The 57,671-nt window shown below is 59.1% G+C and carries 40 protein-coding genes (2 of these 40 only partly in view); 22 read left to right on the forward strand and 18 right to left on the reverse strand.

The annotated features are described in order from the left end of the window. The 4 genes in view from AAID99_RS00730 to AAID99_RS00745 are tightly spaced (at most 38 nt apart) and all read right to left on the reverse strand, a layout consistent with a single transcriptional unit that may run on beyond the window. Positions 1-1,534 carry the 5' portion of an AMP-binding protein gene (locus tag AAID99_RS00730; RefSeq protein ID WP_498492759.1) on the reverse strand. The gene continues 215 nt to the left of window position 1, outside the view, so 1,534 of the gene's 1,749 nt are visible here — the first part of the coding sequence; it begins with the start codon at positions 1,532-1,534; the stop codon falls past the left edge of the window. 38 nt (positions 1,535-1,572) lie between these two features. Next, positions 1,573-2,937: an autotransporter strand-loop-strand O-heptosyltransferase gene (locus tag AAID99_RS00735; protein WP_498492761.1), complete on the reverse strand. Its 1,365-nt coding sequence runs from the start codon at positions 2,935-2,937 to the stop codon at positions 1,573-1,575. A gap of 1 nt (position 2,938) precedes the next feature. Continuing rightward, the gene (locus AAID99_RS00740) at positions 2,939-4,090 is read right to left on the reverse strand and encodes an autotransporter strand-loop-strand O-heptosyltransferase (RefSeq protein ID WP_498492763.1); all 1,152 of its coding nucleotides are present in this window, start codon (positions 4,088-4,090) and stop codon (positions 2,939-2,941) included. Between the two features lie 33 nt (positions 4,091-4,123). Beyond that, positions 4,124-5,089: a glycosyltransferase family 4 protein gene (locus AAID99_RS00745; RefSeq protein WP_498492765.1), complete on the reverse strand. Its 966-nt coding sequence runs from the start codon at positions 5,087-5,089 to the stop codon at positions 4,124-4,126. 641 nt (positions 5,090-5,730) lie between these two features. On the opposite strand from AAID99_RS00745, the gene AAID99_RS00750 reads away from it, so the two are divergent. From AAID99_RS00750 to AAID99_RS00765, 4 genes are all read left to right on the forward strand, one after another. Further along, positions 5,731-7,977: a Hint domain-containing protein gene (locus AAID99_RS00750; RefSeq protein WP_498492767.1), complete on the forward strand. Its 2,247-nt coding sequence runs from the start codon at positions 5,731-5,733 to the stop codon at positions 7,975-7,977. A gap of 496 nt (positions 7,978-8,473) precedes the next feature. Then, on the forward strand, positions 8,474-10,687 hold the full coding sequence (locus AAID99_RS00755; RefSeq protein ID WP_498492769.1) for a Hint domain-containing protein: 2,214 nt from the start codon (positions 8,474-8,476) through the stop codon (positions 10,685-10,687). Positions 10,688-10,774: 87 nt separating this feature from the next. Then, on the forward strand, positions 10,775-12,238 hold the full coding sequence (locus AAID99_RS00760) for an AMP-binding protein (RefSeq protein ID WP_498492771.1): 1,464 nt from the start codon (positions 10,775-10,777) through the stop codon (positions 12,236-12,238). A 97-nt stretch (positions 12,239-12,335) separates the two neighbouring features. Next, entirely contained in the window at positions 12,336-18,683 is a 6,348-nt protein-coding gene (locus tag AAID99_RS00765; RefSeq protein ID WP_498492773.1) for a type I polyketide synthase, read from the forward strand. Between the two features lie 77 nt (positions 18,684-18,760). Here the strand turns inward: AAID99_RS00765 and AAID99_RS00770 are convergent, their stop codons facing one another. Then, complete coding sequence (locus AAID99_RS00770; RefSeq protein WP_188424680.1) at positions 18,761-20,029, reverse strand: MFS transporter; 1,269 nt, start codon at positions 20,027-20,029, stop codon at positions 18,761-18,763. 442 nt (positions 20,030-20,471) lie between these two features. On the opposite strand from AAID99_RS00770, the gene AAID99_RS00775 reads away from it, so the two are divergent. The 3 genes from AAID99_RS00775 (at position 20,472) to AAID99_RS00785 (ending at position 25,250) form a co-directional block, all read left to right on the forward strand. Further along, the gene (locus AAID99_RS00775) at positions 20,472-21,239 is read left to right on the forward strand and encodes an EAL domain-containing protein (protein WP_188424682.1); all 768 of its coding nucleotides are present in this window, start codon (positions 20,472-20,474) and stop codon (positions 21,237-21,239) included. Positions 21,240-21,382: 143 nt separating this feature from the next. Beyond that, on the forward strand, positions 21,383-22,603 hold the full coding sequence (gene hemA / locus AAID99_RS00780) for a 5-aminolevulinate synthase (RefSeq protein WP_188424683.1): 1,221 nt from the start codon (positions 21,383-21,385) through the stop codon (positions 22,601-22,603). Positions 22,604-22,811: 208 nt separating this feature from the next. Further along, positions 22,812-25,250 carry a mechanosensitive ion channel family protein gene (locus AAID99_RS00785; RefSeq protein WP_498492776.1) on the forward strand — a complete coding sequence of 813 codons (2,439 nt, stop codon included), beginning with the start codon at positions 22,812-22,814 and terminating at the stop codon, positions 25,248-25,250. Between the two features lie 124 nt (positions 25,251-25,374). Here AAID99_RS00785 and AAID99_RS00790 read toward each other — a convergent pair whose 3' ends face one another. Then, positions 25,375-28,929 carry a PAS domain-containing protein gene (locus tag AAID99_RS00790; RefSeq protein WP_498492778.1) on the reverse strand — a complete coding sequence of 1,185 codons (3,555 nt, stop codon included), beginning with the start codon at positions 28,927-28,929 and terminating at the stop codon, positions 25,375-25,377. 141 nt (positions 28,930-29,070) lie between these two features. Then, positions 29,071-29,838: an SDR family oxidoreductase gene (locus AAID99_RS00795; RefSeq protein WP_498492780.1), complete on the reverse strand. Its 768-nt coding sequence runs from the start codon at positions 29,836-29,838 to the stop codon at positions 29,071-29,073. A 162-nt stretch (positions 29,839-30,000) separates the two neighbouring features. Here AAID99_RS00795 and cysG point away from each other — a divergent pair, with 162 nt between their 5' ends. From cysG to cysC, 4 genes are all read left to right on the forward strand, one after another. Then, complete coding sequence (gene cysG / locus AAID99_RS00800; protein WP_371869803.1) at positions 30,001-31,404, forward strand: siroheme synthase CysG; 1,404 nt, start codon at positions 30,001-30,003, stop codon at positions 31,402-31,404. A 94-nt stretch (positions 31,405-31,498) separates the two neighbouring features. Beyond that, a complete protein-coding gene (locus tag AAID99_RS00805) occupies positions 31,499-32,182 on the forward strand; it encodes a phosphoadenylyl-sulfate reductase (RefSeq protein WP_188425363.1) in 684 nt (227 codons plus the stop codon). 35 nt (positions 32,183-32,217) lie between these two features. Further along, positions 32,218-33,012, forward strand: coding sequence for a sulfate adenylyltransferase subunit CysD (gene cysD / locus AAID99_RS00810; protein WP_188425364.1), 795 nt, complete (start codon positions 32,218-32,220; stop codon positions 33,010-33,012). Positions 33,013-33,015: 3 nt separating this feature from the next. Beyond that, entirely contained in the window at positions 33,016-34,896 is a 1,881-nt protein-coding gene (gene cysC / locus AAID99_RS00815) for an adenylyl-sulfate kinase (protein WP_498492782.1), read from the forward strand. A gap of 197 nt (positions 34,897-35,093) precedes the next feature. On the opposite strand, the gene AAID99_RS00820 is transcribed toward cysC, so the two are convergent. Together AAID99_RS00820 and AAID99_RS00825 are read right to left on the reverse strand one after the other, a co-directional pair. Next, positions 35,094-35,459 carry an ArsR/SmtB family transcription factor gene (locus AAID99_RS00820; RefSeq protein WP_188424700.1) on the reverse strand — a complete coding sequence of 122 codons (366 nt, stop codon included), beginning with the start codon at positions 35,457-35,459 and terminating at the stop codon, positions 35,094-35,096. Continuing rightward, a complete protein-coding gene (locus AAID99_RS00825; RefSeq protein ID WP_498492784.1) occupies positions 35,456-36,091 on the reverse strand; it encodes a peroxiredoxin in 636 nt (211 codons plus the stop codon). The genes AAID99_RS00820 and AAID99_RS00825 overlap by 4 nt, the downstream gene beginning before the upstream one ends. Before the next feature lie 113 nt (positions 36,092-36,204). Here AAID99_RS00825 and AAID99_RS00830 point away from each other — a divergent pair, with 113 nt between their 5' ends. From AAID99_RS00830 to AAID99_RS00845, 4 genes are read left to right on the forward strand one after another with little or no spacing between them, the layout of a single operon-like run. Further along, positions 36,205-37,131 carry an MBL fold metallo-hydrolase gene (locus AAID99_RS00830; protein ID WP_188424704.1) on the forward strand — a complete coding sequence of 309 codons (927 nt, stop codon included), beginning with the start codon at positions 36,205-36,207 and terminating at the stop codon, positions 37,129-37,131. 51 nt (positions 37,132-37,182) lie between these two features. Beyond that, positions 37,183-38,784, forward strand: a complete 1,602-nt coding sequence (locus AAID99_RS00835) for a bifunctional protein tyrosine phosphatase family protein/NAD(P)/FAD-dependent oxidoreductase (RefSeq protein ID WP_498492786.1) — start codon at positions 37,183-37,185, stop codon at positions 38,782-38,784. Positions 38,785-38,793: 9 nt separating this feature from the next. After that, positions 38,794-39,564 carry a sulfite exporter TauE/SafE family protein gene (locus AAID99_RS00840; protein WP_188424708.1) on the forward strand — a complete coding sequence of 257 codons (771 nt, stop codon included), beginning with the start codon at positions 38,794-38,796 and terminating at the stop codon, positions 39,562-39,564. Between the two features lie 12 nt (positions 39,565-39,576). Then, complete coding sequence (locus tag AAID99_RS00845) at positions 39,577-40,038, forward strand: free L-methionine (R)-S-oxide reductase MsrC (RefSeq protein WP_188424710.1); 462 nt, start codon at positions 39,577-39,579, stop codon at positions 40,036-40,038. 270 nt (positions 40,039-40,308) lie between these two features. On the opposite strand, the gene AAID99_RS00850 is transcribed toward AAID99_RS00845, so the two are convergent. Beyond that, positions 40,309-41,070, reverse strand: a complete 762-nt coding sequence (locus AAID99_RS00850) for a class I SAM-dependent methyltransferase (protein ID WP_498492789.1) — start codon at positions 41,068-41,070, stop codon at positions 40,309-40,311. Between the two features lie 89 nt (positions 41,071-41,159). Between AAID99_RS00850 and AAID99_RS00855 the strand changes: the two genes are divergently transcribed. Next, on the forward strand, positions 41,160-41,966 hold the full coding sequence (locus AAID99_RS00855) for a helix-turn-helix transcriptional regulator (RefSeq protein ID WP_498492791.1): 807 nt from the start codon (positions 41,160-41,162) through the stop codon (positions 41,964-41,966). Between the two features lie 66 nt (positions 41,967-42,032). Here AAID99_RS00855 and AAID99_RS00860 read toward each other — a convergent pair whose 3' ends face one another. The 3 genes from AAID99_RS00860 to AAID99_RS00870 all read right to left on the reverse strand — a co-directional run bounded on the left by AAID99_RS00860 (position 42,033) and on the right by AAID99_RS00870 (position 45,160). Then, positions 42,033-43,139 (reverse strand): purine nucleoside permease, encoded by a 1,107-nt coding sequence (locus AAID99_RS00860; RefSeq protein WP_371869804.1) that lies wholly within the window; start codon positions 43,137-43,139, stop codon positions 42,033-42,035. Between the two features lie 8 nt (positions 43,140-43,147). Continuing rightward, on the reverse strand, positions 43,148-44,695 hold the full coding sequence (locus AAID99_RS00865; RefSeq protein ID WP_229719464.1) for an adenosine deaminase family protein: 1,548 nt from the start codon (positions 44,693-44,695) through the stop codon (positions 43,148-43,150). 186 nt (positions 44,696-44,881) lie between these two features. After that, entirely contained in the window at positions 44,882-45,160 is a 279-nt protein-coding gene (locus AAID99_RS00870) for an HU family DNA-binding protein (RefSeq protein ID WP_025840521.1), read from the reverse strand. Positions 45,161-45,348: 188 nt separating this feature from the next. Here AAID99_RS00870 and xdhA point away from each other — a divergent pair, with 188 nt between their 5' ends. From xdhA to AAID99_RS00890, 4 genes are all read left to right on the forward strand, one after another. Further along, entirely contained in the window at positions 45,349-46,806 is a 1,458-nt protein-coding gene (gene xdhA / locus AAID99_RS00875; protein ID WP_188424717.1) for a xanthine dehydrogenase small subunit, read from the forward strand. 67 nt (positions 46,807-46,873) lie between these two features. Beyond that, on the forward strand, positions 46,874-49,174 hold the full coding sequence (xdhB, locus tag AAID99_RS00880; protein ID WP_498494224.1) for a xanthine dehydrogenase molybdopterin binding subunit: 2,301 nt from the start codon (positions 46,874-46,876) through the stop codon (positions 49,172-49,174). Continuing rightward, the gene (gene xdhC / locus AAID99_RS00885) at positions 49,171-49,974 is read left to right on the forward strand and encodes a xanthine dehydrogenase accessory protein XdhC (RefSeq protein ID WP_498494225.1); all 804 of its coding nucleotides are present in this window, start codon (positions 49,171-49,173) and stop codon (positions 49,972-49,974) included. Before xdhB ends, xdhC begins: the two co-directional genes overlap by 4 nt. Before the next feature lie 72 nt (positions 49,975-50,046). Next, positions 50,047-50,724: an HAD family hydrolase gene (locus AAID99_RS00890; RefSeq protein ID WP_229719466.1), complete on the forward strand. Its 678-nt coding sequence runs from the start codon at positions 50,047-50,049 to the stop codon at positions 50,722-50,724. Between the two features lie 156 nt (positions 50,725-50,880). Here the strand turns inward: AAID99_RS00890 and AAID99_RS00895 are convergent, their stop codons facing one another. The 4 genes from AAID99_RS00895 to AAID99_RS00910 all read right to left on the reverse strand — a co-directional run bounded on the left by AAID99_RS00895 (position 50,881) and on the right by AAID99_RS00910 (position 53,507). After that, positions 50,881-51,069, reverse strand: a complete 189-nt coding sequence (locus AAID99_RS00895) for a hypothetical protein (protein ID WP_188424721.1) — start codon at positions 51,067-51,069, stop codon at positions 50,881-50,883. Then, on the reverse strand, positions 51,066-52,937 hold the full coding sequence (gene feoB / locus AAID99_RS00900; protein ID WP_498492795.1) for a ferrous iron transporter B: 1,872 nt from the start codon (positions 52,935-52,937) through the stop codon (positions 51,066-51,068). The genes AAID99_RS00895 and feoB overlap by 4 nt, the downstream gene beginning before the upstream one ends. Positions 52,938-52,943: 6 nt before the next feature. Further along, positions 52,944-53,219, reverse strand: coding sequence for a FeoA family protein (locus AAID99_RS00905; protein WP_229719467.1), 276 nt, complete (start codon positions 53,217-53,219; stop codon positions 52,944-52,946). Positions 53,220-53,306: 87 nt separating this feature from the next. Next, positions 53,307-53,507 carry a hypothetical protein gene (locus AAID99_RS00910; protein WP_498492797.1) on the reverse strand — a complete coding sequence of 67 codons (201 nt, stop codon included), beginning with the start codon at positions 53,505-53,507 and terminating at the stop codon, positions 53,307-53,309. Positions 53,508-53,912: 405 nt separating this feature from the next. Between AAID99_RS00910 and AAID99_RS00915 the strand changes: the two genes are divergently transcribed. Next, positions 53,913-55,520, forward strand: a complete 1,608-nt coding sequence (locus tag AAID99_RS00915; RefSeq protein WP_498492799.1) for an NAD(P)/FAD-dependent oxidoreductase — start codon at positions 53,913-53,915, stop codon at positions 55,518-55,520. Between the two features lie 53 nt (positions 55,521-55,573). Continuing rightward, entirely contained in the window at positions 55,574-57,274 is a 1,701-nt protein-coding gene (ade, locus tag AAID99_RS00920; protein ID WP_498494226.1) for an adenine deaminase, read from the forward strand. Between the two features lie 41 nt (positions 57,275-57,315). Here the strand turns inward: ade and AAID99_RS00925 are convergent, their stop codons facing one another. Then, a protein-coding gene (locus AAID99_RS00925; RefSeq protein WP_188425371.1) for a carbohydrate porin crosses the window boundary here: on the reverse strand, positions 57,316-57,671 show its final stretch. 1,048 nt of this gene lie beyond the right edge of the window; the window shows 356 of its 1,404 coding nt (coding positions 1,049-1,404); its start codon lies beyond the right edge, outside the window — the gene reads right to left on this strand; the stop codon is at positions 57,316-57,318.

The raw sequence follows: 57,671 nt of genomic DNA on the forward strand, positions 1-57,671 counted from the left end.
ACGCGTCTGGCGTATTCTCGCATTCGATGATCAGGACCGGAAGGGCGCGTTCGGGCAAGGAGGGGGGAACCACCATGCAAAGAGCGCCTGCCAGAGACTGACTGAGCGAAAGGGCGATGTCGTTTGTATAATAGACATTGCCGTCATAGCTGAATTTCTCGCTCATACGACCGACATGAAACAGTTCCTGCTTGTAGAGAAAGCCGAAATCCTGTGTTCGCAGATAGCGCCTGTTCTCAATCGTTATAAAGCTGCGCGCGTTGTGGAGCGGGTTGTTCAGATAGCCGATGCTGACACTGGGGCTGTCTATCCAGATTTCGCCGATGCAGCCTTCGGGCAGGGAGGCGTGTGTTTCGGGGTCGACGATATGAACGTGCTGGTCTTCATGGGTGGTTCCGCAGCTTGCGAGGGTCGTCGTGTCCTGAGATGAGCCCGCTGTCGCGGGCAGGGCTTTGCCCTGGGTGAGGGCAAGGCGGTCGAATGTCCAGAGCTTCACTCCTGCTCCTTTCACCCCTGACGTCACGAGAAGGGCATTTTCGGCAAGGCCGTAGCAGGAATAGAAAGCCTCTTTTTTGAAGCCGTGACTTTTGAAAGTGTTGAAAAAAGCGTCCAGCGTCTCGGGGTTGATGCTCTCCGACCCGTTGAACGCTATTTTCCAGCGGGAAAAATCCCAGCCTGGTGCGATATCCCCCGGTGAAAGACGCGAAGCATAGCGATAGGCAAAATCGGGGCCACCGGAGATGGTTGCGCCGTAGCGATGGATCGCCTCGAGCCAGCGCGAGGGCTTTTCGATGAATTTGTCAGGGGCCATGAAATAGAAGGGATTACCGGCAGCGAGGGCCGGAAGAACGGCACCGACAAGGCCCATGTCATGAGTGAAAGGCAACCAGCTGAGGCCGGTATCATCATCCTGATATTGAAACGAAATCAGCTGCGCATGAATGTTGTGGCAGATATTCCGATGCGACAGGCAGACCCCTTTGGGCTCTTCTGTCGAACCAGATGTATATTGCACCAGGGCAAGCTGTTCCGAGGTAGAGGCGACGGGTTTGATCTCGCGTGACGATTTGAGCGCACTCTCCAGCGGAATCCATTTGACGGGGCGGGTCGTATCGCCATCTGCATGGAAGAGATGGAGCGTTTCCTTTTTGCCGAGCACCGCTTGCGCCTGGCTGTCTTCCAGAATGTAGATGAAGCGCTCGCGTGCGCCGATTGCGCTCGGATAGACCCCCGAGACGGGCACATGACCTGCATAGAGGCAGGCAAAAAAGCCGATGATATATTCCAGCCCGTTTTCGAACAGCAGAATGACGCGCGATCCGGCGGGCAGGGTGCGTGCGAGATGGGCGGCGGCGCGTGACGCCTGGCGATGCAAGGCTTCGGCACTCAGGCTGCTTGTGACGCTTTCCCCATCACCGAGAAAAAGGAAGATCGGATTGTCGCCTTTGGTCAGGCGTCTGAAATGCAGCAGGTCGATAAGACTGCGCTCTTTCCAGGCCTGCACGCCGACCAGCGCCTGTTCTTCTTCATACATTTGGCAAGACCTGTGATGTGATGGCTTGGGAAGGAACTTCAGCCTTCAGGAGAAGAGCCGGGCTGCAACTCCTGATGCAGGGCATTGCAATAAGAGATGACATGCTCGGCCGTAATCAGACGCGTGCATTCGAAATGGCGCGACGTGTTGGCATGGCGCGGACAGAAAAGCATGTTCCCGTGCTCGAATGGCGTGCGTACATCGTGCCAGCAGCTATTGCAGACATGGGGATTGAAGACGCGATAGGGTGTCTCGAACTCATTCGAAGGATGAGTGAACCCGCTGATCAGAACCACAGGGGTGCGCGCAGCCCAGGCAAGCCAGGAAAGACCGCTCGACAGACCAATGAAGAAAGCCGCATGGCGTAGCCAGTGTGCGCGTTCTGAAAGCGGCCGATCGCCCGTTTCGTCGCGTGTCCCGTGCGGAATGAAATTCCAGTGGTTGCGATGGCCTGCGACGGGGCTCTTGTCGATGCATACCACGTCATAACCGAGCGTATTCAGGTGTTTGATGACGCTCGACCAGCCGTAAGGATTGTTCCAGTACTTGCACTGGCTCGATGCCTGCGTGGCGATGACGACATAGGGGCCTTCGATCGGACGCTTCTCTTCCGGCCATGAGACCATGCGTGGCGGGACTTCTGTGGCGTCGACGTCGAGAATGCAGGCCGCTGTGCGGTGTAGCCCGACGAGACGGAAATCTGACGGCTGCCAGTCATGGGATTCGTCTTGGAAAAACAGGCCGATATGATAGGTCGCATAAGAAAGATGCTTGATCTCTTCATATTCGGCGAAAGTGCAGCATCTGACGCCGGGATACTGGCCTGCAAAGAGCTTGCAGGCATCAGGATTCATGGCGACCGTCAGGTGGCATTGATGCTTCTTCTGGAATTTGACGGCGTAGGAAAACCAGCCGATCGCATCGCCTAGCGTTCCCCCAGGGAGGAGAATGGCGACATTGCGGTCCCGGCAATCATAATCGTGTATGAAATGCACGGTATCGGTATCGAGAGAGCGTACCTCAAGGCGCGTGCGGATATAGTATTTCTTGGCACCCAGAACCGTGCAGGCGCCCGTCTCCGAAGCATATAGGCAAACATTGCGGTCGAGATCGGTCAGGCTGACGTGCCAGCGTCCTTCCGGCAGGGTGATGCGGGCCCCGTAATTGAAATCATAGCCTATGCCGAAATCCCCGCTCTGCGTTGCAAAAAGCGAGGGAGCCGGAAAGGCTCCTGTATCAGCCGTCGTGGCAACGGATGAAGCGGAAGGGGACGAAACGGCTGTTTGCGGAGTGGTGTCGTCGCCCGATGCGGCACTCGCCCCGGCAGGAGGGGGGCGATTGTCGGTATTGCCCGTACCCGAAAAATTCAGGATTGAGTCGATGATGGAGTTGATATCGCTCATTCTAGACGCCGCCCGGCCCGTCGCTGATCAACTGTCGGATGATTTGCTCGACATGGCTCGGGGAGATCAGCTTGGTGCATTCAAAGTCTCGCTCTGTCTCTGCGTGACGGGGGCACCACATGTAGTTCGTTCGCTCGAATTCGAGCGTTACATCGTTTGAGCAGCCATTGCAGACATTGCGATTGATCACCCGATAGGGGGTCGCAAATTCATTATAGGGCTCCGTAAATCCGCTTATCAGCACAACCGGGCATTCTGCGGCCCAGGCAAGCCATGACAGGCCGCTCGACAAGCCAATGAAGAACGAGGCATGGCGCAGCCATCGGGCGCGCTCGCTAAGCGGTATCTGACCGGTCATATCCTCTACGCCATGAGGGATATGATGCCAGATTGTGCCGCTGCCCGAAACGCGGTCGCGGTCGATGCAGATCACGCGATACCCCTGTTCCTTGAGAAAAGGGATGATCGTCTGCCAGCCTGAAGGGTTGTTCCAGTATTTGTTATGCCCTGTCGCCTGGGTGGCGATGCAGACATATTTATCTTCGATCGGTCTTCCACCTTCAGCAATTCTGATCGCGGGGCGTCGGTCTTGTGGCGAAAGGCCAAGAATATAGGCACCTGACACACCAAGACCGACCTGCCTGTAATCGGTCGGCTGAAAGTCGCGATTGATGTCGTTGAAGAAGATCAGTACCTTGTAACGTGCGTAATAACTGCGCTCCAGAAGGGCAGGGTCGTCGCTGACCGTCACCCTGTCATTCCCGGTCTGGAAAAGCTCTGCAAGACCCGGTCGTACAACGCAGGTGGTCTGGCAGCCGTGCAGCGCGGCAAAGGCCTCGACATGACCCATCCAGGCAATATGGTCGCCTACACCGCCCAGATGCATGTCGATGAGCACCTCCTGGTCACGCAGGGTCATGACATGGTCAAGTATGACCCGGTCGCCGCTTTTGACGCGAAGCGAAAAGGGAACAAAATACTTCTTGGTGCTGGCGATGAAGCCGCCCTTGCTCTCTGCTGAAAACAGAACGCTCTGGGTAAGCAGATCCTTGATTTCCAGATGCCACGTCCCATCGGGGAGGCTGACGCGGCAGCCATCCTGAAAATCAAACCTGATCCCTTCGGGGCCGATCTGGCTCGGCGTGCTGTCCATGGGTTCGTGCTCTTCGTGACTATACCTGGCGGGTCAGGCAGCAGATCGCGCAAGTATATCGCCATAGACCTGCGCTACGGCCTGAAGGGTGCCATTAACAGAATATTGCTTTGCTGTCTTCTCTGCCGCGTCGAGCATTCTGTCAACGTGCGGTGCACCGTGAGACATGTCGAAAAGTAGCGTTGCAATACAATCGACAATTTCTTCGCATTGTTCAGGCGAAAACCAGTGGCCGTTGAACGGCGTGGCGTAATCCTTGCCCCCTGTTCCCTGCAGGCCCACGACCGCACAGCGCGATGCCATGGCTTCCAGTGGTGTCAGGGGAGAGGCTTCCTGGCGTGACAGGGCCAGAAATACGGGCGCTATTCCCATGGCTTCGGCAACCTCGCGCTGCGGTCTGTCTTCCAGCGCGATCCAGGGCACATCTTTCGTATGGGGATATTTAAGGTGGAGCATCGTCGCAATCAGGTTCGCGAGGGCTGAATTCCCTTTTTCCGCAGGCCATTTGCCAGGGTTGGTTGCAATGCAGAGTTGCTTGGTGCGTGGATAAAACAGATTGGTGTCAACCGAGTTCGGAATGACATGGATGTTGTCCAGGCCCAGAACCGAAGAGAGAGAGCGCGCTGTTTCGGGACCTGGGACGATGAAATGCTCGAACCCCATCTCCTTCAGATCGCTTCCGTTCAGCCTGAAGCTGTAGAGGTAGAACTGGTTTTGGCAGAACATCACCTTGGTGCCCGGGAGCGGCGTGCGTGCCAGATCGAGCATGAAGTCTTTCAGTGTTTCGGGAAAGACGATGAGACTCCCTTCCTCGGCTTCAAAATGATCGCAGACCGTGACACGGTTTGAAATGTCCAGCCAATCCGGCTTGCCGGCTGGCTGAAAGACCGAAACGTCATGCCCCAGTTTCGCTAATATCCCCGCATGTTGGTACGTGACCTTGATCCCGCCCGAGATGGCTTTGGGATCGTAGGGGTTGAGAAACACAATTCGGCTCATGATGCGTTGGTCCGCCAAGGGGAATGTCCTGATCTGCTATCATGGCTTCAATAGTCTCTCGGATCAACTATACACGCGCAAAGCTCGCTATATTTTTGTACCCATGAGGGGTCGAGGAGATTTATTCAATATATAAATGTAAAGCTTGCCATTTTCTTATCTAGTATTTGATGGGCGCTTTCTTTGGTGCGCTGGATATATCCTGCATCGTGAGATTCCTTCCCCTGCGGGTTATTGACGTTTACTTAATGAAAACGTCAATAACCCGCAGGGGAAGGCGTTTGCGTTGAAAACGTCAGCGAAACCAAATGATCGACCGTCTTCGGATGAGGGAAAGATCAAGTTTTTGTCCGGAAAAATATCGATATATTTAATGTGTTACATTGGGAGGGGGAGATAATCATGGGTGATCGTTGCTGTATGACGATCTATACCGAAAACGTGATCCGCCTTCGTCAATGAGTGGTCATTGTATTGTGTGGCGTGATATGCGAGGAGTGTTAGCTAATAGATAACAGGAGTCGACGATGTGGCGGCTTCATATGAAGATTCGGCTGATTGCGCGATAAATCATGTAACGATTCTGCTGGGACTCTTGGTAGAAAAGTAATCGTGCCGGTCCGGTAATTTGGGGGTGATAAATGGCAATCAATTCATCGGGCTCGGCGAGCGGTGCAACGATCGTCAGCAGTGGCGGTAAATACTCGATTCTGAGTGGTGCAACGCTTGTTGTACAAGGCGCGGGAACGTCCATAACGGGCGCGCTCGTCTCTGGGTTTGGTAACGGCCCTAACAACTCGGGCTCCATTCCGGGACAGTCAGGCGGCACGAACTACCCTGCGCTGCTCATCGCTTCCGGTGGCGGTGTGGCTTCTGGCGCAACGGTGGGCTTCGGTGGCGTTGTGATGGGGGCCGATGGCGGTATCGTGTCGGGCGGTTCGGCATTTAACAGTGGTTCCTTTGTTGCGGCCAATAACGGGTTTGTTAATGGCGTGACAGTTGGATCCAACGGTGGTGTGCTCGCCTCAATGATGCCCGGTTACGGTGGTAATGCCGGAATCGTTAGTAACGTTCATGTAGAGGCTGGTGGTTATGGGCTCGCTGGTGGTGGTTTTACCATCAAGGGCCGGGTATTCGCAGGGTCGGGGGTTATTTCCGCCAGCCAATTCGATGTTGGCTCGACTGAAATGATTGTTTCGGCAGGTACAGATGTCGGCAGCCTTATTGGCGGTACGCAGATTGTAAGTTCGGCCGGCCTGTCCATGCGGTCGATCTTCAGCGCAGGAACGCAGATTATTATGTCGGGGGGCGTGGCGAGTGGGGCCACGGCTTCGGCGGGTGGCTTGATTTCAGTCAGTGGCGGTGTGGCCTCTGCTGTTGTGCTTGGGTCGGGTGGCAGCCTACAGGCAACGGCGGGCGCCCGGGTCAACGGGCTGCAAATTCAGGCGGCAGCAGCAGCCTCTGCGGATTCAGCTGCGGTATTGAGTAGTGTTGTCATTTCAGGTGGTGGGACGCTGACGCTCAACTCAGGGGCGACGCTCATCAATGCCGTCGTCTCTGGGATTACATCCAGTGGTGGCGCTGGTGGTCTTCTCGTACTTCATTCCGGAGCTGTGCTCAGCGGCGTGACGTCCATGGGCTTCAAAAGCCGGCTTGATATCGATAGTATTCAGTATGTTTCCGGTGCGAAGACATCCTATAATGGCACAACACTGACGATCAGTGATGCGTCGGGAAATGTTATCTGGTCTGGGTCTATTGCTGGTATTCCCACTGGCGCGACGAGTAGTGACTTCCATGTCGAGCGTGATTCAACCGATGGAAGCATGATCATAGTTTACGACAAATGCTTCCTGCGCGGGACGATGATTCGCATGGAGCATGGTGAGTGTGCTGTTGAGGATATCCAGGTCGGTGACAATGTCGTTGCCTGCGTGGACGGTGCGGACGTGCTGCGTCAGGTTATCTGGGTCGGTCGTCGTACGGCAACAGTACGGTCTGCGCACCATGATGATGAGGCTGGCTTCCCTGTACGTATCCTTCAGGGCGCACTTGGAGACAACGTTCCATACAAAGACCTTCTCGTAACTCCCGAACACGCGTTGTTTCTTGATGGAGCGTTTGTACCTGCGCGTATGCTGGTCAATGGGCGAAGCATTTTCTTTGACCGCACCATGACGCAATTCGACTACTATCATATCGAGACAGATGAACATTCTGTTCTCTGGTCGGATGGAGCGCTGAGCGAAAGCTATCTGGATACCGGAGATCGAACCGCGTTTTCCCAGGGCGGTCCGGTTGTTCGTCTGATGAACGCGCCTGCCAAGACATGGGCGGACCATGCGGCAGCCCCTCTGCGGGTGGAGCGCAGTTTTGTCGAGCCCCTGTTCGCAGCACTTTTGGAGAGAGCGACGACGCTCGGGCTTGGGGCCGAAATGTCTCCGCAGGTCGTGACAGAGGATGCCGATCTTCATCTGATTGATGATAGCGGCAGGGAAATCCGTCCGCTGCGGACCATCGGACAAGCGTTTATTTTCATGATCCCGACCGGGGTGAGGAGTCTTTTTCTTGCTTCCCGTTCTGCGCGCCCCACGGATATCATAGGGCCGTATCATGATGACCGTCGTCAACTCGGGGTGTTGGTAGGTGAGATTCAGGTCTGGGAAGCAGGTCAGACGCGCCAGATTGATGCGCATCTGACTTCCTCCACACTCGCCGGGTGGTCGAATTGCGAAGAGGGTCGCTTCCGCTGGACGACCGGTCGTGCTGAACTCCCCCTGCACGACATGACGCCCGATGCTATCGCCATGCTCTCGGTCGAGGTGCTGGCTGGTGGCCCTTACGAGGTGGAAGCCTCGGGTGACGAGAGAGCCCTCGACGTCGGGTGAGGCTCTCGCAGGCGCGCGTGCAGCTCCTGGATGCCTTGGCTTCCAGGGCGCTGCCGCGTGTTCTTCAGCACAAGTGTCGGTATCCGGTTGTATAAAACGGAATTTCTGAAATCTATTTTCAATGAATGAATATAGATTCCTGAATGCATGCATTCTGCAAAAAAAAAATCAAGGTCATGTTTGGCGTGCATGTTCGCGGGAGCGAATGCTGCAGCACAAAAATACTGGATTAATAACAGGTTAAAGGATCTTGCAATGAATGTTTCTATTAACAAAACAATTCAGGGGTATCATCTATAGAAATTATCTATACAAGTGGAGATTGATACTAAAACTTCTATGTGTCAGTAAAAATCGCATTAACCAATTATAAGCGAGTATAGTCTGCATTCTGAGGTTCGAGTGCTGTGTTCAGGCGTGATGGGGCATACCATGCTTCATTGCTAGCTCCGCGGTGCCTCGGTGCGTGCTCGTATATCCTTGCGGGAGCTGGCATATGGGTATTACTTCTGACGGTATGAGCGGTGCAGCGTCTATCAAAAAGACGGGCCCCAATAGCTACAATATCCTGAGTGGCGCCACGCTGATTACCACAGGTCTGGATTCAACAACCATTGGCAGCTACATCGCGGGCCTTGGCGCAGGCGGGACGAATAATCCTGCCATGCTTATCGCCTCTGGTGCCGCCGTGGCGTCCGGAGCGACGGCGGTCTCCGGTGGTGTTGTGTTGGCAGGTGGTAACGGCTCGGCAGTTGGCGGCACAGCCTTCAATAGCGGCGGGTTTGCGGCCATCAATGATGGTGTTGTCAGTGGTGTGACGGTCGGCGCTCTCGGTGGGGTCCTGGCGAGCAAGATGCCCAGCTATGGCGGGGGCCCGGGTATTGTCATGGATGCCCATGTCCAGACCGGTGGTTATGGCGTCGCGGGTGGCGGGTTTACGCTCAAAGGGCAGACCTTTGCTGGTGCCGGCGTGATTTCCGGTAGCAAGTTCGATGTGGGGTCGACCGAAATTCTGGCGAGCGCCGGAACGGACCATGGCAGTCTTATCGGTGGTCTGCAGATTGTAAGCTCGGGCGGTACGGCGTTGAGCACCATCTTCAGTGCAGGAACGCAGCTGCTCGGCGCGGGGGCTCAGGCGATCAGCTGTGTGGTCTCCTCGGGCGGTCTTACGGAGATTGCGAGCGCAGCTGTCACCTCCCGTCTGACTGTTGGTGCTGGTGGCAGCGCCCATGCACAGGCAGGAGGCAAGATCAATCTGGCGAGTATCGCAGCCAATGGTCATATCTCCCTTGATGCGCAGGCTTACGCCAGTGGTGTGACGGTTGAGCGCGGCGGCACTCTGACCGTCAATTCCGGCGCAACCCTGACGGGTGTCATGATTTCAGGCATCAAGGAGGGAAGCGAGGGGGCTGGCGGTCTGCTCGTCGTGCAGTCGGGCGCAGTGCTGGATGGGGTGCGTATCGGTTGGAAGGGGCGTATCGACGTCGATACGCTTGGATGGACCGAAGGGCAGCGTATCGTCTACAGCAGCACCCAGATCAGCATCGTCGATGCTTATAACCGGGTTCTCTGGACGGCGCCGGTCAGAGGGACGGAAGCCATGTCGACCGCTGATTATCATCTTGAAAAAGATCCAGTCGATGGCAGCACGGTCATCGTCTATGACAAGTGCTTCCTGAAAGGCACCATGATCCGTACGGATCTGGGGGAGATCGCAGTTGAGGCACTCAAGGTTGGTGACCGGGTTGCAGCTTATGTCAATGGCGATGAGGTTTTCCGCGAGATCATCTGGCTCGGTCATCGCACCACCATCGTGCGCACCTGGCTTGATGATGACGAGGCCGGTTATCCTGTTCGCATTCTGCGCAACGCACTGGGCGAGAATATTCCGCACAAGGATCTCCTGGTTACGCCAGAGCACGCCATGTTCCTGAACGGTGCATTCGTGCCGGCCCGCATGCTCGTGAATGGACGGAGCATTTTCTATGACCGGACAATCACGCATTTCGATTACTACCATATCGAAACAAATGAGCATTCGGTTCTCTGGTCTGATGGCGCGTTGAGCGAAAGCTATCTCGATACGGGTGATCGCAAGCGTTTTGCCCAGGCTAATTCCGTTGTGCATATCCTGAATGCGGCTGATCGGACCTGGGAGAGCGATGGTGCAGCGCCTCTCTGCGTCGAGCGTCGTTTCGTCGAGCCGCTGCATGCGTCTCTTGCGCACCGCGCCGCCGCGCTTGGGCTGGGTGAAGTGAAACACGAACCTGCGATTACAGAAGATCCTGACCTGCATCTCGTTGACGACCGGGGTCGTATCATGCGCAAGATGCGTACAGTTAATCGCTCCAGCGTGTTCATGCTGCCGCCGGATGCAAGGCGTGTCCGTATTGTTTCACGTGTTTCGCGTCCTGCTGATGTTATCGGGCCGTTCCATGATGATCGCCGTCATCTCGGTGTTCTCGTGGGTGACATCCAGATCTGGGAGTCCGACAAGACCCGTCATATTGGGGCTCATCTGACTGATGACACACTCGAGGGTTGGGCCAATATCGAGGAAGGGCGTCAGCGCTGGACAACGGGTGCTGCGGTTCTCGACCTGAGTGACCGCCAGTCGGACGCGGTTTGCATTCTCGCCATCGAAATTCTCGCTGGCGGGCCGTATCTGGCAGAGTCTTCGACGACGCTGCTGGGAGCCCAGGCGGGGTAGGGTTGGGGCTTCATTCTCGACCCGTGTTTTGTGGGTAAACAGGGCGGCTGTCATGGCCGCCCCATTTTCGTTTGGGGATTGATCTGAATGTTTCACGTTATGGCGTTGCGTCACGCACGACAGAACCCGCAATCCCTGGCCTTTGACAGTCTCTCGCAGGATTGGACCTTTGTTCAACTCGACCGCGACGTTACAGCGGTGGCGGCTGCACTGAGCAAGCTGCGTGAGGCAAAGCCGAAACTTGTCGGTATCCACTGCGGTAATCTCTACTGGCATTGGGTCTTTATTCTGTCGCTTGCATCGCTGGGTCTGGCGAGCGCATCCCTTCCCGAAAGCTCGAATCCTTCGTTCCTGCGTGATGTTCAACTGCTCGGCCCTGATGTCGTTCTGTCCTTGGGTGGATTGTCGCTTCAGGATCTCCAGGTGCTGGAGGTCAACGAGGCCTGGTTGAGCCGTGTGCGTGAAACGGAGCCGCAGCCGATTGATGTCGTCATCGATTGCGACGCGATCTGCCGTTATGCCATCGCGGCAGGTACGGATGCCGAGCGTCGCCCTCTGGCAATGACTTATCGTCAGGCTGAGATGGCGATCATGCATATGATTTTTCAGGAGCAGATCATGGGCGGGGTTACCACCGAGACGCCCCATGTTCTTTCGACGATCGGTGTCATTTCACTCACCGGATTTATCGTCGGGTGCAGCGCCCTGTGCGGTGGCTCACCGCTGAATTTTGTCAGTCATACCGATATCGGCATTCTGATTGCCCGCAGGATCCCGACAGTGGCTGTCGTTACGCCCGGTCATCTGGCCCATATCATCGAGGTGCTTCCGCCGGGCATGCAGCCGCTCGATACGCTGAAGCTGATCGTGACAGGTGGCAAGCTGAGCCGTACGCTTCGAGACAAGACGCTCGCGAAGCTGACCCGCCGCGTCACAGCGGCCTATGGTACGGACGAGGCCGGAGCCATTGCCCTTGGCGATGCCGCGACTTTCGAAGACGACCAGACTGTTGGAACGGCTCTGCCCTGGGTCACCCTGCAGATTGTAGACGCTCAGGGGAAGAAGCTGGCCGCAGGCGAAGAAGGCGTGGTGCGTATCAGAAGCACCGGTCTGCTCGACGGCTACGCCGATGTCCAGGAGAAGCAGTCCCGTCATTTTGCGGAGGGATGGTTCTATCCGGGCGATCGCGGCCTGCTTGATGCCGGGCAACGCCTGCATATCACGGGGCGCGTTGATGATCTTGTCTCACTGGGTGGAGAAAAATTCGATCTCGGTGTCGTTGATGATATTGCGCGCAATATGCTCGGACAACGCGAGCTTGGCAGTTTCCTCTCGCTTGATGAAGCAGGCCGGGAGAGGCTGAATATCGCGCTCGCATCAGACAAGGGGTTCAATGCCGATCATCTGGCTCAGGCGCTTCGGGCTTTTTATCCCACCTTGCCCCCGGTCTGTGTCATGACGGTTGATCATATCCCCTGGTCGCTGGATGGTCGCGTCGACCGCGAGAGGCTCTCCAGAGCATTCCAACGCTCGGAAACCAGTGCTCACTGAAGTCGAAAAAGGGTAGGCAAGAAATTGTCACGCGTATTATGCGGATTATTTCTATAGTCTTCCCAGATGCTGATTATAATAAGGTTCGGTTGTCGTTATGTCGCGCAAGAAAACTGCTGATATCGCCATCATTGGGATCGGTTGCCGCCTGGCACCCAATATCAGAAATGTCGATGAACTCTGGTCGTTTCTCTGTGCGGAGGGTGAAGCGGTCACGGATATTCCCGAGGAGCGCTGGAGCGTCAAACGCTTCTACGCCGAGGAAATCGAAGCCCCTTCGAAAACCTATATGCGCAGGGGCAGTTTTCTTAAGAGGAACATCCACGAATTCGAGCCGCTCTTTTTCGGAATTTCTCCGAGGGAAGCGCAGATCATGGATCCGCAGCAGAAACTGCTGCTCGAAGTCACGTGGGAGGCGATGGAGAATGCCCGCGTTGTGCCTGCGAGGCTGGCAGGACACAAAACCGGTGTCTTCATCGGCATCTTCGCTGTCGATGCGCATGCCCATACGTCGAGCCCCTATAATCTTCCGACGGTGCGCGACCATTTTGCGGCGACGGCAACACCGTCAACCATGCTCTCTGCCCGGCTGGCGCATGTCTATGATTTGCAAGGCCCTTGCATGTCGATCGACACGGCCTGTTCTTCATCGCTTGTGGCACTGCATCAGGCCTGCCGCAGCCTGAATGAGGGCGAGACGGATGTGGCTATCACGGGTGGCGTCAGCCTCATGATCTGCCCCCAGACCTCGATTTTCATGTCCAAGGGACACTTCATCGCCCGTGATGGACGCTCGAAGAGCTTCGATGCTGCTGCAGACGGCTATGGCCGAGGCGAAGGCAGTGTGGTCTTCATTCTCAAGCGCCTTGAGGATGCAGAGCGCGATGGAGATACTATCCACGCCATTGTCAGTTCGACAGGCGTGAATTCGGATGGCCGTACGCAGTTTCTGACCTCACCCGATGCCGGGGCTCAGTCGCGACTCATGACCGAGGTTCTGGAGGCGGCGCAGGTTGACCCCGCCGACGTTGCCTATGTCGAAACCCACGGCACCGGCACGCCCGCCGGCGATCCGATCGAAACCTATGCGCTGGCGCAATCCATAGCCCGTTTCAAGGATGAGAAGCTGGTTATCGGGGCGATCAAGGCCAATCTGGGTCATACCGAAGCAGCAGCAGGCGCGCTGGGCACGCTCAAGGCGGCCTTGTGCCTGCGCCATCAGGAAGCGCCCCCGCAGCCGCGGCTACAGAATATCAACCCGTCCATCCACCTCGATGAATGGAATCTCGATGTGGCACGTGGAGGCATGCGGTCGCTCGCCACCACGAAGTCCGCGCGCTATGCTGGCGTCAATTCTTTCGGCTATGGCGGAACGAATGCGATTGCCCTGCTGCGTCGTCCCGAGACGAAAAAGAAGGCCACGGGCCGTAAAGGCACAGCGCAGCGGATCAATGGCAAAATCCCTTTTCTGCTGACGGCCTTTTCCAAAACGTCGTTGCCTCTCATGGCGGCAGCCTATCGTGAGCGTCTGGACGCCAGCCCGGCACCTGCCCTGGGCGATCTGGCTTTCAGCCTGGCGACATCGCGTACGCTGTTCCGCAACCGTCTTCTCATCATGGCGCGCGATGAAAAGGATCTGGGTGCAAAGCTCGATTCCTATTTGCAGGATCAGCGTCAGGACGATGTGTTCCAAGCCAGTGTCGAAGCACAATCCGGGCGTGGCATTGTGTTTGTCTATTCTGGCGTGGGGCCGCAATGGTGGGGTATGGGGCGCTATCTGCTGCACCACGCGCCAGAGGCGGTTCTTGCCAAAGCACGACGCTGCGATACGATTTTCAAGGCAATTTCAGGCTTTTCGATTGTCGATGAAATCCTGAAAGAAGCAGAATTCTCGCGTATCGATAATACGGCCATCCTGCAGCCTGCCATCTTCGTGATTCAGGTTCTGGTGACCGAATATCTTGCCCAACAGGGTATTCTGCCCGATGCTGTTCTGGGTCACAGCATGGGCGAGGTAGCCGCTGCTTATGTGGCCGGTGCGCTGAGCCTAGATGACGCCGTCACCGTCATCTATTATCGCAGCACGTTGCAAGGCACGCTTGATGGCACGGGACGCATGCTTGCTGTGGGGCTGTCTGCCGAAGCCGCGCAGGAAGTTATTGCCGAACAGGCGCCCGAACTCTGTGTGGCGGCAATCAATGCGCCCAACACCTGCACCCTTGCCGGACCGGAGGAAGCAATCAGGACGCTTTCTGCCCATCTGTCGCAGAAGGGGCTGTTCAACCGCATTCTGAATGTCGACGTGCCATTTCATAGTGCCGTCATGGATCGTATCGAAACCGATCTGAAAACGGCACTGAGCGATCTTTCGCCCAGAGCGGCGACCACGCCATTCTATTCCACCGTTCAGGGTGCACTTACGGCAGACGAGCATCGCGTCGATTCCGATTACTGGTTCAAAAATGCCAGACAGCCGGTTCTTTTCGCGTCTGCGGTCGAGGCCTGTCTCGCTGACGGCTTCACGCAATTTGTCGAAATAGGTCCGCATCCGGTCATCGGGCGGTCTCTCAAGTCGGTGGCAGACAAGCAGCAGGCCAAGCTGAGCGTCATCAGCACGCTCAATCGTCAGGAAGACGAAGCCAAATGCCTCGAAAATGCCGTCGCCAACATTATCCTTCAGACGGCGCGTCTCGACTGGCAGGCCATCACGGCGGGTGCGCTAATCGATCTGCCATCCTATCGCTGGTCGCGTGAGGAATGTTGGATCGAAAACGAGCGCGAGAAGCGTTTTCGACAGGGCGGCAACGGTCATCCGCTGATCGGATTTGGCGCCATGACACCGGGAAAATCCTGGGTGGTCGATCTGACAGAGCTTGGCGTGCCTTGGCTCAAGGACCACTGCATAGACAATGTGATCCTGCTGCCTGCGGCCGGGTTCATCGAATCCGCCCTCGCGGTTGGTCATGAGGTCGAGGGTCAGACCGGCATCGTGCTCGAGAATTTCGAAATCCTCGCGCCTCTGGTTGTGCAGACTGGCGATAACCCGGTCATGCATCTTGTCTATGACGAGCTGAAAAAGACTCTGCGCTTCTTTAGTGCCAAGGAAGAATACAGCGAGATGTGGCTCGACCATGGACAGGTCGATATCCTCTCTGCTGCGCCCTGGCCCATGCCGGTCATCGACAGGGAGGAGGCGCGTGAATGCCTTGCCCAGGGTCATGACGGGGCAGCCCTGTATGAGAAGATCCGCGCGCATGGTTTCCATTACGGACCCAGCTTTCAGACGCTGCAGCGGTTTACCGTGCAGGGGCGTGTTGCCTATGCAAGAATAGGGTTGAACGAGGCAGAGCTGGGGGATGCTGAGGCTTATCATCTGCATCCGGCCCTGCTCGATGGCGCCATGCATGCCCTGATCGGTCTGGTGCCTGAAAGCTTCTCTGACCACATGTATGTGCCGGTCGGTTTCGAGCGTCTGAGTTGTTTTGCCAAGGGGCTGAGTGAGATCGTGGCCCGGGTCGAGATCACGACCATCAGCCAGAGCCTGATCGAGGCGACACTGCGGCTTTACACGACCGAAGGGATGCCCGCTGCCGAAATCAGGGGGCTACGCCTGGCCGAGGTGCCCCGTGTACGCAAGGAAGCCGCCAAAGCGGTTGAGACCCAGCAGTATTTCACCAAATGGACCGAGACAGAGGCCTCGATCCTCTTCGCGGAACCCAAGACCCTTCTCATTGCCGGGCATAAAACGGCCGCAGTCAAAAAACTTGCTGCGCTGCTCGAGGAGAATGGTGTCACTGTTCTGTCGGTGCCACGGTCAGGCGCCATCACAGCAGAGACGATCGGACTTGAACCCGGTCTGACGCTCGATGCCGTTCTGTATAGTGCGGACACTGCGCAGGATAACGCGTTTGACGCAATCATCGATCAGATCAACGCACTGGTGAAATTCAGCAACCGTCTCTCGCTCGAGAATGTCGAAAAGCAGCCAAAACTGATTTTTGTGTCGGAAAACTCCCTGTTTTTCGACCCTGAGGACGTGCTTGCCAGAACGGCCCGTGTGAATGCCGATGGCGCGGCGCTTGTGGGTTTCTTCAAGGGGCTGGTCGATGAGCGTCCCGATTTCCGGGGCAAGGTGATCGATGTCGACACGCTGTCCACGCCCGATGCATTGGCCGCTCTAGCCGCTGAAATCCTGAATGAGGATTCAGAAGCCGAGGTGGCCCTGCGCGAAGGGCGGCGTTTCGTGCCGCGTTTCATGCCGGTTGAGGGGCAGCCTGACAGAAATCTGGCCCAGTTGCCCGGTACCCCCGGCATCAAGCTGCAAAAGAGCCGGACGGGCACGCTGGATGGTCTTTATTACAAGGCTTTCGACGTGCGTCCTCCGGGGCGTGGCGAGATCACGATCCGCATCCTGGCGACCTCTCTCAATTTCAAGGACATGCTCAAGGGCATTTCGGTTCTGCCCGAAAAATTCCTGCTCGACACCTATCATACGGTCGAAATGGGCATGGAATGCTGCTTCGAGGTTGTGGCAGTCGGCAAGGGGGTCAAGCGCTTTGAAGTCGGCAAGCGCTATCTGACCTGCCATCCGGGTTGCTTTGCCTCGCACATGACACTGCCGGTCAAGGGCTTTCGTGTCATGCCACTCGATTTGTTCGAAACGGCAGGGCGCCCCCTTACCGTTGCCGAAGCGACGGGTCTGCCCATTGCGATCGCAACCGCACTCTACTGCCTGCACGATCTTGCCCATCTCAAGAAGGGTGAGATCCTGCTCGTGCATTCCGCAGCAGGCGGGGTCGGGCTTGCCGCGATCGAAATCGCCAAGATTATCGGTGCCCGCATCTTCGCCACGGCGAGCAATGACGAAAAACGTCAGATCCTGCTCGATCGTGGCTGCGAGGCTGTGTGGGATTCACGCAGTCTCGCTTTCTATGAGGGCATTCTGGATGTGACCGGCGGCAAGGGTGTCGATGTCGTGCTCAACAGCCTGCCTGGTGAGATGCAGGCTCATAGCCTTGCGCTGCTGTGCAATACCGGGCGTTTCGTTGAAATTGGAAAGAAGGATATCTGGGAAAAGCGCGATCTCTCCCAGTTCAGCTTCAACGGCAATGTCTCGTTCCACAGCTTCGATCTCGATCTGATGATGGCCAATGACCATCGCAAGGCCGTGTCGATTTTCGATCGTATCCCCTATCTCTCACGCAAATTCGACACGGTCATATTGCCTCACAAGGTCTATCCGGCGTCCGAGGTGCGTGAGGCCTTCAAGTTCATGTCGTCGGCAAAGCATATCGGCAAGATCCTCGTTTCCTACGAGGATCTTGCTGATGTCCGTGCCCAGCGTCAGCCTGTCAGGCCGATCGATCCTGAAGGGGCTTATCTAATAACGGGTGGACAGGGCGGGCTGGGTCTTACGACTGCCGCCTGGCTGGCCGCCCATGGTGCGCGCCATCTCCATCTGATGGGGCGCAGCAAGCGTGATGACGCCGAGACATTGGCAAAGATCAAGGCGCTGAAAAAGGCTGGTGCCCGCGTCACGCTGCATTATGGCGATGTCGCCACTCTGGAGGATCTGGCGCGCATCAAGGCCGCCATTCTGGAGGCAGGTCATCCGCTGAAGGGCGTTTTCCATGCAGCCGGTGTGCTCGATGACAGGCTGGTGTCGAAATATACCGAAGAGAGCCTGCGTCGGGTGCTCGCCCCCAAAATTCTCGGCGGCCGTCATCTCGACGAACTGACGCGCGACTGCCCGCTCGATTATTTTGTGCTTTATTCGTCCATCGTTACCGTGACGGGCAATATCGGTCAGAGCAGCTATCTTGCCGCCAATACCTGGCTCGATGCGCTGGCCAGCGCGCGGCGCAAGGCGGGGTATCCTGCGCTCTCGGTGCAATGGGGACCGATTGCCGAAATCGGCATGCTGGCGCAGGAAGGCAGCGTTGTGCAGTTTTTCGAAACTGCGGGCTTCCGGCTCCTTCAGGGCGAAGAGGCCTTGTCGCTTCTGCCGGACCTGCTGAATCGCGACCGCGATACTGTGGCGGCGCTCGCGATCGATTGGGAAACCTGCTTTACCCAGCACGGGGGCATTGAGCGCAACCCGAAATTCGCGCTCATCCGCCGTGAAAAGAATGATCGCAATTCCTCAGCACAGAAACTCGCCCATCTTCAGGCACTTTCACCGGAAGAGCGGTATGATTTCGTTCTGGAGAATGTGAAGACCATTCTGGGCAGCGTGCTGAAAATGGCGCCCGACAGCATCGATCCAGGGGCTCGTCCCAATGAGCTGGGGGTGGATTCCCTTGCTGGCGTCGAGATTCAGACGGCCATCAAGACCGAGTTCAATGTCGAGATCTCCCTGCTGGTGCTTTCACGCAATGAACCTATCCGGGAAATCGCTAAAAACGTATTGCGTCAGATCAGTCTGAACGCTCTGGCCTCTGCCTGAACTCATCAGGTTATGCACGCAAAAAGCCGGGAGGAACTCCTCCCGGCTTTTTTTGTTTTCGGCGACGGCTTCTGATGTCAGTCGTGCTCGATTTCCATCGTCTCGCCGGGCAATTCCTTGGGTTCGATCCACGCGATTGCGCCAACCACGACGCTCGATCCGATGACGAAAAGCTGGGCCGAGAGAGGCAGGCCAAGCGAACGCCCGCAGACAGGCACGAGCTTGCCCGCCAGGCCCTGCCCGAGCGACCCGATGGCATAGCTCAGCCCCATGCCGAAGCTGCGCGTATCTGAAGGAAAACGCTTTGCCAGATAATGCGGCACAAGAGCGAAAACGCCTGAAGCCGCAAGCCCCATGATAACGGCGGATATCAGCAGCACCGGATAGGCACTGGCGCTCAGGAATGGATAGATCGTCAGTACGACCACGATCAATGTGCCGATAATGACGCGCAGATCGCCAAAACGGCTGGCAAGCGCCCCGCAGCCGAGCTTGCCGACAAGCGAACCGATGCAGAAGCAACCGATGGGCCAGAAGACCATGGCCGGGCTCAGATGATGAACACTGCGCAGGATGGTGGGGTACAGGCTGTAGATCGCCGCTTTCTGGAACTCCAGAAACGACATGAGGGCGATGGCCTGTACCGCCGCCATGGTCAGGACGAATTTCACCTTTGCCGCAGGCGCAGCCTCGGTGGCGTTGAGACGCTGTTCCTGCTTCAGTTTCCAGACCGGGCTCTCCTGCACGCCGATACGGATAAAGAGAGCGAGCAAGGCAGGGGCGAGGCCGATGAAGAAAAGCAGGCGCCACGAGTAATGCGGCAGGATGATCGCCTGTGCCGCGGTTGCTGCGAGAAAGCCCAATTCATAGCCCGACATCATGATGGCCGATGCCATGGCGCGGCTTCGGCCCGGCACGCTCTCCATCAGCAGGGCAGCTGAAGCAGTCCATTCGCCGCCAAAGCCGATACCGAACAGAAACTGGATGACAATCATGCTGATCAGGCCGTTGGAAAAGCCGGTCGCAGCCGAGAACACGCCAAACCAGAGCACCCCCAGAAGGAAGGCGAGCCGACGTCCGTAGCGATCAGCCAGCCAGCCCCATCCCGTATTGCCTATGGCCCGGCCAAGACTCTGGGCCAGCAGGACCGACCCCATGGCGCTGATCGTCACTCCGAAATCATGAGAGATGTCAGGCAGTGTCAGAAGCAGGGCCGTCTGGTCAAAAGCGTCGAGAAACCAGCCGAGGAAAGCCGCAATCGTGACGCGCCAATAGGGCTTGAGGGCGACGAGTGGCGGGTAGGCAAGGAGATGTGACAGGGGCGAAGGGCGGGCGGAGGCCGACATGGTCTCGTCCTTGAACAGAAAGGAAAACGAAGGGAGAGCGACGTAAGCGCGTCAGATAGCGGACCGTTTCACTCCCTATTCTGCATTGCCGTTTCTGAAAAATCGAGTCCTGATCTCACGAGCGCGTGTGCTGCGGGTGATCAGGACAGCATGTTTGGTGATGGTTAACAGCTTGTTAGAGGTCTGCTGTTAACGTCTTTCCCTGTGCCATAATGGGGAAAAGCAGATGCATGACACGGGGCAGTCCGGATTTGTCCCGGGTTCAGGCGAACGGGACGCCGATCGGGTGGGGCCTGTGTCTTTCTCGCATGAAAACCATGCTCCGTTGCCCAGCGGCCTTCCTGCCCCTGCAAAGGGAGCGGCAGGAAAAGGCGCACGAGGCCCAAATGCCTCCGGCTCTCGTCGAATCCGCACCGGGGCAAAAACCAGGGCACGCCTGCAGGTGCCTGAAACGCGCTGGATAAGTCGTTTCGGCCTGCGCGACGACGCCGTTCATCAGATCGGATGGGAAGCAGAGCCTGATATTTCTGCCATTGTCAGGCATAGACGCCAGGGCGAGATGCGACCGCGCCCTCAGGGTTCAGGCGTTGCCGAAACGGATCTGACGCGACTGCATGAGATCTGTCGACAAACGGCCCCACTCGTGACCTCCGCAAAAACGGCACACTCAATCACCATGACACTCGCCGACCCGATGGCACCTGACAATGATTTCGTCTCGGCATTGCAGAAAATCTTCGCAGAGACGGCGTTCCCTCCCGAAGCGTTGCGACTCACGCTTCATGAGCAGCGTCTCGCTGCCGATAGTCGTGATCTGGCTCTGGCTCTTGCCATTCTCATTGACTGGGGGGTCGAAATCTGGGTGACCCGCTTCGGGCAGGATCCTTCCAGTCTGAGTCTGCTTCGAGAGCGTGCCGCATCTGGTCTTGTTTCAGGCATCAGCATGGATGCCGCCCTCGTCATGACACCCACCGGGTTGTGGCGCCCCCTCGATTCCAATCCCCCTCCCGACAGGCTCGACCCGGTGGCGACGCGGTTTTTCGCTGCAAGCTGCGAGGCAATGCATGCTCTGGGTCTCAAGACCCATCTGGGCCGGATCACCTCTTCGGCGCAGTTCGCCTTTGCGCTTTCCGCCGGGTTTGACGAAATGGGGGGACATTGCCGCGAGCTTGACCGTATTGCGTCTCGTGAGGCACTGCCCTGTCCCTGACGCAGGGCTCACTGGCTTGATTGCAGGGCATGTCTGGCGTCGGGTGCAGTCCTCTCTCTAGGGGAGCGCCCATAACGTGAGTTTAACTTGCCCTGCAACGACTTAACCTGTTCTGCGCTAGGTGCTGAAGAGAAGGAGAAGAGATGGCGCAGGCAGATGCGGTCTATGACCGGTATTTCCAGACAGCCCTTGATGGGCTCAAGGCAGATGGCAGCTATCGGCATTTCGCCGAGCTCGAGCGTCACGCAGGCCAGTTTCCTCATGCCTATCATCATGGGTTGAAACGCGACATCACGGTCTGGTGCTCCAACGACTATCTCGGCATGGGTCAGCATCCTGACGTGCTCAAGGCCATGCATGAGAGCCTCGAGCGCAGCGGCGCCGGGGCTGGTGGCACACGCAACATCTCCGGCACCAATCATGAGCACGTGGCGCTCGAAGCCGAACTTGCCTCGCTGCATGGCAAGGAAGCCGCGCTGTTGTTCAACTCGGGCTATCTGTCGAACTGGGCGACGCTCGGGACAATTGCTGCCCGCCTCAAGGGCTGCGTCGTACTTTCCGATGCTGCCAACCATGCGTCGATGATCGAAGGCATACGCCATTCCCGTGCGGAAAAAATGATCTTCCGCCATAACGACGTGGCCGATCTCGAGGAAAAGCTGAAGGCGATTCCTCTGGAGACACCCAAGATCGTGGCGTTTGAGTCGGTCTATTCGATGGATGGCGATATCGCGCCTATCGAAGAGATCTGCGATCTGGCCGACCGGTACAACGCCCTGACCTATCTCGACGAGGTCCATGCTGTAGGCCTGTATGGCCATCAGGGTGGTGGCGTAGCCGAAGAGCGCGGCATAGCGCATCGGCTCTCGGTCATCGAGGGGACGCTCGGCAAGGGCTTCGGCGTTGTCGGTGGGTATATCACCGGCACAGCGGCACTTTGCGATTTCGTGCGCTCTTTTGCCTCAGGGTTTATCTTCTCCACGGCGTTGCCGCCGATGGTGGCCGCAGGCGCGCTCGCCAGCATCCGCCATCTGCGCCAGAGTCAGGCCGAGCGTTCGGCGCACCGTCAGGCCGTCGCCTGGCTACGCGAGAGCCTTGATCGCGCGAATATCCCCCATCTGGCTAATCCGTCTCATATCGTGCCGGTCATGGTGGGGGATGCCACGCGCTGCCGGGCGCTTTCCGACGCGTTGCTGCAGCGCTTTGGTCATTACATTCAGCCGATCAATTATCCGACCGTCCCCCGTGGAACAGAGCGCCTGCGCATCACGCCAGGCCCGCTGCACAGTCGCGAGGATATCGACTCTCTCGTATCGGCGCTTTCGGTTCTATGGCGTGAACATCGTCTGACCGCAGCGGCCTGAGTGGCATCGGGGGTGTCCTGCACCCCCGCTCCTGCTCTCGCCTGAGACCCCGACAGTGCTGGCGCTGCAACGGTCGCGGCGGTGCCCGCGTTCCGCCTGGTGCCATGTCGATGGGGGCGGCCTTGCGCCGCTGCGCATTGCCCGGCCTGCCTGCTCTGTTATAGGCAAAGGCCTTCATTTCGATCTGTCTCCCGCAAGGAAGTCTCCGATGCTGCCCATTTCACGAGCACCATCGTGCCGCGCCCTGTTCGCGGCGCTCATGATTCTGATGTCCGGTCTCTTCGCCGGTATGGTGCCTTCTGCCCAGGCGCAGACGGCGCCCGCGACCACGGCGGCGCCTCATATTACCGCCGAACAGGCCAGACAACTCGCCTCGGTTCTCAATGACGAGACCAGACGCAAGGAATTTCTCACCACCTTGCAGAATCTGACCCAGGCGCAGCAGGGCGGAACCCAGGGAGCGAATGGCCCCTCGAAACTGAAGCCGGACGGGTTGGGCGCGGAGATACTTGGCAGCGCGACCGACTGGAGCCGCCTTGCCAGTGCGCAGGCACATTCGCTGTTGCGGACGGTTGTCGATGTCCGTGCGATTGGCCCCTGGTGGCGCCATATGCGCAACAGCGAAGCCGATCGCAAGGAATCCCTGAAGCTTCTTCTTCGGGCGCTGGGGCTCGCTTTTGTCAGTACGGGCCTGTTCTATGCGCTGCGTTTCCTCCTGCGTGGTCCTCGCGGACGGATCGAGGCCATGGCCCGCATCAAGGGGCGCGCGGCCCTGATCAAGGGGGAGGACGATCGTCAGGCGGCTGAGGAAGCGGTTGAGCGTGAGGCCGCCTCGACACCTTCCGAAGCCACCGGAGAGTCGGAAGAAGGGCAGGACAAGGAGCGTCTGTCGCGCTTGCGTCATCAGGGGGCACTGGCCCGCCTCATGCTGGTGCTCAAACGTCTTCCCTACAGTCTGCTCTGCCTGATTCTCGACAGCCTGCCTGTGCTCGTTGTGCCGTTCATTGCGCTGCTGATCATCGTGATCGACCCCGATGCCGATGAATCAACCACGGCGCTGCTGCGTGCGCTCAGCATAACGGCCCTGATCGCCGGTGGGCTGATCGTGGCCGTCAGGACTGTTCTGGCGCCCAGGCGCCCTTGGCTGCGCCTTGCCCTGCTATCTGACTCAGCTGCCGTCTTTCTGTTCGACTGGACGCGGCTGCTCGTGATCACCACGGGCATCTCGGCAGCAGCCCTCGAGACGCTCGATGATTGCGGCCTGCCGGATCGTGTTGTCGAGGCCCTGCTCAAGATCGTAACGTTAGTGCTGCATCTGATGGTTGCCGTCATGATCATGCGCAGCCGCCCACGCGTCATGCGTCTGTGTGACCGGGGCGACAGACGCGGCATCGGTGCTAATGCGCTCCATTTGTTCGGTCGCGTCTGGTGGGTTGTCGCGTTGTTCTTCGATATGGGGCTCTGGCTGGTCTGGGCAGCCGAGATCCATCATGGCTATGCTGCGATCTGGAAGCTCTTTCTGCGCAGTGCTGCAGCGCTGGTTCTCATGCGCTTTGTCAGCATCATCCTTTATGGCGTGCTCGAGCGCGTGTTCCGTACCGCACCGGGCTGGGTGGCGCTCAGCGAGGATACCCAGACCCGTTTCAGCCGCTATTATGCACCGGCTCAGCGCGTGACCTCTGTCGTGATCGTTGTGCTGACGGTCCTGGCTCTCGCCAGCGCCTGGGGGGCTCCGGTCAAGGCATTGTTCGGCGTCGGAGGGCTCGGCTACAGGCTGATCTCGTCTTCCATGACTGTTTTGATTGCGCTGTTTCTTGGCGTGCTCGTATGGGAGGCGACAAACCTCACGCTTGAGCGCTATGCCCGCAAGGTCGGGGCGCTCGAGGGAGGGGCCGCCCGTCTTGCCCGCGTGCGGACACTGCAACCGATGATCCGTATTGTGTTGCTGGTCCTGCTGGTGGCTGTCATCGGCCTGACGATCCTGAGCGAAATCGGTGTGAACGTGGCACCGCTTCTGGCAGGGGCCTCGATTTTCGGCGTGGCGCTCGGTTTCGGATCGCAGAAACTGGTGCAGGATTTCATCAACGGCATTTTCCTTCTGATGGAAAACGCCCTGACGGTTGGCGATGCCGTTACTCTCAATGGCACCTATGGCGTGGTCGAGCATCTGTCGCTGCGTACCGTGCATGTGCGCGCCAATGATGGCTCGATGAATATCTTTCCCTTCAGTTCACTCGGCCAGATCATCAACTACAATCGCGATTTTGCCAGAGCGATCATCATTGCCGAGACGGGCTATGAGACCGACACGGATGACGTTGTGGCGGCCATCAATGAAATCACAGCAGAGATGCGTGCAGATGAGCGCTTCGGTACGCTCATCATTGATGATTTCCAGATGTGGGGGGTGGATGCGCTCAACCAGACCTCTGTGACCGTGCGCGGTACCTTGCCGACCACGACGGCGGGGCGGTGGCCCGTCCAGCGCGAGTTCTATCGCCGCATGAAAAAGACCTTCGAGGCGCATGGCATCCATCTGCCTTATCCGACCCGCTTTGTTGAGGTGAAGGGGCTCGGTCCCGTGCCGCAGAAAGAAGAGACGGCCGAGCGATCACCGGGCCAGAACACGCAGGAGGCAGGCGCCTGATAGCGCCGCCTCTGGTCAGACGAGAAAAGCCCTGGGGCCCCAGACAGATTGAGACTTGTGCTGGTGCCTTAAACGGCGAGCAAGGCTGAAAAGCATCTGGATTGTCGTCAGCGAAAGGGAAGGCTCAGGCGTCGCGCAGGGCGCTTCGGAGTTTTTCCTCAAGCACCGCCGAGGTAAAGGGCTTGGGCAGGATGTTAATTTTTTCGTCGGTTTCCTGTCGGTTGAAGAGTGCCTGCTCGGCATAGCCGGTAATGAACAGCACCGTCAGACCGGGGCGCAGGACACGCGCGGCATCGGCAAGCTGGCGGCCATTGAGTCCCCCTGGAAGCCCGACATCGGTAATCAGCACATCGAACAGGCGCTCCTGATCGTTGAGCAGGGCAAGGGCCGCCGTGCCATCGCCAGCTTCCTGAACGATGGCCCCCCAGTCTTCGAGCGTCTCGCGCATGGTGAATCGCAGCGTTTCCTCATCATCGACAAGCAGCACCCGCAAGTGACGGAGAGTCTCATCGCCACGCGCGTGTTCCGGCTGTTTGGCCACTGCGGGAAGCGTGGTCGCATGGCTCGGAAGCCAGATATGCACGGATGTGCCGAAATTGGGTGTCGAGGCAATGCTGACGCGACCGCCTGATTGCCGGGCAAAACCATAGATCATGCTTAGCCCAAGCCCCGTTCCCTTGCCGATCGGCTTGGTGGTGAAAAACGGGTCGAAGGCTCGGGCCATGACATCGGCGCTCATGCCCACGCCGGTATCCGTGACCGAGAGCACGAGGTAGCGGCCGGGGCGCAGTCCCCATTCTTCTGCCTGGAGAATGCCGAGCTTTGCATAGGAGGTCGCGATGCGCAGTGTGCCGCCGTCTGGCATGGCGTCTCTGGCATTGATCGCCAGATTGAGCAGGGCATTCTCAAGCTGGTTCGTATCGACCAGAGCCGGGCCGATGGCCTGATCCAGTTTCAGTTCGAGTACGGCACCGGGGCCGATCGTGCCGCTGATCAGATCCTGCATGCCCAGAATGAGCGCATTGATATCGGCGGGCTGTGGATCAAGCGTCTGACGGCGCGAGAAGGCAAGCAGACGATGGGTCAGGGCAGCGGCCCGATCGGTCGCGCCTCTGGCGGCCACGATATAGCGATCCAGACCGTCGGTGCGCCCTTGTTCCAGTCTTCGGCCGAGCAGGTCGAGGGCGCCGCCGATGCCAGCCAGAATATTATTGAAATCATGGGCGAGACCGCCGGTCAGCTGACCAACGGCTTCCATTTTCTGCGACTGGCGCAGCTGGTCTTCGAGCGCGATACGGTCATTGACGTCACGCCCGATCAGATAGATGTCGTCACCCTCGGTGGAACCGGACCAGTTGAATGTGTGCCATTCTCCATCCTGATGCAGAAAGCGCAGATCAATCCCGTGTTCGAGCTGCCCGGCGCGCAACATGGTGAGAGCTTCGGCAGCGCGTGCCATATCGGCCGGATGCACGAGCTGCTCGATCTTGCTTCCCATCCAGCTCAGCGCCTTGGGGCCGAAGCAACGCTCCCAGCTGGGATTGAGATAGCGCAGCTTGCCGTCACGATCGGTCAGGGCGAGCAGATCGGCGCTGATGGCCCAGAGACGATCGCGTTCACGGGTGCGACGCAGAACCTGCTCTTCAAGCGTCTCGTTCATGCGGCGCAGGGCTTCCTGAGCGCGTACCTGTCTGATGGCTGCCCAGCTTCGGTCAGCGACGGTTCTGACGAATGAGAGTGTGATCTCGTCCCAGCAATGGGGGTGGGCGAAATGCACGATGATTACGGCACGCAGCGTCCCGTTTTCCATGATCGGAACATTGAGAAGCGCACTGATCCTGAGGGGCGCGAAAGCCTCGGCCTGTTCGGCGGTCAGCGGGTCGGTGCGCACATCGTCGATGGCGACGCATTCGCCGCGTTTCAGCAATTCGATGTAGGAGCCGTAGGCCCGGAACGCATAGAGCCCTGAAACATCAGGGAAACTGGTATCCCGTCGCCAGCTATCGGTCACATGCGCCAGTTCGCGCTCCCGATCGACATCGGCGAACCCGGCGCGATCGGCCTCTATTGTGAGGCCCAGCGTGCGCGACGTCAGTTCGACAATCTCTGCCTCGCTGGTAAGCGCGCGTAGTTCATCGCCAAAAACGACAAGGGCTTCGCGCTTGAGCGTCTGCCGCTTGGGGCCGTCGATATCAAGCAGGATACCAGGGAAATTGCTGATCTCCCCCTGCGGATCATAGGTGCACGAGCCGTTCGCCTCGAGCCAGCGTGCAGGGCGTGTGCCGTCATCGAGCAATCTGAACTCACAACGAAACTGCTTGTTTTCGCGAAGGGCGACGTCGAGCGCTGCCTCGATATCAGGTCTGTTTTCCGGGGCGGCATGCTGAAGCAGGCGCTCGAAACTGACGCCTTCGGCCAGCTCGTCAGGCGGCAGGCCGAGTGTTTCGGCCATACGCAAATCGCCGCTCACCAGCTTTCTCTTGGCGTCCCACAGCCACATACCGACAATCGTGCCTGCAGCGAGAGCGAGTTCGAGGCGTTCATGCTCCTGATTGGCGAGAGTCATGTCGCGCGAGATGCCCAGAATGCGTTCGGGCTTGCCATCGGGCCCCAGAATGGGCGCTACGACGACGTCCCATAGCCGCTTTCGCCCGTCGGCGGTTTCGACGTAATCCTGAAAATGGCTGGTTCGGCCGGCGCGCGCGGCCTCAATGACCTCAAGCGCCAGAGCACGACCGCGTTCCTGCCAGACATCGGGCCAGTAAACGCCGATCATATCTGATGGTGCACACAGATTGAGCACGAGAACGGCGCCATGATTGACGAAGGTAATGACGCCATCGAGGTCGAGAATTTTTACGCAGTCATTCGCACTGACCAGCATCGCATTGATGAAAGCCTGGCTTGTTCTCAGGGCGAGTCTGTCATCATGGCCGATATCGATCAGCGTGCCGGTGCAATCCTGACCATGGGGTTGTGCACTGATATGGACACGGATCGTCTCATTATCAGCGCCCCGCAGGCGCACGCCCGCCTGCGGGGCGCTGAAAAGCCATTCGACCGGTGACAGATGAGGGGGTGGGCGATCATCCTCATGAATGCAGGCAATGAAATCAGGCCAGGTCACACCCAGCCGCAATGCCTCGCGGGACAGACCGCAAAGAGAGGCCATGCGCGGATCGCCGGTAAGCTTGCCGGTCTCGGCACTCCACAGAAAGAAGCCCAGCTGTGCCAAGGGGCTCTTTTCAACATGCGAGGCGGGGTGTGTCTGCACGGTGGTGTCTGTCCGGGCAGGGGGGGCATGGTCCCCCCCATAAAGGGCGCCGAGCAGCAGCGCATGGGCGTGGATCGTGCGATCATGACGGCGCTCCATCTGTGAGCGTCGGGTATTGATGGCGATCGCTCCCGAAACCGGGACGCCAAAAGGATAAAAGGACCAGCCGGAAAAGGACTGCACGCCCTCTGAGGGGGTATTGCGCGCCCAGTCATGCTCCTGCCAGAACGCAAGATCGGGATAGCCATGCCGGTTCGGATCGACATGGACAGGTTGCCCCTCACCAATCCGGAGAAGCGAGAAACAGATATCGGGAAAGGCCTCGCGCAGAGGCTGGAGGGCATGATGGTGGAGCCCGCCGTCACTGCTCGACGGGTCTGCCCCTGCGTGCTCCATAAGCATCATGATGATCGCCCCCCGCTTTCAGGCACCCCGGCATTCAGGGGGAGGGAGGGCGTCTTCGGAAGGAATGCCGACGGGCCCGCTCAACCAAGACGAGTCATAGCGTCAGAAGCATCAATACGTAAACACGGAATTAAGGACGGCTCAGATTGACGCCGTCAATCCACCGTCAACTGTCAGTATATGGCCGTTGACGAAGCTGGAAGCATCCGATGACAGGAAAACCGCCGCGCCAACCAGCTCTTCTGCCTTGCCCCAGCGCGCGGCAGGAGTGCGCTGACAGAGCCAGGACGAGAATTTCTCATCGGCAACCAGCGCTGCATTCATCTCGGTTTCGAAATACCCCGGTGCAAGACCGTTGATCTGAAGGCCGTGGCGGGCCCAGTCTGTTGCCATCCCTTTGGTCAGCATCTTCACCGCGCCTTTTGTGGCCGTATAGGGGGCGATGCCGGGACGGGCGAGTTCGCTCTGGACCGAGCAGATATTGATGATTTTGCCACGATTGCGGGCAATCATGTGACGCGAGACAGCCTGGGCAACGAAAAAGACCGAGCTGAGATTGGTCGAGATCAGGCGGTCCCATTCATTGCGCGGAAACTGGTCGAGCGGCGCGCGGAACTGGATACCTGCGTTATTGATCAGGATATCGATTGGCCCTTCCTTTTCGACCGCTTCGATACCGGCAATGACCTGATCCTGATCGGTCACGTCGAACACGGCGCCCCGTGTTGCGATTCCTTCCTGCTCGAGCTTGGCGCGGGCGGTGTCCAGCGCGTCAGCCTTGCGCCCGTTGAGAATGATCTCGGCGCCAAAACTGCCCAGCCCCTGCGCCAGGGTAAAGCCGATCCCGCGTGAGGCGCCGGTAATCAGGGCGCGTCGACCCTTGAGGGAAAACAGAACAGGGTCGGACATCGCGAATTCCTTCAGGTCGGGGCTCATCTTGTGGGTATGCTAACAGGCTTGCCGAACCTGCCCAGCCGACATTTTCGTGTGGTTTCTTACAAGACAGGGCACCACGTCGTTTTGTTGCCGCCCCGGCATCTTGGCGATTGTCCGAGCGCACGCCATACAGGGATGATGACCAAGGAAGCGACCTATCTCCCCATTGCCATGCGTCTGGACGATGCACGCGCACTCGTGATCGGGGGCGGGCAGGTGGCCGCCAACAAGCTGCGCCTTCTGCTGGGCCGATGCTCTGACATCGCGGTTCTGGGAAGGGTGGATGACCCCGAGATCGCACAGGCTGTCGCATCTGGACGGGTGACCCATCTTGGTGATTCCATCACTCTGGAGGCCTTGCCAGCGCTCCTGCCGGAGATGCGGCTGGTTTTTGCCGCGACCGATGATTTTGCGCTCAATCGGGCCATTGCCGCTGCGGCAAGAGAATGGCGCGTGGCGATCTGCGTGGTTGATGATCCTGATCCCTCGACCTTCATAACCCCTGCCATCATCGACCGGACGCCGGTCCAGATTGCGATATCGACCAATGGCGCGGCGCCGGTTCTGGCGCGTCGGCTGCGGATGCAGATCGAGGCGCTTCTGCCCGAGGGGCTGTCTCGTCTTTCCCGTTTCATGCAGGCCCAGCGTAACTGGATCAAACAGGCCCAGCCCGACACGCTCATCCGTCGTCGCGCCTGGGAGAACTTTGTCGATGGTCCCGGTGCCGAGCAGGCGTTGCGTGGTGAGGACGAGGCCGCACGGCGCAGCCTCGAGGACGCACTCAACGGCGTGCCCCGGCAGGGCGAGGTGTGGCTTGTGGGGGCCGGTCCCGGCGACCCGGATCTGCTGACGCTGGCGGCATTGCGTCTGATGTCAAACGCCGATTCCGTCCTGTACGATCAGCTTATTCCGCCTGCGATCATGGATCGCGTACGCCGCGATGCCGAGCGTGTTTTCGTCGGCAAGAAACGCAGCAAGCACAGTCTGCCACAGGATGGCATCAATGAAGAGCTGATCCGGCGCGCCAAAGCAGGCGAGCGTGTGCTGCGCCTGAAGGGGGGCGATCCCTTCATTTTCGGTCGTGGTGGTGAGGAAATGGAGGCGCTGGTCGATGCGGGCGTAACCGTTCGCGTCATACCTGGCATCACGGCGGCCAGTGGCTGCGGAGCCGCAGCGGGTATTCCTCTGACTCATCGCGACTGCGCCCAGAGCTGCGTTTTCGTGACAGGTCATGCGCGCGCGGACGGCACGCTCAATCTCGACTGGGCGAGCCTTGCGAAAAAAGGTCAGACGCTTGCCATCTATATGGGACTTGCGCCCATGGCCGATCTCTGCGCTCAGTTGATGGCTCATGGCCTGCCGCCCGACTGGCCTGCGGCGGTCATCGAGCATGGCACAAGGCATGACCAGCGCGTGCATGTCGCAACATTGGCCACCCTGCCTGCGTTGGTGATCGAACGACAGGTTGTCAGTCCTGCCTTGACCCTGGTGGGTGAGGTGGTCAATCACCGCCGCATAATTCACCATCAAGAAACGTGAAGTTCGTAGATTACCCATTGCACGACGCAGTCTGAGCCATTATGTCGGGCATATTGTCGCAATAAGCGATCAATTGATGTGGATTTATTCAGTCATGGCCCTGACCCAGACAGAACGGCAGATCCTCGAAAAGACCCCTGAAGACAGGCTGCTGGCACATGCCATGGAACTGCTTCACGGGCGCGTTGCGCTCGTCTCGTCTTTCGGTGCCGAATCTGCCCTGCTGCTGGCCATGATTGCCGAGATTGACGCCGATTTTCCGGTCTTTTTTTTGGAAACGCGCCGTCATTTTCCCGAAACGCTGGCCTATCGTGATAAGCTTGCGGGGTTTCTGGGCCTGACCAATTTGCGTTCGGTCGGGCCGAGCGACAAGGCGCTGCATGACCGTGACCCTCAGGACATGCTGGCCGATTTCGACCCCGACGCCTGCTGCGCCCTGCGCAAGGTCGAGCCGATGGACGCGGCTTTAAACGACTTCGATGCGTGGATTACCGGACGCAAACGCGGACAGGCTGCGACCCGCGCCGCCATGCCGGTATTCGAGCCGCTTGATGACGGGCGTGCCAAGATCAACCCTCTGGCTGCCTGGACTGGCGAGCGGATCGAGGCGGAAATGACCCGTCGTGCGCTGCCTCGCCATCCTTTGACCGCCCTCGGCTTTCGTTCCATCGGCTGTGCTCCATGCACGCGTGCCGTGGCGGAAGGCGAAGACCCGAGAGCCGGTCGCTGGGCCGGTCAGACCAAAACCGAATGCGGCATTCACCTGCCTGCGCGATAACGGAGCATAACATGAGTTTGGCGTCCCCCCGCGTCATGGACGATCTCGATCAGCTCGAGGCGCAGAGCATTTTCGTGCTGCGTGAAGCCTATCGCAAGCTTCGTCCGCTTTCGCTGCTCTGGTCTCTGGGCAAGGACAGCAATGTCATGGTCTGGCTGGCACGCAAGGCCTTTATGGGCCGCGTTCCCTTTCCGGTCATGCATGTCGATACCGGCAAGAAATTTCCCGAGATGTACGCCTTTCGTGAGGAATACACGAAGAAATGGAATCTCGACCTGATGCTGGGCGATTGCCCGCCGGTTGAGGAAATTGATCCCTCCCTGCCGCCCGCAGCGCGTTCTGCCGCCCGCAAGACGGCCGGTCTGGCGAGTCTGATCGAAAAGCACAAGCTGCGCGGCGTGATTGCCGGCATCCGCCGCGACGAGCAGGCAACGCGCGCCAAGGAGCGTGTGTTCAGTCCTCGCGGTGCGGGTCATCGCTGGGACGTACGCAACCAGCCTCCCGAATTCTGGGACCAGTATGCGACGCCTTATGAAGACGGCATGCATATTCGTGTGCATCCGCTGCTTTCCTGGCGTGAGATCGATATCTGGCGTTATATCGAGCGCGAGAACATTCCGCTGGTCGATCTGTATTTTGCCAAGAACGGCAAGCGCTACCGGTCGCTTGGCGATCAGGACATCACGAGCCCGATCGACAGCAATGCCTCGACCCTGGCCGAAGTCATTGCCGAGCTGGAAAACAGCAAGACCTCCGAGCGCGCCGGTCGCGCCATGGACCATGAATCCGAAGACGCTTTCGAGCGTCTGCGCGTTGCGGGCTATCTCTGAGCTATGGGCGATACCATGACCACCAACGACCTTCCCGCCTCGCTGCGGGCCGCCGCCACGCCGATCGTCATTGTCGGCCATGTCGATCACGGCAAGTCCACGCTGATCGGGCGTCTGCTTTACGACACAGACAGCCTGCAGGATGGCAAGCTCGCGCAGATTGTCGAGAGCAGCCGCAAGCGCGGTCTCGCTGTTGAATGGAGCTTCCTGCTCGACTCCCTTCAGATCGAACGCGATCAGGGTGTGACTGTCGATTCCACGCGTATTCCGTTCCATCTGGGCGGGCGTGAATTCGTGATTGTCGATGCGCCGGGCCACCGTCAGTTCCTGCGTAACATGATTACGGGTGCTGCCGATGCCGAGGCCGCCGTGCTGGTGGTCGATGCGCTCGAGGGCGCGCAGGAGCAGACGCGTCGTCACGCCATGCTGCTGCGCCTGATCGGTATTCGCCACGTCATCGTGTTGCTGAACAAGTCGGATCTGCTCGATTTCGATCAGGCGAAGATCGCCCAGGCCGAGATCGATGTGCGCGATCTGCTCGGTCGTCTCGAAATCACGGTCGAGGCTTTTGTTCCCGCTTCGGCACGCGATGGCGATAATATTGCCAGCCGCTCCGAGCGTGCGCCTTGGTACACGGGCCCGACCCTGGTTGAGGCTCTGGCAGCCGTCCCGGCGCCCGCGTCACGCCTTGCGCTGGATTTCCGTATGCCGGTGCAGGACGTCTATCGCTTCGACGATGTGCGCTATGTTGCCGGGCGTATCGAGCGCGGTGTGATCCGCGCTGGCGATCGCATCATGATCGGCTCGCAGGGGCAGCAGGCAACTGTCGCCGAAATCTGCCGCTGGCATGCCCCGGCAAATCCGGTAGCCGGGGCAGGTGAATCGATTGCCCTGCGTCTGGAGCCCGATCTGGTGCCGGATCGCGGCGATCTGCTTTTCCCGGCCCATGAGACCGGAAACGCTCCGATCCGTGCGGCCCGCATCCGCACGCGTCTGTTCTGGCTGCGCGGCGAGCCTTTGCGCGTGGGTGAGAGCTTTACCCTGCGACTGGCAACCGCTGAGCATGACGTCACTGTGGCCTCGATCGACGCCGTGGTGAACCTTGATGATCTGACGCTGTCAGCGGCAGACGAGGTGCCGCCGGACGGCTTTGCCGAAATCACGCTGGCAACGTCCCATGCCATTCTGTTCGACCCGTTCTCACCGGGTTACAGCGATGGTCGTGGTGTTCTGGTCGATCGCTTCCAGCGTATTGTCGGTGGTGCGCCGCTGCTTGGCGCGGCTGAACTGCCGGATGGCACGCACGCCATCCATCCTACGGCAAGCAAGGTGAGTGCAGGCGAGCGTCGTGCGTTGCATGGTCATGAAGGGGCTGTGTTCTGGCTAACCGGCTTGCCCGGTTCGGGCAAGAGCACCATCGCGCGGGCTGCCGAGGCCGAACTTGTGGCTCAGGGGCTGCGCACAACGGTTCTCGATGGCGATACGCTACGGGCGGGTCTGTGCAGCGATCTCGGCTTCTCGCCGGAAGATCGTCGCGAGAACATCCGTCGCGCCGCGCATGTCGCGCGCATTCTGGCCGAAAGCGGTCAGGTGGTGATCGTGGCGCTGGTGTCGCCTCTGGCTGAAGATCGCGCTCAGGCAGCGCAGATCATCGGGCAGGGCTTCCATGAAGTTCATGTGGATGCGGCTCTCGAACTATGCGAGCAGCGTGACCCCAAGGGGCTTTATGCGGCGGCACGGGCAGGAAAAATCCCGGAATTCACGGGTGTTTCTGCGCCTTACGAAGCGCCTGATGCGCCAGCACTTCGCCTGGCGACCGAAGACGAACTCAATGGCACGGTACTCGTTTTCCGTAACTTCGTTCAGGGCGTGGTGACACGCTAATTTCTGTCGGGTTGCGGTGCGATAATTCGTCGTATCGGAACCTGTCCGAATTTTTCTTCAGGGCCTGTTGAGGGCGTATTATTTCCCTTCGGCATATGAACCGCCAAAGGGGCAGGACCGTATCTGGCCGATCCCTGAATGGCCCTGCTTTCTCACAACAGTCTTCAGGGCGATCAACGAGGCACCCTTCGGTGGGCTCAGTCGTCCAGAATGGATGCGAACTGGGCGCCAACATGTCCGGCGGACGGAGCTGGGTGCTGTCGTGGTTCCGGGTGAGTGAGGAGCAGGGAGAGGATCGTCTCCGCCCTCAGTTTTTCAGTGGGTGTCGCAAAATCATAGGTGACTTCGCGGGATTCGCGTCTGGCAGCGATCATGCCTGCGCGTCTCAATTCGCCAAGTTGCTGTGACAGGGCCGGTTGGCCGATCGCTGTTCCCCGTTCGATCTCGGAAACCGAACGGGGCCCCTCGCAGAGACAGGAGAGGATCAGCAGGCGCTGAACCTGATTATAGAGGCGCAGGCGCTCGAGCAGAGGGGCAAGGCTTTCTCTGGCTTCGGGGGTCATGCCTCATCCTCCCTCAGGCGATAGAACCACAAGGGTGAATTCTGCTCGGACACGCTTTCGGTGGTCAGGGATGCCGGGTCAAAAACGGCCTGGCCCGGCTGCCAGCCTTCAGGGGTCAGAACGCCGCCCTTCGCGGTGTGCTGCAGGGCCTTGAGCGTGCGCAGTATCTCACTCACCGAGCGTCCTACCGAAAGCGGGTATGTCAGAATGGTCTGAACGATACCCTCCGGGTCGATAATGAAGGTCGAGCGGACCGTGCTGCTGTTTTCTGCGGTCTGGTCGAGCATGCCATAGGCACGGGCAATGGTCATTGAAGGGTCTTCAATGACGGGGAACCCGATCGTGACCTTCAGTTCTCTTCTGATCGCATCGAGCCATGCCAGATGCGAGGGCAGGCTATCGACCGAAAGCCCAAGCAACTGGCAGCCGAGCGCGTCGAAATCGCCCTGTGCCTGAGCGAAAGCCACGAACTCACTCGTGCAGACGGGAGTGAAATCGGCCGGATGAGAAAAAAGCACGATCCAGCGTCCGCGATAATCGCCCAGAGTCATCATGCCCTGCGTGGTGCGAGCACGAAAATTGGGGGCTTTCGATCCGAGTTGAGGGGGCAAGCTGGGCGACGCGTCCTGCACGAAATATCCTCACCTATCTTTAAGAAAGCGTTTCTTGACGCCATCACCTATCATAGTTACACAAACTACGAAATATCATATTCATGAAATATGAGATAACCAGGAGTGGCACCATGAATGACGTGCACATCGCCCATGCGACGCAGCTTGTAAAAGAGACGCATGAGGGCGCGCTGCCCCGGCCGGTCATCAAAAGCTTCTTTGATGAGCCGACCTATACAGCGTCACACGTGGTGTATGATCCCAAAACCAGAGAAGCTGCCATTATCGACAGCGTGCTCAATTACGATCCTGCTTCTGGTCGCACGTCCTGCGAGAGCGCACAGGCTGTTCTCGATTTCATTAAAAATGAAAATCTGACGATCGTCTGGCAGCTGGAGACCCATGCCCACGCCGATCACCTCTCAGCGGCGCCCTGGTTGCAGGAGCAGCTGGGCGGCAAGCTGGCCATTGGTGCCGAGATTACCCGTGTGCAGGAGGTCTTTGGCAAGATCTTCAACGCAGGTACGCGTTTCGCGCGGGATGGCTCACAGTTCGACCATCTTTTCAGGGATGGTGATCGTTTCATGATTGGTGAAATCGAGGCCATGGCCCTGCATGTGCCGGGGCACACGCCCGCCGATATGGCCTTCGTTATCGGTGATGCCGCGTTCATTGGGGATACGCTGTTCATGCCCGATTTTGGCACGGCGCGCGCCGACTTTCCCGGTGGTGACGCAAGGCAGCTTTATCGGTCGATCCGGCGCCTGTTGTCGCTTCCTGCCGAAACACGACTTTTTCTCTGTCACGACTACAAGGCACCGGGGCGCGATTTCTATGCGTGGGAAACCACGATCGGTGCCCAGCGCGAGAGCAATCTGCATGTGCATGACGGGGTGAGTGAAGACGAATTCGTCGAGATGCGCACGAAACGTGATGCGACATTGTCGCTGCCCAATCTCATCATGCCATCGGTCCAGATCAATATGCGCGGCGGGCGTCTGCCGGAACCCGAAGAGAACGGAACGCGCTACATCAAGATACCGCTCGACACGCTCTGAACGCTCAAGACCCTGGCAAACAAGACAGTCTGACAAGAGAAAGGCACGCTCATGTCCCTTCGTTTTCTTACAGCGCATTTCGCCGTATCGCCCCAGATCCGCGTCGAGGATCTGCCCGCCCTCAAGGAGCAGGGCTTTACCGCCATTATCTCGACCCGTCCTGATGGCGAAGAGAAAGACCAGCCGAGCGTTGCCGATCTCGGTGTCGCCGCCGAGAAATGCGGCCTGGCCTTTGCCTATATTCCTGTCCGCATGGGCGCCACGCCCGATGCGCACAGCGTGACGGTCATGCGTCGCACCCTGGCCGAGATGATCGGGCCGGATAATACGGGCAAGGTTCTGGCCTATTGCCGTTCGGGCCGTCGCGCATCCGATCTGTTCGAACTGGCTTCGGCGCAGACGGAAGAGCCCGCACCGAAGAGCCAGCGTTTCGATGTCGTGGTGGTAGGCGGCGGCGCGGGTGGTCTCGCCTGCGCGGCAAGCCTGCTGCGCAGGCGGCCCGAACTGCTGGTGGCCGTCATCGAACCTTCGACCGAGCATTATTATCAGCCTGGCTGGACGCTGGTCGGTGGCGGCGTGTTCACGGCAAGAGACACGCAGCGCTCTGAAGTGGGGCTGATTCCGGCACGGGCAAACTGGATCCGTCAGGCCGTGACAGGCTTCAAGCCCGAGCAGAACCGCGTCGAACTCGGCGATGGCAGCGAGATCCTTTATGACGCGATGATCGTCGCAACCGGCATCAAGCTTGACTGGGCGGCCATTCCCGGCCTGACCGAGACGCTGGGCAAGAATGGCGTCACGTCGAACTACCGCTACGATCTGGCTCCTTACACCTGGGAGTTGGTGAGCAAGCTCGAAGAAGGTACGGCGCTCTTTACCCAGCCACCCATGCCCATCAAATGCGCTGGCGCACCTCAGAAGGCGATGTATCTGGCCTGCGATGCGTGGCGTCGCAAAGGCGTGCTGGGTCGCGTTCAGGTCGCCTTCGACACGGCAACGCCCAGCCTGTTTGGCGTGGCTGATTTCGTGCCTGCTCTTATGAATTACATCAAGGGCTACAGCATCGACCTGACGCTCAAATCGCGTCTCGTCGCGGTCGATGGCGAGAAAAAGATCGCGACTTTCGAGCGCACGACCGACAAGGGCACAGAGCGCGTCGAGCGCAAATTCGATATGCTGCATGTGGTCCCGCCCCAGACCGCGCCCGATGTCATCAAATCTTCTCCTCTGGTCGGTCAGGATGGTTTTGTCTCCGTCCATCCCGATACGATGCAGCACACTGTCTTCCCGAATGTTTTCGCGGTGGGCGATGTGGCGGGCACGAGCAATGCCAAGACGGCAGCCGCCGCTCGCAAGCAGGCGCCAGTCGTGGTCGAAAACCTTATTGCACAGCTTTCGGGCCGCAAGCTCGATTATGCCTATGACGGCTATGGTGGCTGCCCGCTGACGGTCGAGCGCGGCAAGATCGTGCTCGCCGAGTTCGGCTATGGCGGCAAGCTGCTGCCTACCCTGCCGGGCTGGATACTGGACGGCAAGAAGCCCACGCGCCTGGCCTGGTTCCTCAAAGAAAAGATCATGCCGCGCCTTTACTGGGATTTCATGCTGCGCGGTCGTGAGCTGTTTGTGCGTCCTGCCAAGAAGCACGAAGGCTGATCCACACTCATGGTTGCGACCCCTTTTCTGCCTGCCCTTGCGTCAGGCAGCCTTGTCGGGCTGGTTCTGGGCCTGATTGGCGGGGGTGGCTCCATCCTCGCCGTACCGCTCCTGATTTACGCGGTAGGGGTGCGCAACCCGCATATCGCCATTGGCACGAGTGCCTTCGCTGTGGCGGTGAATGCGCTGGCCGGTCTGGTGAGCCACGCGAAGGAACATACCGTCAAATGGCGCTGCGCGGGGTTCTTCGCCCCAGCCGGTATGCTGGGTGCCGCGCTCGGGGCACAGCTTGGCAAGGCCGTCGATGGGCAGCGTCTGCTGTTGCTCTTTGCTGTCCTCATGGTTCTGGTTGGCGTGGCCATGATCAGGGGACGTCACGACGAGGGCATTCCAGGGGCGGCCTGCAATCGCGATAATGTCTGGAAGGTAGGGCTGTTCGGCCTTGGCACAGGCGGATTATCCGGTTTTTTCGGCATTGGTGGCGGATTTCTGATCGTACCCGCCCTCATGGCGGCCACGCATATGCCGGTGCTCAATGCGGTCGGGACTTCTCTGGTCGCGGTTGCCGCTTTTGGCGTCACGACAGCCATCAGCTATGCGCTGTCAGGCCTTGTCGACTGGCCGCTCGCCGGATGGTTCATCGCAGGGGGGATCATCGGCTCGCTGGCTGGCACGTCTCTGGCGCGCAGACTGGGCAAAGGCTCAGGGGCCACGTTGAAACTGGTTTTTGCGGGTCTCATTTTCGTCGTGGCGGGGTATATCGTCTTTCGGAACTTCTGAAAGTGAAACCCCATGAGCGCCCCTGACCAGAAACTGACCCAGGACGATATCCTTTCTGCCGTTGAAGGCCTTGTTGCCGCCGAACGCGATCTCATCGCGAATATGGCCAATATCTCTGCAGTGCTGTTCGAGGCGTTGCCGCGCATCAACTGGGCCGGTTTCTATCTGCACAAGGAAGGCGAACTGGTGCTTGGTCCCTTTCAGGGGCGCGTCGCGTGCACCCGTATTGCGATAGGGCGTGGCGTATGTGGCACCGCAGCTGCTGAGCGTCGCACCCAGCGTATAGACGATGTGCACAGCTTTCCGGGCCATATCGCCTGCGATGCGGCCTCTGCCTCCGAAATCGTCCTTCCCCTGATCCGTGACGGTGAACTCCTCGGCGTGCTCGATATCGACAGCCCCGACCCCGCCCGTTTTGGCCCTGAGGAAGAAGCCATGCTGACAAAGCTGGTGGGTCTTCTCCTCAACGCCTGAAGCTGCACGCTTAAGCAGGGAGCTGGCGTCCGGCGGCGCCAGATCTCCAGGTGGGAGCGGTATTATACCACTCCCGTTCTGTTACATCCTGCTTGCTCAGGACCAGCCGAGAGCCCGGATTGATCGGTAAGCTCACGCCGGGTCGGGCCTGCCCTGTCGAGGCAGACCGATCTGCAATGGCCGGTCGCTTTCTCACACGCGGGATAGAGCCGCGCGCTATTATTGCGCCTGCGCAAGGCTGCCGTACCCTCACATAAAGAGGGGGGACCATCAGGCCCTGTTTTTGCGCCAGACGATGATCGAGATAGGAAAGAAGAATCCTATGCCGTCATCGGTGTGAAAGGCCCCCATGCCGAGGCGATCTGTGCCGCTGGCGATGTCATCGGCGAAAAGGGCCTCAAGGCTGGCGCAATCTTCAGGGGCAACCTGATCGTTGAGTCGCGATTCCAGGCGATAGGCGTGGGTCAGGATCGGGACAAGCCCCGCCTTTGCGCCGAGGTCCAGAAGCTGCGCCTGTGTCAGGGCAGAGGTGTGGGACGGGTCTCGCAGTTTCTCAGCCTGATCATAGCCCTGCTGACATGCCGGGTCGGGGGTGGCGTCAATGACAATGAGGCGCCCATCGGGGCGGCAAACGCGCGCCATCTCGATCAGACAAGCCTGCGGATTCTGCATGTGATGAAAACTGTAGCGTGTGACGACCCTGTCGAACGCCCCTTCTTCAAAGGGCAGATCAAAAGCATTGCCGCAGTCGAAAGTCATGGAGAGCCCGCGCTGCGCGGCCAGCTGGCGCGCCTGATCGATCATGGCTGGGGTCAGGTCGAGACCCGTCACATCTGCGCCTTGTGCCGCCAGAGCGCATGAGACGATGCCCGGACCGCAGGCGACATCAAGCACGCGCATCCCGGGACTGACATCGCAGGCAGCGAGGGTCTGTGCCATGCTCGTGGCCTCGGCATGGAGAGGCAGGGCAGCGAAGTTGGCCGCCCAGCGCGTGAATTGCTCGACGATTCTGGTGTCATGCGAGGTCGACATCCTCATTCCTTTCCTGTTTCAGGCAGGATAGGAGGGGAGAGGCTGGCCGTCTGACGCGGTGCGGTCAAAAAAAGGCGGATATCGGCCAGATGAAGATCCTGACTGTCGAGGAAACACAGGCTGTCCTGAAAGAGAACCATCTCGATCAGGTGCGAGCTGTCGGGCTGGCGCGAAAGGAAGCGAGCGAGGCCCTGTTCTATGCCTGGCACGCGCACCCCACACATCAGATCCTGTTTGCCAGAAAAGGGACGACGCAGGTTGAGGGGGAGGCGGGCCGCCATCTTCTTCCGGCGGGACACGCCTTGTGGATTCCCGCGCAGATGCGTCACCGCACGATGATCCGTAATCTGGATGGTGTTTCGCTCTTTCTTGCCCCCGAGGAGGTGGAGACAGGTTGCCGGTCCATTCGAGCTTTTCCGGTATCGCCGCTGATTCAGGAAATGCTGTTTTACGCCCTCCGCTGGTCAGAGGGTGTCGGTGATCGCGAACCATTGACAAAGAGCTTTTTGCAGACACTCGTCCTGCTGCTGCAGGAGGCGATCCAGGCAGCCGGACAGCAGGACTTCGTGTTGCCAAAAGCACGGCATCCTTCGCTTCAGCGCGGTATGGACGCCGCCCTGCTGGACCCCGGTGCCGCCAGCCTGGCCATGGTGATGCGTGAAGCGGGGATGTCTGAGCGGAGCTTTCGACGGTATTTCGACAAGGAGACCGGTATGAACTGGCAGCAATGGATCACCCAGGCCCGGCTTTTTCACGCTGCTACGTCACTGGCCCAGGGAGAAAGCGTGACGCGGGTAGCTGCCGAGAGCGGCTATGCGTCCCAGAGCGCGTTTGCCAAGGCTTTCACGCGATTGCTCGGCTGCTCTCCGGCCCGTTTTCGCAGCCAGTCAGGCTAGAACTTGCTCCGTCACGGGTTAACGAGGGGCGACAGGCTTTCTGCGAGGCAGTCCCCCTCAAGCGCCTTATTTGCCGGTAGTGGGGATCGTGTTCTCATACCGATCCCAATGCGAGGCGAGTTCGCGCACCACTACGCTGCCAACCTGATAGGCCGCGTTGACTGATGGAATGAAGGCCGAATAGCCCTTTTCATTGGCTTCATCGGCAAGAAGCTGGGCTGCGGTCTGGCCCGGTGGCGGCATGTCGAAATTGCTCGACGTGCGAAGCACGAGGGCGCGCTCGGGATCGACGCGACCGGCTTTGGCCTGAAGGGCGAGCGCCTGACAGAAGGCAACATCTTCTTCGGCAGTCGTGGCCATGACGCCCTGATTATCGGTCCAGTAGCGCACCCAGCGTTCGGCCCAGCGATTCATGAGTTTGCCGACCCAGAAGGTTTCCCCCGAGATGGTGTCACCCATCATGACCGAGGGTGGCTTCTGGGCAGGAGCATAGCCGTGATAGCGGGCCCGGCTCTGCTTCATGCCGTCGCTGTCGGGCAGGGAGATTGCCTTCGTGAGGTCGAAGGCCCATTGGGTCAGGCCGGGGTTGAGGGTGTACGTCATGTCGCCCGAGAGCGAGTGAAGCGGTGGGCGGGGCGTCTCGTCCGGGCGGCTGCCCTGAACGGGGGTGAAGCCGTCGGGCCAGTCCCTGGGGATTTCACGCGGGTCGACCAGATGGGCGAGGCCACCATTGATGACGCGCGGTGCCCAGACGGCCGCGCCGATCGTGCCGAAATTGGGATCGATGCCGGCAATACCCGCAAGCACGAAATAGCTGTGACGCAGATCGAAACGCGGGTCGAGAATGAGCGCAGTCATGGCAGAGGCCATATGCTCAGGCCCTTCACCGCTGGCGATAGCCAGAACCTGCAGATCGGGGTTGTAATGCATGACGCCATGATCGGTGCCGGGTGCAGGCAGGGTCTGGGCGAGCGGAAATTTCTCGATCCAGTTCTGATATTCGCCCGGTGTGTCGCCTGTATCCTTGCCTATTTCGAAGGTCGTCACGACCACCACACGCACCGGAATCTTCGCTGTGGCCGGGGCGGTTTCGGCTGCCAGAACGAGGGCTGGAGCAGAAACGGCCGCGCCGGTGAAAGAGAGCGCGGTGAGGGCGAGAAGGCGTTTCATCATGGGAGACTTCACTGGAAGAGGGGGGCGTGGCTGATCGTGTTTTCGAAAGTCGCGAAATTCTGCTCGAGCTGAAGCTGCAGACGGGCCTTTTCGCTTTTCCTGAGGAAATCGGCGCAGGCAAAGCTCTGGGGGGCCTTGCAGAGCGTGGTGATATGATCACCGTCCCACAGGCTGGTGCCGGGAATGAAGGCATAGGTCAGGCTGTTGCGAGACAGGGTCTTGAGATCGGCATAGCTCAGACTCGTCGTCGAGAGGGCCCTGAGATAGTCGAGTGTCAGATTGCTGCGTGATACGCCCTCATCATCGGTCGAGAGCACGACAGGCACATGGGCGCGGCGGTAGAGGTTGAGGGGATGCGCGCTGCCGCTCACATCCAGAATTTCAGCATTGCTCGTCAGGTTGATTTCCACCGCGACGCGTCGCTCGGCCATTTCATTGAGCAGGCGGATGGGGTCTTTCTCCCAAAGGATATCGACGCCGTGGCCAATACGCTCTGCCCCCGCAATCTCGACCGCGTCGCGTATATGGCTTTGCAGCCCGCTCGCCGGGACAAGGGCGGGGGTGAGCTCGCCCGCATGCAGGCTCAACCGCACATCGGGATAGAGCGCGCCAAGCTTGGCGAACATCTGCATATGCAGGCTGTAATCCGCCATGGCGACAGCATTGTCTTCGGGGGCCACGAAATTCAGCCCGACGAAACGCTTGTCGTCATGGGCGAGCTGATAGCCCGCATCGAGCTGGGTAAAGACCTGCGCAGGCGTCATGGTGCGTATGGCCTGAAACAGATAGCGCACGGTCACGGCGCAGCCCGGATGGGCGGCGGGGGTGTCGCATTGCATGATGTCGCGCGCGTCATGCTCCATCTCGTCCGTGTCGTGGCGGGCTTCTGCGACAAGACGGGGGCGTTCTTCTGCAAGCGCTTCGTGAGCCGCCGCGAGGTCGAGATCACGCAGCGGATGCTGGTCTCCAGCCTTCACCATGGCGCCCAGTCCTGGGGAGATCATGAGCTCGAGATAGACAACATGATCGGCGGCGGCCTGGTCGCGCGCCTGCGCCAGCATGGCCCCCTGATGGGTTGCGAGAACCGGTGCGAAGCGTCCGAAAGTCGAGAAAAAGTGATCGTGTCCGGAGCGATCTGTGGCGGAAGGCACGAAGTCATGCATCGACAGGGAATCGATCATGACGGCGCGAGCCTCGTCATGCGCCTTGAGTTGGGCTGCCGGAATATCGCCCGGTGTGGCTAGGCGGCATTTGGTCGGAAGGATGCGCCCCTGCGACAATGACGCGCACAGACCATCTTCGCTGGCCCAGTCCAGAAAGCTCTCTGCCGGTATGGCGCCTGCAAGATGGTTATGCAGATCGCCCCCTTTCGGGAAGCTGCGCATGAACAGGGTCAGGCGTGTCGGATCGCTGCGGATATGATCGAAAACGCGCGCGGTCGCCTGAGCCTCGGGCGTTTCGGCCTGGGCAGACAGGATCGGGAAAGCGACGAGAAGAGCGGGTAAAAAGCGGGGCACCATGTCGCGGAACGTGACGAAACCCGGTCGCTTTTGCAAGCATCCCTGCGGGGATATGGATGCTTTTTACAAGTATTTCCTGTTTGCGCCGCAACGGGTTGACGAACCATGCCGTGGCGGGTCGAAAAGGCAGGCCCAGCCTCCCGTAAGAAGTCAGGGCGCTGCCTGATCCTGAGGCGTTGCGGCGCGACGATGATCGCTGCTGCCGACAACGCCTCGATCGGCTTACTTGCCGGTCAGAGCGTCCTTGACGTTCTTGGCCGGGGAGTAGCTGAGCTTCTTGGAAGCAGCGATCTCGATCGTCTCACCCGTCTTCGGGTTGCGGCCCTGACGTGCTGCGGTCGAACGGACCTGGAACTTGCCGAAGCCCGGAATGGAAACTTCGTCGCCCTTGGTGGCGGCGTCGATGATGCTGGCCCAGACCGTGTCGAGGGCGGTCTTGGCGTCGGCCTTGGTGCCACCGGTTGCGGCGGCGATGCGGTCGATCAGATCAGTGGATTTCATTGTGATCCTCTTGCGTTTGGAATGGCCGTGGAGCCTTAGGCGCAGTTCGAAGCGAGAACAAGGCAGGAAATGCAATATTCCTGATTGTTCTCTGCTGTCGAATCTCTCAATCATACAAGAGTTTCGGGAAATGGCGAAGGGGCCGCCCCCTCTCATTCATCTGCTTTCCACTTTTTGAAGGGGGCTTCATGCGTCAGTCGATACGGTTCTATCTGGGGGAGCGCCTTGTCAGTCTGGACAATGTTGCCCCTGACCAGACCCTGCTTGACTGGCTGCGTCACGAAGGCCGCACAGGCACGAAAGAAGGATGCAACGAAGGTGATTGTGGCGCCTGCACGGTCGTAGTCGCGCGGCTGCGCGGAGATCGCGTGGTCTTGAAGGCTGTAAATGCCTGCATCCAGCTTCTGCCGATGCTCGATGGCGCTGCCTTGTTCACCATTGAGGATGTCGGCAGCGCCGGGGCGCTTCACCCCGTTCAGGAGGCGATGGTCACTCTCAACGGCGCGCAATGCGGCTTCTGCACGCCGGGTTTTGTGATGTCGATGGTCGCCTATCGCAATGCGGATGAGCGCTCGGACGATGACGCGGCGATTGATTCGGCCCTTTCGGGTAATCTCTGCCGTTGCACCGGCTATGCGCCCATCGTGCGCGCCATGAAGCAGGCCCTTGCCGCTCCGGACAGCCCCTTTGAAACGGCGCTTTCAGCGCTGGGCGCAAAGCTTGAAGCGTTGCAGGACGGCGAGGATGTCGCGATTGAGACCTCGCATGGCGCGATCTTCCTGCCTGCCAGCGCGGCCTCGCTGGCACGCTATCTGCAGGAGCATCCCGATACACTGATTGTGGCAGGGGCCACCGATGTGGGGCTCTGGGTTACCAAAGCCATGCGCGCCCTGCCGCGCGTGGCCTTCATCGGGCAATGTCCCAATCTGATGCGGCTCGAGCGCGATGATGAGGGGCTCCATATCGGGGCAGCGGTCACCTACGATGCTGCACGTGAAGCATTGGCTGCGCTGCTGCCTGATTTTGGCGCGCTGGTCGGGCGCATCGGCTCGACACCCATACGCAACAGCGCGACGCTCTGTGGCAACATCGCCAACGGCTCGCCCATCGGTGACGGACCTCCGGCACTGATAGCCGCAGGGGCGATGCTTCACCTGCGCCGTGGGGCGGAAAAACGTGTAATTCCCCTTGAGCGGTATTTTCTGGCCTATGGCAAGCAGGACCGGCAGGCAGGCGAGTTCGTGGAAGCTGTTACCATTCCACCGCTCGCCGAGGGGATATTCTATCGCAGCTACAAGATCTCGAAACGCTTCGATCAGGATATCTCGGCCGTGCTCGCTGCCTTTGCACTGCGTGTCGACGACGAGGGGATCGTGCAGGAGGCACGTCTGGCGTTTGGTGGCATGGCGGCAACGCCGTGTCGGGCCGTGCGTGCCGAGGGGGTCCTGATCGGTGCGAAGTGGCATGAGGCCACGCTCGAGGCCGCACGTCTGGCGCTGGCCGAAGATTTCACCCCGCTGAACGATATGCGCGCGAGTGCCTGGTATCGTCAGACCGTCGCGGCCAATTTGCTGACGCGCTTTTTCGAGGAAAGCCAGGGTGAGACCATGCGCCTCGCCAAGGCCGGAGGGCTCGCTCATGTCTGATACCATTGCATCGCCCGTTGCGCCGGATGGTCTGTCGCCCTCCGCTTCGGCAGAGCCGACCCGCAACATGAAGCATGAAAGTGCCGTACTGCATGTCACCGGACGGGCGCTCTACATTGACGATCTGCCAGAGCCCAAGGGGCTTTTGCATGTGGTGCCGGGGCTGAGCGAAAAGGCGCATGCGCGCATCGTCTCGATCGATCTTGCGGCTGTACGTGCCCTGCCGGGTGTGGTGCGCGTGCTGACCGCACAGGATATTCCCGGCGAGAACCAGACCAGCCCTGTTCATGCCAATGACGAGCCGCTTCTGGCACAGGATCTGGTGCAGCATGTCGGCCAGCCGATCTTTGCGGTGGTCGCAACAGAGCGCGCTATCGCCAGACGGGCGGTGAAGCTGGCGCGTATCGTTTATGAGGAACTGCCTGCCATTCTCGATATCGACAGCGCGAAGGCCAATGGCAGTGCCGTGGTCTGGCGCCCGCTCACCACGGCGCGTGGCGATGTGGAGCCCGCGCTTGCGAAGGCGCCAAGGCGGCTCCAGGGCACGCTCACCATCGGCGGTCAGGAGCATTTCTATCTCGAGGGACAGGTAGCGCTGGCTCAGCCCGGCGAAGCAGGCGAGATGCGTCTGTGGTCTTCCACGCAGCATCCTTCCGAAACGCAGCACCTCGTGGCCAGTGTGCTGGGCCTGCCCCATCACCTTGTGACAACCGAAATCAGGCGTATGGGGGGTGGATTTGGCGGCAAGGAGTCACAGGCCAATGGATGTGCCTGTCTTGCAGCGCTCGCGGCCTCACTGACAGGGCAGGCCGCCAAGATGCGCCTTGATCGCGATGACGACATGGTCATCACCGGCAAGCGCCACGACTTCAAGGTGGCCTATGATGTCGGCTTTACCGATCAGGGCGATATTCTGGCTGTTGACATGGAACTAGCGGCTCGATGCGGCTGGTCGGCCGATCTCTCCGGGCCTGTGACCGATCGCGCGCTTTTTCATGCCGATAACGCCTATTTCTATCCCGATGTGCGGTTTCGCTCCTTGGCCCTGAAGACCAATACGCAGTCCAACACGGCGTTTCGCGGGTTTGGTGGGCCTCAGGGTATCATTGCCGCCGAGCGCCTCATCGAGGAAATTGCCCATGCCACGGGTATGGACCCGCTGGATGTGCGTCTGCGCAATGTCTATGGCACGGGCGAACGCGATGTGACGCCCTATCACATGGTGGTCGAGGATTCGATCACCGATCTGGTCATGACACAGCTTGCCGAGCGCTGCGATTATCGCAGGCGCCGTCAGGCTCTACGGGATTTCAACAGCACGAGCCGGACCCTGCGCAAGGGCATTGCTCTTGTGCCCGTCAAATTCGGCATTTCCTTTACGGCCACCCATTACAATCAGGCCGGGGCGCTGGTGCATGTCTATACCGATGGTTCCGTGCAGGTGAATCATGGCGGCACGGAAATGGGGCAGGGGCTGCACACCAAGATGGTACAGATCGTGCGGCACGAATTTGCCCTGCCTGCCGAGAGTGTCCGCATTACCGCAACTACAACGGGCAAGGTGCCCAATACCTCTGCCACGGCTGCCTCTTCGGGGGCCGATCTGAACGGCATGGCGGTGCTCGATGCTGTCAGCCAGATCAAGGGGCGTATGGTCGCCTTTGCTGCAGAGAAATGGCAGGTCCCGCCGGAGCAGATCGCTTTCACGCAGGAAGGCGTACGCATTGGTGATGAGATCGTCTCCTTCCGCGATCTCGTCTGGCAGGTCTATTTTGCCCGTATCTCGCTCTCGGCCAGCGGGTTCTACAAGACACCGAAGATTTCGTGGGATGCGGCAACAGGTAGGGGGCGGCCCTTCTATTATTTCGCCTATGGCGCAGCCTGCGCTGAGGTGACGCTCGATCTGCTGACCGGTGAGAATACGATCGATCGCGTCGATATTCTTCACGATGCGGGAGAGTCGCTCAATCCGGCAATCGATATCGGGCAGATCGAGGGTGCCTTCGTTCAGGGCGCTGGCTGGCTGACGACAGAAGAGCTGGTCTGGGACGGTCAGGGTCGTCTGCGTACCCACGCCCCAAGCACGTATAAAATTCCCGCATGCTCGGATCGGCCGCGCATTTTCAACGTTACATTGCTTGAAGATGCCCCCAATCGCGAGGCAACGATCTATCGCTCGAAAGCCGTAGGTGAGCCCCCGCTCTGTCATGGCGTGGCCGTGCTTCATGCGCTGTCTGATGCCATTGCGAGCCTTGACGCCTATCGTTCCTGCCCGTCGCTCGATGCCCCGGCGACGCCTGAGACATTGCTTCGAACGATCATGCGTGTGCAGGAGCGCGCGCGGCGTAGTGATGGAGCCTCCGTCTGATCGATTTCGATCTTATTCGCAGTTGGCAGCGCCAGGCTGTGGCTGTGCTTCGCGTGGTGGTGGCCGATGCAAAAGGCTCGACCCCGCGCGAGCAGGGCGCCTTCATGCTCGTCACCGAGACAGCCCAGACCGGTACGATTGGCGGAGGTCAGCTCGAATGGGATTCGCTGGCGCGGGCGCGCCAGATCCTGCGTGGCGAAGCCGGGCGGGAGGAGAGCCGTTTCGTTCTGGGGCCGCAGGCCAATCAATGCTGTGGCGGTGTGGTGGTTATCCGCTACGAGCCGATTTTCGATCTCGATGCCGAGCTGCGTGCGATCAGGGCGCATCGCCTGTCCTGGCCGGTTCTGGCGGTGTTCGGCGCCGGCCATGTCGGGCGTGCGCTCATTCAGGCGGCATCGCTCCTTCCACTATCCCTGCGCTGGATCGACCCTCGGGCAGATGAGTTCGGCGCGGTGCCCGAAGGGGTGAGGGTCTGCGTTACCGATGATTGGGAGCGCGAAATCGCCGGTCTGAAGCCCGGGGACGGGGCGCTGGTCATGACCCCCAGCCATACGCTTGATGCGTTGATCGTGGCCGCAGCCCTCGAGCGGGGGGATCTGGCCTATGTCGGGTTGATCGGTTCCCGAAGCAAACGGCGGCGCTTTGAGGCGGGTTTTCGGGATGTCGGGCTCAGCCAGGCGCAGATCGATACGCTGGTTTGCCCCATCGGGGCGCAGGGGCTGCGTGACAAGCGCCCCCAGATCATTGCCGCTTTCGTCGCAGCAGAACTCGCTGCACGGTTGGTCTCTCGGTCCGATTAGGGCAAGGTGAGGGGCGGTCAGAGGGCAGTCGCATTTCTGCGGCAGCACTCCGGCGGCGCAAGGAGGAATTGAATGACCGGACCCGGGCCGATACGCGGTATCCTGTTCGATATGGATGGTGTGCTGCTCGATAGTGAGTCGCTCTCGCTCGAGGCGTTTGTCATGGCGGCGCGTGATCTGGGCCATGACATGCCTCTCGCGTTTGCCCGCCAGATGATTGGCCTGCCCGGCGATGCCTGCGCGCGTCTCGTGGTCGAAACCTACGGGCCTGAGGTCGATCTTGAGGCACTCTTTCGTGCACAGGACAAACGCCTGCATGATCTCGTTGAGGCGGGCGGGCTGATCCTGAAGCAGGGCGTTGAGCCGCTTCTCGACTATCTCGATGCGCGCAAATTGCCGCGCGCCATCGCCACCTCATCCAGCCGGCTGCGCACGGAGACCCATCTGCGCCATGTCGGCATCTATGAGCGCTTTGATGCGATCATCACACGGGACGACGTGACACGTGGCAAGCCCGACCCCGAACCCTATCTGCGCGCTGCTGCCGCGATCGGTATAGAGCCTGCCTATTGTCTGGCGATCGAAGATTCCCATAACGGCGCCCGTGCCGCGCATGCTGCCGGTATCAGGGTGATCGTCGTGCCTGATCTCATGGCACCGAATGAGGAAATCATTTCCAAGGCGCATGCGATCATGGACAATCTGCATGAAGTCCGCGACTTCATTGAGTGCGCCGATAGCGCAGCCTGACTTGCCGGAGGGCTGGTTTTGCGCGGTTGCCCTTGGAAACAGGGGCAGCAAGAGCGCTCCACACCGACCTGTCATTTCGTGTCGTCTTGTCAGCAGCCCGCTGGATAATCGACTGCCTTTTGGAACGCCCGGCGTGATCCGTGGCTTTCGGAAGGCCTAGTGGCAGCCGCCGCCCTTGCAGCCGTCACAGCCAGCACAGCCCTTCTTGGGGGCTCCGCCGGGCGCGGTCTGCCGGGCAATGCCGAGTTGGGCCTTGAGGCGCGCCGCGTGAACAGGGAAAAGCCTGTTCAGCCAGAAAAGCAGGGCAACCACGACGAGGGCAATGACAATAAGGCTCTGGATCATGAGGGGGCTCCTGTGAGGGCGCGTGTCACATGATAGGTAAGCAGCGCGGCCATGTAAGCAAGGCCGAACAGATAGGCGGCGGCGCCCAGAACGACCTTGAGCGAGCGCGTTTCGCGGCGCATGACCGCCAGGGTCGAGATGCATTGCGGCGCATAGACATACCAGGCCAGCAGGGAAAACGCGGTGGCCATGCTCCAGTGGGCGCTGAGCAGAGGCATGAGCTGGCTGGCTGCGGTGTCGTCATTGGCGCCTAGCGCGTAAACGGTGGCGAGCGCACTGACCGCGACTTCGCGTGCGGCGAGGCCAGGAATCAGTGAAACGCAGATCTGCCAGTTGAAGCCGATAGGGGCGAAGACCGGCAGCATCCAGTGGCCGATCATGCCCGCAAGGCTGTAATCGATGGCGGCCCCTGTGGCATTGGCCGGTGGCGAGGGGAAGCTCGAGAGCGCCCAGAGCAGCACATTCAGCGAGACGATGATGGTGCCGACACGCGACAGAAACATCACTGCGCGCTGCCACAGCCCGAGCGCTACGCTCTTGAGATTCGGCGTGCGATAGGGGGGGAGTTCCAGCATCAGGGGATGCTCTTCTGACTCCACACCGCGCGTCATGAGGCGCGCCGCAATGATGCCGCTCACGATGGCCACGAAATAGAGACCGAATAGCACCAGTCCCTGCAGCCCCAGAAAGCCCAGCACAGTGCGGTGCGGCACAAAGGCCGCGATCAGAAGCGTATAGACAGGCAACCGCGCCGAGCAGGTCATGAGCGGCGCGATCAGGATCGTGACCAGACGGTCGCGCGGGTTCTGGATGGTGCGCGCCGCCATGATGCCGGGAATGGCACAGGCAAAGCTCGATAGCAGCGGGATGAAGGAGCGCCCGCTCAACCCGGCCAACGCCATGATCCTGTCAAGCAGAAAGGCTGCGCGTGGCAGATAACCGGTTTCCTCAAGGGTCAGGATCCAGAGGAACAGGATCAGGATTTGAGGCAGGAAGACGATCACCGTGCCTGCGCCCGCAATCACCCCATCTGCCAGCAGGCTGCGCAGCAGCCCCTCAGGCAGAGGCGAGACGAGCATCTGACCAAGAGAGGTGATCCCCGCTTCGAGCGCATCCATGATCGGCTGTGCCCAGGCGAAAACCGTCTGGAACATGAAGAACAGCACGACCAGAAGAATGATCGGCCCCCATACCGGGTGCAGAAACCACCGATCGAGCTTGTCGGCCATTCTGTCGCTCTTGAGCGACGATTCATTGGTAAAGCGTGCAATCAGCGACCCGACCAGAGCGTGCAGATCCACGCCCTCCGGCAAGGCCGGGGGAAGTGGGAATTCGGGCTTTTCGAGCGCTTCGAGCAGATGAGTCACGCCGCTCTTGCGCAGGCTGATGGTCGGTATGATCGGCACACCAATAGCGGCGGCAAGGCCGGGTACGTCGATCTTGAGGCCAATACGGGCGGCCTCGTCCATCATGTTGAGCACGACCAGCATGGGGCGGCCGAGCTGCACCAGTTCTAGCAGGAAGCGCAGATGCAGGCGCAGATTGCTGGCCGAGACGACACAGATGATCAGATCGGGCTGTTTCTCGACCGCATGGCGCCCCATGCAGACATCGCGCGTGACATCTTCATCGGGGCTGGTGGCGCTCAGGCTATAGGCACCCGGCAGATCGAGCAGCCGAACCGCTCGGCCTTGTGGGGTGGTGAACCGCCCTTCCTTGCGCTCGACAGTCACGCCCGCATAGTTTGCGACCTTCTGTCTGCTGCCGGTCAGCTGGTTGAATAGCGAGGTCTTGCCGCAGTTCGGATTGCCGACAAGCGCAGCCCTCAAAGGCCTTGTAACCGATTCCGGCGGGGTGATCGCATTCATCAGACGTCAGAGATCGTGTTCGAGCGTGATACGCGAGGCTTCACCACGGCGCAGGGCAAAGCAGGTGGACCCCAGACGGACAGCTATCGGATCATGGCCGACCGGGCCTGTCGCCACGATTTCGACCGGCGCACCGGGAATGAAGCCAAGCTCGCCGAGACGCGTCGCAATCGGATCATCTTTCATGCGCGCGACAACCTGGCTGATGATCGCGTGAGCCCCTTTAGGCAAGGTGTCGAGTGTCATGGGTAGGCCCACCTGAGCAAGATCATGGCGTTCCATGAGAACGCTTCTCACTTGCCAAGATAGGCCTTCACGAATTCTTAGGGAAGAGGGACGGGTATGAAACCTCGCCAAGGTCGTTTCATGTCATAGGCTTTTGTGCGGACCGGCGTTGTGCACATCGCTCTGAGCGATCTCGATGGCAGCGGCGATGGCCGACCGTGCCTGAGGGCTGTTCGACCAGCAGGTGGCGCCGAGCTTCGCTGCGGTCCGGTAGCATAATGCCTGTGCTGTTTGGTTTGCTAGATCAGCGAGGCAATGGATGCCGTTCTCTTCGATCCGCTGCAAGACGGTGGGGCCGCTCCCTTGCCAGCAAGAAGGAGTTGGCGTTCGCTTTCGGGAAAAGGCATGGCAGCGGAGCTCCTCTCGCTTAACAAAATACGATTGCTCTTCAGAGGCGTTAATCTTGCTGATCTTGTCGAGGGATCATTCTCAACGCTGTATTCCTTATCTGCCTGATATGAACACTCAATTTGGTTGAGGGGCAGTCCATAACTTTATCCTATGATGTGACGTAATTTTTCTAAATCGCTTCATTCTGTTTGAATTAACGAAAATTATTTTTTGTAATCGATCTATAACGCGGTTGTGATTTTGCCTATGTTGAGGTGCGGGAATAGGTAATCGACCCCCGTCTGTTAACCATTCGGCTGAATTTCCTGCAAAATAATGACCTCAATAGAGGGCGGTGTCTTGTCTGATAACGTATCGAATACATCCCATGATGTGCTGATCATAGGAGCTGGCCTGGCTGGTCTCACCTTGGCGCGGCAATTGCTGATGGCAGATCCGGGCCTCGATATCTGCATCGTGCATAATCGCAGATTTCCCAATCCCGAGCGTATTCACAAGGTTGGTGAGTCAACGGTCGAGATCGGCGCGTTTTATCTTGCCGAGACGATTGGCTGTGCGCAGCATTTGCAGGACCATCACATACGCAAGATGGGGCTTCGGATCATCCAGACTGAAGGCGTTGCCGAAGACGATCCCTATCGCGAACTGGGTCTGAGCTTCTATCCCCGGCACGCCACTTATCAGATCGATCGGGGCAAGCTCGAAAATTACCTGCTCGGACTGATCAGGCCGTCGATCACGCTGCTCGAAAACAACCGGGTTCTCGATTTCGAGCGCAAGGACGGGGTCAACTCTGTGGCTGTCAGAGACCATGACGGCTGTGTCAAAAAGCGGAATGCCCGCTGGGTAGTCGATGCTTCCGGCCGTGGTCGCGTTCTGATGAAGAAGTTCGGACTGCAGAAGGATTCAGGCATCAATCATTCTTCTGTCTGGTTTCGTGTCGGTGGCAACGTCAACATCAACGAATTTCTGGCGTCGCGTGACCCTGCCAACTCGTTTCTCGACTCAAGCGAGAGATGGCACAGCACCACCCATCTCGTGGGGCGTGGTTACTGGGTGTGGATCATCCCGATAAACGAGGAAACAACCAGCATAGGGATCGTTTTCGACAATGCGGTGCATAAACTCTCTTCCATGAGTTCGCACCCGCTTGCCATGTCCTGGTTGCAGCAGCATGAACCGCGTCTTCAGTCCTATCTGGAGGCGAAAAATTTCGATGTGATCGATTTCGTCATGCTGCGGAATTACTCCTATCTTTCGGAACAGTATATCTCGGCTAATGGCTGGGCGCTCACGGGAGAAGCTGCCGGCTTTGTCGATCCGATGTATTCGAATGGAACGGATGTGATCGGTCTGGCCAATACAATGATCACAAACGCCATTACCAAGCCTACCGGGCCGCTTTTCATCAATCAGATGAATGGTCTGCTTGACGAGGCCTATGCGGGCTTTGCCGATACGCATCGCAACTCCTATGACGGTTTCGGCGATTGGAATTACATGTTCGTCAAAACGAACTGGGACACGACTTTCTATTTTCTGTTCATGTGTGTGCTTTTCATGAACGGGAAATTCGAGAATATAGCCTATATTGAGTCAATTCACGGTAAGATTACCGCGTTCTATGATCTTCATCACGAGGTTCTGGAATATCTGAAGCAGCCCGGATCAGTCTCGAAAGATTATGAGCTTGCGGATTTCATCAATCTTGCGGGCTCGATTCAGGAATATGCGAATGGTGCTATTATCGTCGAAGACAAAAGTGATGAAAATATTTCAGTTGTGCTCGATTATCATATGAAAATTCTGTTGGAACTGGCTGAGTCTATCATGGAGACAAAGACGTTCGACCGGAATTTCTATGAAATGAGAAAGCGTCTCATGACTGAAGAGTCCATGGCTCGCGCTGCAAGCATGGAGGCAGAGCTGAATTCCGTGTCCGTTTGAAAGCCATGATCGCCCCGCCTATATAGTGGGTTCAAACCGGCGGGGAGATCATGATGCGCCAGCTTATCGAACAGCGAATTCAGCAAGGTGGTGGCAAGGAGCCTGCGGATCTTGTCATACGCAATGTCGGGCTGTTCGATCTGGTTACAGGGGAAATCCTGCCGGGCGATATCGCTATCTGCGGTGATCGTATTGTTGGCACTCTGGATCGTTACGAAGGCAGGCGTGAGATAGACGGCACGGGCAAGATTGCCGTGCCCGGCTTTATTGACACGCATCTGCATGTCGAATCCTCTCTGATCACCCCGTTCGAGTTCGATCGCTGCGTTTTGCCGCATGGCGTGACCACCGCCATTTGCGACCCGCATGAGATGGCCAATGTGCTTGGCGGGCAAGCCTTCGATTATTTTCTGGACTGCGCCAGCCGCACGATCATGGATCTGCGGGTCAATCTGTCGAGCTGCGTGCCCGCGACGCCGGTCGAGACATCGGGTGCCATTCTCGATGCGGCGTCGCTCATCGCCTATCGCGATCATCCCAAGGTCATCGGTCTCGCCGAGTTCATGAATTTTCCGGGGGTGCTCTCCGGTCAGCCCGATTGTCTCGACAAGCTGGCAGCTTTCGCCGGGGAACATATCGACGGTCATGCGCCGTTGCTGCGTGGCAAGAAACTGAATGGCTATTTGTCTGCCGGTATCTCGACCGATCATGAGGCGACCGCCGCTGAAGAAGCGCTGGAAAAAATCCGCAAGGGCATGACGATCCTTATTCGTGAAGGATCTGTCTGCAAGGATCTCGAGGCACTTGCCCCTCTTTTGACGCCTGAGACCTCACAGTTTTTCGCTTTCTGCACAGATGATCGTAATCCGCTCGAAATTGCGCATGAAGGCCATATCGATTTTCTTATCCGTAAGGCGATCGGTCTTGGCGTGAAGCCATTGGCGGCCTATCGCGCGGCCTCGCTCTCGGCAGCACGGGCTTTCGGGCTGCGCGACCGTGGCCAGATCGCGCCGGGAATGCGCGCTGATATCGTTCTGCTGGATGATCTCGACACCTGTCAGGTCGCACAGGTCCTTTCCGCAGGGCGCTTAGTCGATGACGCTCTTTTTGACAGTCGCGATCTGGTCCCGCCCACCGGATACGGTTCTGTCAGACTGGCGGCGCCCATCACAGAGCAGGATTTCGTGGTGGAGGGTTCGGGCGAGCAGCGCGCAGTGATCGGTATCATCCCGGGGCAGATCATCACGGCTTTTAGACGTTTCGATCTGCCGAGCGTCGATGATCGGGTCTTGCCAGATGTGACGCAGGACGTTGCGAAGATCTGTGTCATTGCGCGCCATGGCAAGAACGCCAATATCGGACGCGGTTTCGTGCAGGGTTTTGGGTTGAAGGAAGGCGCACTGGCCTCTTCAGTCGGGCATGACAGCCATAATCTCTGCGTTGTCGGCATGAGTGATGCCGATATGGCACTGGCCGTGTCACGGTTGACTGAACTCGGGGGCGGTTTCGTGGCGGTCGATGGCGGTCGGGTGATTGCCGAACTCAGTCTGCCGATTGCAGGTCTGATGAGCGATCAGCCCTTCGAGACGGTACGCGACGATCTTGAATCCCTGCGCCGTGCGGTAGGCGGCATGGGCGGCACACTGGAAGAGCCATTCCTGCAGCTGGCTTTTCTGCCTCTGCCCGTCATCCCCCATCTCAAGATCACTGATCTTGGTCTGATTGATGTCGACAGCATGACCCTGGTCCCCTAGGTGCCTCATCCAGCCCCGGCCAGACCGGGGCTGGATGAGGGTCAGAAATTCGTCGTCAGCTGGCCACCCAGAATGGCGGCGTCCTTGAATGTGGTCGTGGCACCGGGGTGCTGCAGATACTGGAAGTCGAATTGCAGCGAGGTCGCGGGCAGGACATGCAGGCTGTAGAAGGCCTCGTAGACCTGCTCCCAGTTCTGCACGCCATACACATTGCCCCACTGGTTGGAAACGAAGGGCAGGCCGAGCGCTACGGAAGACTGTTGCTGAAGGCGGATCGAGCGGCTCATGTTCATATGCTGGAACATGATGCCGACTTCATCGAGCGGGCGATGCCAGGGGGAGCCACTTTGCAGCAGGCCGATCCATTCATGGTCGCGCATGGCAACGACATTGCCTT

It is taken from the genome of Asaia sp. Ae19-3 (genome assembly GCF_059801175.1).

Bases quoted from the DNA above. Each gene is read 5' to 3' on its own strand.
- AAID99_RS00895 (WP_188424721.1), bottom strand. From the start codon at position 51,069: ATGATCCAGAGCCTTATTGTCATTGCCCTCGTCGTGGTTGCCCTGCTT.
- xdhB (WP_498494224.1), top strand. From the start codon at position 46,874: ATGAAGCATGAAAGTGCCGTACTGCATGTCACCGGACGGGCGCTCTAC.
- AAID99_RS00890 (WP_229719466.1), top strand. From the start codon at position 50,047: ATGACCGGACCCGGGCCGATACGCGGTATCCTGTTCGATATGGATGGT.
- AAID99_RS00760 (WP_498492771.1), top strand. From the start codon at position 10,775: ATGTTTCACGTTATGGCGTTGCGTCACGCACGACAGAACCCGCAATCC.
- xdhA (WP_188424717.1), top strand. From the start codon at position 45,349: ATGCGTCAGTCGATACGGTTCTATCTGGGGGAGCGCCTTGTCAGTCTG.
- AAID99_RS00795 (WP_498492780.1), bottom strand. From the start codon at position 29,838: ATGTCCGACCCTGTTCTGTTTTCCCTCAAGGGTCGACGCGCCCTGATT.
- cysG (WP_371869803.1), top strand. From the start codon at position 30,001: ATGATGACCAAGGAAGCGACCTATCTCCCCATTGCCATGCGTCTGGAC.
- AAID99_RS00835 (WP_498492786.1), top strand. From the start codon at position 37,183: ATGTCCCTTCGTTTTCTTACAGCGCATTTCGCCGTATCGCCCCAGATC.
- AAID99_RS00860 (WP_371869804.1), bottom strand. From the start codon at position 43,139: ATGATGAAACGCCTTCTCGCCCTCACCGCGCTCTCTTTCACCGGCGCG.
- AAID99_RS00855 (WP_498492791.1), top strand. From the start codon at position 41,160: ATGAAGATCCTGACTGTCGAGGAAACACAGGCTGTCCTGAAAGAGAAC.
- AAID99_RS00740 (WP_498492763.1), bottom strand. From the start codon at position 4,090: ATGGACAGCACGCCGAGCCAGATCGGCCCCGAAGGGATCAGGTTTGAT.
- AAID99_RS00735 (WP_498492761.1), bottom strand. From the start codon at position 2,937: ATGAGCGATATCAACTCCATCATCGACTCAATCCTGAATTTTTCGGGT.
- cysC (WP_498492782.1), top strand. From the start codon at position 33,016: ATGGGCGATACCATGACCACCAACGACCTTCCCGCCTCGCTGCGGGCC.
- AAID99_RS00850 (WP_498492789.1), bottom strand. From the start codon at position 41,070: ATGTCGACCTCGCATGACACCAGAATCGTCGAGCAATTCACGCGCTGG.
- AAID99_RS00745 (WP_498492765.1), bottom strand. From the start codon at position 5,089: ATGAGCCGAATTGTGTTTCTCAACCCCTACGATCCCAAAGCCATCTCG.
- AAID99_RS00790 (WP_498492778.1), bottom strand. From the start codon at position 28,929: ATGATGCTTATGGAGCACGCAGGGGCAGACCCGTCGAGCAGTGACGGC.
- ade (WP_498494226.1), top strand. From the start codon at position 55,574: ATGCGCCAGCTTATCGAACAGCGAATTCAGCAAGGTGGTGGCAAGGAG.
- AAID99_RS00805 (WP_188425363.1), top strand. From the start codon at position 31,499: ATGGCCCTGACCCAGACAGAACGGCAGATCCTCGAAAAGACCCCTGAA.
- AAID99_RS00765 (WP_498492773.1), top strand. From the start codon at position 12,336: ATGTCGCGCAAGAAAACTGCTGATATCGCCATCATTGGGATCGGTTGC.
- hemA (WP_188424683.1), top strand. From the start codon at position 21,383: ATGGCGCAGGCAGATGCGGTCTATGACCGGTATTTCCAGACAGCCCTT.
- feoB (WP_498492795.1), bottom strand. From the start codon at position 52,937: ATGAATGCGATCACCCCGCCGGAATCGGTTACAAGGCCTTTGAGGGCT.
- AAID99_RS00830 (WP_188424704.1), top strand. From the start codon at position 36,205: ATGAATGACGTGCACATCGCCCATGCGACGCAGCTTGTAAAAGAGACG.
- AAID99_RS00820 (WP_188424700.1), bottom strand. From the start codon at position 35,459: ATGACCCCCGAAGCCAGAGAAAGCCTTGCCCCTCTGCTCGAGCGCCTG.
- AAID99_RS00905 (WP_229719467.1), bottom strand. From the start codon at position 53,219: ATGGAACGCCATGATCTTGCTCAGGTGGGCCTACCCATGACACTCGAC.
- AAID99_RS00770 (WP_188424680.1), bottom strand. From the start codon at position 20,029: ATGTCGGCCTCCGCCCGCCCTTCGCCCCTGTCACATCTCCTTGCCTAC.
- AAID99_RS00755 (WP_498492769.1), top strand. From the start codon at position 8,474: ATGGGTATTACTTCTGACGGTATGAGCGGTGCAGCGTCTATCAAAAAG.
- cysD (WP_188425364.1), top strand. From the start codon at position 32,218: ATGGACGATCTCGATCAGCTCGAGGCGCAGAGCATTTTCGTGCTGCGT.
- AAID99_RS00785 (WP_498492776.1), top strand. From the start codon at position 22,812: ATGCTGCCCATTTCACGAGCACCATCGTGCCGCGCCCTGTTCGCGGCG.
- AAID99_RS00750 (WP_498492767.1), top strand. From the start codon at position 5,731: ATGGCAATCAATTCATCGGGCTCGGCGAGCGGTGCAACGATCGTCAGC.
- AAID99_RS00840 (WP_188424708.1), top strand. From the start codon at position 38,794: ATGGTTGCGACCCCTTTTCTGCCTGCCCTTGCGTCAGGCAGCCTTGTC.
- AAID99_RS00845 (WP_188424710.1), top strand. From the start codon at position 39,577: ATGAGCGCCCCTGACCAGAAACTGACCCAGGACGATATCCTTTCTGCC.
- AAID99_RS00870 (WP_025840521.1), bottom strand. From the start codon at position 45,160: ATGAAATCCACTGATCTGATCGACCGCATCGCCGCCGCAACCGGTGGC.